Source organism: Herbidospora galbida (assembly GCF_005233835.1).
Lineage (GTDB): Bacteria > Actinomycetota > Actinomycetes > Streptosporangiales > Streptosporangiaceae > Herbidospora > Herbidospora galbida.
On the sequence record NZ_SZQA01000042.1, the window covers coordinates 1 to 55929 of the forward strand.

The 55929-nt window shown below is 71.7% G+C and carries 55 protein-coding genes and 1 pseudogene (1 of these 56 only partly in view); 26 read left to right on the forward strand and 30 right to left on the reverse strand.

What is annotated here, in order from left to right:
• A partial coding sequence (locus FDA94_RS39595) for an ATP-binding protein (RefSeq protein ID WP_425460189.1) occupies positions 1-1838 on the forward strand: 1838 nt, incomplete at its 5' end.
• On the opposite strand, the gene FDA94_RS32500 is transcribed toward FDA94_RS39595, so the two are convergent.
• Positions 1826-2764 carry a methionyl-tRNA formyltransferase gene (locus FDA94_RS32500; protein WP_137250896.1) on the reverse strand — a complete coding sequence of 313 codons (939 nt, stop codon included), beginning with the start codon at positions 2762-2764 and terminating at the stop codon, positions 1826-1828. The two genes, FDA94_RS39595 and FDA94_RS32500, sit on opposite strands and share 13 nt — an antisense overlap.
• Positions 2765-2856: 92 nt before the next feature.
• On the opposite strand from FDA94_RS32500, the gene FDA94_RS32505 reads away from it, so the two are divergent.
• Complete coding sequence (locus FDA94_RS32505) at positions 2857-4137, forward strand: lysine N(6)-hydroxylase/L-ornithine N(5)-oxygenase family protein (protein WP_137250943.1); 1281 nt, start codon at positions 2857-2859, stop codon at positions 4135-4137.
• Here the strand turns inward: FDA94_RS32505 and FDA94_RS32510 are convergent.
• On the reverse strand, positions 4051-5052 hold the full coding sequence (locus tag FDA94_RS32510; protein WP_137250897.1) for an AraC-like ligand-binding domain-containing protein: 1002 nt from the start codon (positions 5050-5052) through the stop codon (positions 4051-4053). The genes FDA94_RS32505 and FDA94_RS32510 overlap by 87 nt on opposite strands.
• 93 nt (positions 5053-5145) lie before the next feature.
• On the opposite strand from FDA94_RS32510, the gene FDA94_RS32515 reads away from it, so the two are divergent.
• A complete protein-coding gene (locus FDA94_RS32515) occupies positions 5146-5778 on the forward strand; it encodes an ATP-binding cassette domain-containing protein (protein WP_137250898.1) in 633 nt (210 codons plus the stop codon).
• Between the two features lie 38 nt (positions 5779-5816).
• Here FDA94_RS32515 and FDA94_RS40760 read toward each other — a convergent pair whose 3' ends face one another.
• A complete protein-coding gene (locus FDA94_RS40760) occupies positions 5817-6956 on the reverse strand; it encodes a lectin (RefSeq protein WP_137250899.1) in 1140 nt (379 codons plus the stop codon).
• A gap of 258 nt (positions 6957-7214) precedes the next feature.
• Here FDA94_RS40760 and FDA94_RS32525 point away from each other — a divergent pair, with 258 nt between their 5' ends.
• Together FDA94_RS32525 and FDA94_RS32530 are read left to right on the forward strand one after the other, a co-directional pair.
• Complete coding sequence (locus tag FDA94_RS32525; RefSeq protein WP_137250900.1) at positions 7215-7952, forward strand: DUF427 domain-containing protein; 738 nt, start codon at positions 7215-7217, stop codon at positions 7950-7952.
• Positions 7949-8479 (forward strand): formylglycine-generating enzyme family protein, encoded by a 531-nt coding sequence (locus tag FDA94_RS32530; protein WP_137250901.1) that lies wholly within the window; start codon positions 7949-7951, stop codon positions 8477-8479. Before FDA94_RS32525 ends, FDA94_RS32530 begins: the two co-directional genes overlap by 4 nt.
• Before the next feature lie 12 nt (positions 8480-8491).
• Here FDA94_RS32530 and FDA94_RS32535 read toward each other — a convergent pair whose 3' ends face one another.
• On the reverse strand, positions 8492-9409 hold the full coding sequence (locus FDA94_RS32535) for a LysR family transcriptional regulator (RefSeq protein ID WP_137250902.1): 918 nt from the start codon (positions 9407-9409) through the stop codon (positions 8492-8494).
• Between the two features lie 123 nt (positions 9410-9532).
• Here FDA94_RS32535 and FDA94_RS32540 point away from each other — a divergent pair, with 123 nt between their 5' ends.
• Entirely contained in the window at positions 9533-10444 is a 912-nt protein-coding gene (locus FDA94_RS32540) for an NmrA family NAD(P)-binding protein (RefSeq protein WP_137250903.1), read from the forward strand.
• On the opposite strand, the gene FDA94_RS32545 is transcribed toward FDA94_RS32540, so the two are convergent.
• From FDA94_RS32545 to FDA94_RS32595, 11 genes are all read right to left on the reverse strand, one after another.
• Complete coding sequence (locus FDA94_RS32545; protein WP_137250904.1) at positions 10405-11688, reverse strand: hypothetical protein; 1284 nt, start codon at positions 11686-11688, stop codon at positions 10405-10407. The two genes, FDA94_RS32540 and FDA94_RS32545, sit on opposite strands and share 40 nt — an antisense overlap.
• Positions 11688-12032: a hypothetical protein gene (locus FDA94_RS32550; protein ID WP_137250905.1), complete on the reverse strand. Its 345-nt coding sequence runs from the start codon at positions 12030-12032 to the stop codon at positions 11688-11690. The genes FDA94_RS32545 and FDA94_RS32550 overlap by 1 nt, the downstream gene beginning before the upstream one ends.
• A 10-nt stretch (positions 12033-12042) precedes the next feature.
• A complete protein-coding gene (locus tag FDA94_RS32555; RefSeq protein WP_137250906.1) occupies positions 12043-12867 on the reverse strand; it encodes a copper resistance CopC family protein in 825 nt (274 codons plus the stop codon).
• Entirely contained in the window at positions 12864-14015 is a 1152-nt protein-coding gene (gene eboE / locus FDA94_RS32560) for a metabolite traffic protein EboE (RefSeq protein ID WP_137250907.1), read from the reverse strand. The genes FDA94_RS32555 and eboE overlap by 4 nt, the downstream gene beginning before the upstream one ends.
• Position 14016: 1 nt before the next feature.
• On the reverse strand, positions 14017-14874 hold the full coding sequence (locus tag FDA94_RS32565) for a TatD family hydrolase (RefSeq protein ID WP_137250908.1): 858 nt from the start codon (positions 14872-14874) through the stop codon (positions 14017-14019).
• A 2-nt stretch (positions 14875-14876) separates the two neighbouring features.
• Positions 14877-15479 (reverse strand): EboA domain-containing protein, encoded by a 603-nt coding sequence (locus FDA94_RS32570; RefSeq protein WP_137250909.1) that lies wholly within the window; start codon positions 15477-15479, stop codon positions 14877-14879.
• A complete protein-coding gene (locus FDA94_RS32575) occupies positions 15476-16624 on the reverse strand; it encodes an inositol-3-phosphate synthase (protein WP_137250910.1) in 1149 nt (382 codons plus the stop codon). The genes FDA94_RS32570 and FDA94_RS32575 overlap by 4 nt, the downstream gene beginning before the upstream one ends.
• 210 nt (positions 16625-16834) lie before the next feature.
• Positions 16835-17704 carry a hypothetical protein gene (locus FDA94_RS32580; protein WP_137250911.1) on the reverse strand — a complete coding sequence of 290 codons (870 nt, stop codon included), beginning with the start codon at positions 17702-17704 and terminating at the stop codon, positions 16835-16837.
• Positions 17701-18216, reverse strand: coding sequence for an RNA polymerase sigma factor (locus FDA94_RS32585; RefSeq protein ID WP_137250912.1), 516 nt, complete (start codon positions 18214-18216; stop codon positions 17701-17703). The genes FDA94_RS32580 and FDA94_RS32585 overlap by 4 nt, the downstream gene beginning before the upstream one ends.
• Positions 18217-18246: 30 nt before the next feature.
• A complete protein-coding gene (locus FDA94_RS32590) occupies positions 18247-18429 on the reverse strand; it encodes an EF-hand domain-containing protein (protein ID WP_062357122.1) in 183 nt (60 codons plus the stop codon).
• A 9-nt stretch (positions 18430-18438) separates the two neighbouring features.
• Positions 18439-19230, reverse strand: a complete 792-nt coding sequence (locus FDA94_RS32595) for a GNAT family N-acetyltransferase (RefSeq protein WP_170991229.1) — start codon at positions 19228-19230, stop codon at positions 18439-18441.
• A 43-nt stretch (positions 19231-19273) separates the two neighbouring features.
• Between FDA94_RS32595 and FDA94_RS41240 the strand changes: the two genes are divergently transcribed.
• The gene (locus tag FDA94_RS41240) at positions 19274-19852 is read left to right on the forward strand and encodes an NUDIX hydrolase (RefSeq protein ID WP_281286668.1); all 579 of its coding nucleotides are present in this window, start codon (positions 19274-19276) and stop codon (positions 19850-19852) included.
• A 396-nt stretch (positions 19853-20248) separates the two neighbouring features.
• On the opposite strand, the pseudogene FDA94_RS41245 reads toward FDA94_RS41240, so the two are convergent.
• Together FDA94_RS41245 and FDA94_RS32605 are read right to left on the reverse strand one after the other, a co-directional pair.
• Positions 20249-20530 (reverse strand): annotated as a pseudogene (locus FDA94_RS41245) (permease-like cell division protein FtsX); the annotation flags it as partial.
• A gap of 63 nt (positions 20531-20593) precedes the next feature.
• The gene (locus FDA94_RS32605) at positions 20594-21910 is read right to left on the reverse strand and encodes a glycosyl hydrolase (protein WP_137250915.1); all 1317 of its coding nucleotides are present in this window, start codon (positions 21908-21910) and stop codon (positions 20594-20596) included.
• Positions 21911-22015: 105 nt separating this feature from the next.
• Here FDA94_RS32605 and FDA94_RS32610 point away from each other — a divergent pair, with 105 nt between their 5' ends.
• From FDA94_RS32610 to FDA94_RS32645, 8 genes are all read left to right on the forward strand, one after another.
• A complete protein-coding gene (locus FDA94_RS32610; protein ID WP_137250916.1) occupies positions 22016-22555 on the forward strand; it encodes an RNA 2'-phosphotransferase in 540 nt (179 codons plus the stop codon).
• A gap of 97 nt (positions 22556-22652) precedes the next feature.
• Positions 22653-23507, forward strand: coding sequence for an NAD-dependent epimerase/dehydratase family protein (locus FDA94_RS32615; protein WP_137250917.1), 855 nt, complete (start codon positions 22653-22655; stop codon positions 23505-23507).
• Positions 23504-24757, forward strand: coding sequence for an enolase C-terminal domain-like protein (locus FDA94_RS32620; RefSeq protein WP_137250918.1), 1254 nt, complete (start codon positions 23504-23506; stop codon positions 24755-24757). Before FDA94_RS32615 ends, FDA94_RS32620 begins: the two co-directional genes overlap by 4 nt.
• A gap of 106 nt (positions 24758-24863) precedes the next feature.
• Positions 24864-26405, forward strand: a complete 1542-nt coding sequence (locus FDA94_RS32625; protein WP_137250919.1) for a substrate-binding domain-containing protein — start codon at positions 24864-24866, stop codon at positions 26403-26405.
• Between the two features lie 77 nt (positions 26406-26482).
• On the forward strand, positions 26483-27865 hold the full coding sequence (locus FDA94_RS32630) for an ABC transporter substrate-binding protein (RefSeq protein ID WP_137250920.1): 1383 nt from the start codon (positions 26483-26485) through the stop codon (positions 27863-27865).
• A gap of 2 nt (positions 27866-27867) precedes the next feature.
• Positions 27868-28770, forward strand: coding sequence for a carbohydrate ABC transporter permease (locus FDA94_RS32635; protein ID WP_137250921.1), 903 nt, complete (start codon positions 27868-27870; stop codon positions 28768-28770).
• On the forward strand, positions 28767-29591 hold the full coding sequence (locus FDA94_RS32640; RefSeq protein WP_212735612.1) for a carbohydrate ABC transporter permease: 825 nt from the start codon (positions 28767-28769) through the stop codon (positions 29589-29591). The genes FDA94_RS32635 and FDA94_RS32640 overlap by 4 nt, the downstream gene beginning before the upstream one ends.
• A 2-nt stretch (positions 29592-29593) precedes the next feature.
• Positions 29594-30073, forward strand: a complete 480-nt coding sequence (locus FDA94_RS32645) for a nucleoside deaminase (protein WP_137250922.1) — start codon at positions 29594-29596, stop codon at positions 30071-30073.
• On the opposite strand, the gene FDA94_RS32650 is transcribed toward FDA94_RS32645, so the two are convergent.
• Positions 30060-30863 (reverse strand): alpha/beta fold hydrolase, encoded by an 804-nt coding sequence (locus tag FDA94_RS32650; RefSeq protein ID WP_137250923.1) that lies wholly within the window; start codon positions 30861-30863, stop codon positions 30060-30062. The two genes, FDA94_RS32645 and FDA94_RS32650, sit on opposite strands and share 14 nt — an antisense overlap.
• A gap of 138 nt (positions 30864-31001) precedes the next feature.
• Here FDA94_RS32650 and FDA94_RS32655 point away from each other — a divergent pair, with 138 nt between their 5' ends.
• A complete protein-coding gene (locus FDA94_RS32655; protein WP_137250924.1) occupies positions 31002-32057 on the forward strand; it encodes a class I SAM-dependent methyltransferase in 1056 nt (351 codons plus the stop codon).
• Here the strand turns inward: FDA94_RS32655 and FDA94_RS32660 are convergent.
• From FDA94_RS32660 to FDA94_RS41250, 3 genes are read right to left on the reverse strand one after another with little or no spacing between them, the layout of a single operon-like run.
• Entirely contained in the window at positions 32038-33117 is a 1080-nt protein-coding gene (locus FDA94_RS32660) for a methyltransferase (protein ID WP_137250925.1), read from the reverse strand. The two genes, FDA94_RS32655 and FDA94_RS32660, sit on opposite strands and share 20 nt — an antisense overlap.
• Positions 33101-33478, reverse strand: coding sequence for a YchJ family protein (locus FDA94_RS32665; protein ID WP_137250926.1), 378 nt, complete (start codon positions 33476-33478; stop codon positions 33101-33103). Before FDA94_RS32665 ends, FDA94_RS32660 begins: the two co-directional genes overlap by 17 nt.
• 14 nt (positions 33479-33492) lie before the next feature.
• The gene (locus FDA94_RS41250) at positions 33493-35841 is read right to left on the reverse strand and encodes a PEP/pyruvate-binding domain-containing protein (RefSeq protein ID WP_137250927.1); all 2349 of its coding nucleotides are present in this window, start codon (positions 35839-35841) and stop codon (positions 33493-33495) included.
• Positions 35842-35956: 115 nt separating this feature from the next.
• Between FDA94_RS41250 and FDA94_RS32675 the strand changes: the two genes are divergently transcribed.
• The gene (locus FDA94_RS32675; RefSeq protein ID WP_137250928.1) at positions 35957-37114 is read left to right on the forward strand and encodes an alkaline phosphatase PhoX; all 1158 of its coding nucleotides are present in this window, start codon (positions 35957-35959) and stop codon (positions 37112-37114) included.
• Here FDA94_RS32675 and FDA94_RS32680 read toward each other — a convergent pair.
• Positions 37084-37668: a MarR family winged helix-turn-helix transcriptional regulator gene (locus FDA94_RS32680; RefSeq protein ID WP_137250945.1), complete on the reverse strand. Its 585-nt coding sequence runs from the start codon at positions 37666-37668 to the stop codon at positions 37084-37086. The two genes, FDA94_RS32675 and FDA94_RS32680, sit on opposite strands and share 31 nt — an antisense overlap.
• A gap of 46 nt (positions 37669-37714) precedes the next feature.
• On the opposite strand from FDA94_RS32680, the gene FDA94_RS32685 reads away from it, so the two are divergent.
• A complete protein-coding gene (locus tag FDA94_RS32685) occupies positions 37715-38629 on the forward strand; it encodes an EamA family transporter (protein WP_137250929.1) in 915 nt (304 codons plus the stop codon).
• On the opposite strand, the gene FDA94_RS32690 is transcribed toward FDA94_RS32685, so the two are convergent.
• Positions 38553-39299: an alpha/beta fold hydrolase gene (locus tag FDA94_RS32690; RefSeq protein ID WP_137250930.1), complete on the reverse strand. Its 747-nt coding sequence runs from the start codon at positions 39297-39299 to the stop codon at positions 38553-38555. The genes FDA94_RS32685 and FDA94_RS32690 overlap by 77 nt on opposite strands.
• 61 nt (positions 39300-39360) lie before the next feature.
• Here FDA94_RS32690 and FDA94_RS32695 point away from each other — a divergent pair, with 61 nt between their 5' ends.
• Entirely contained in the window at positions 39361-40332 is a 972-nt protein-coding gene (locus tag FDA94_RS32695; protein ID WP_137250931.1) for an NAD-dependent epimerase/dehydratase family protein, read from the forward strand.
• On the opposite strand, the gene FDA94_RS32700 is transcribed toward FDA94_RS32695, so the two are convergent.
• Genes FDA94_RS32700 through FDA94_RS32710 form a run of 3 tightly spaced genes read right to left on the reverse strand, consistent with a single transcriptional unit; the run spans position 40322 to position 43978 of the window.
• Positions 40322-41260, reverse strand: a complete 939-nt coding sequence (locus FDA94_RS32700; RefSeq protein WP_246060268.1) for a winged helix-turn-helix transcriptional regulator — start codon at positions 41258-41260, stop codon at positions 40322-40324. The genes FDA94_RS32695 and FDA94_RS32700 overlap by 11 nt on opposite strands.
• Positions 41253-42761 (reverse strand): carotenoid oxygenase family protein, encoded by a 1509-nt coding sequence (locus FDA94_RS32705; protein WP_137250932.1) that lies wholly within the window; start codon positions 42759-42761, stop codon positions 41253-41255. The genes FDA94_RS32700 and FDA94_RS32705 overlap by 8 nt, the downstream gene beginning before the upstream one ends.
• Positions 42762-42763: 2 nt before the next feature.
• Entirely contained in the window at positions 42764-43978 is a 1215-nt protein-coding gene (locus FDA94_RS32710; protein WP_137250933.1) for an acetyl-CoA acetyltransferase, read from the reverse strand.
• Between the two features lie 37 nt (positions 43979-44015).
• On the opposite strand from FDA94_RS32710, the gene FDA94_RS32715 reads away from it, so the two are divergent.
• Together FDA94_RS32715 and FDA94_RS32720 are read left to right on the forward strand one after the other, a co-directional pair.
• A complete protein-coding gene (locus tag FDA94_RS32715; protein ID WP_137250934.1) occupies positions 44016-45188 on the forward strand; it encodes an acetyl-CoA C-acyltransferase in 1173 nt (390 codons plus the stop codon).
• Between the two features lies 1 nt (position 45189).
• The gene (locus FDA94_RS32720; RefSeq protein WP_246060269.1) at positions 45190-45984 is read left to right on the forward strand and encodes a DUF1295 domain-containing protein; all 795 of its coding nucleotides are present in this window, start codon (positions 45190-45192) and stop codon (positions 45982-45984) included.
• Here FDA94_RS32720 and FDA94_RS32725 read toward each other — a convergent pair.
• Entirely contained in the window at positions 45972-46700 is a 729-nt protein-coding gene (locus FDA94_RS32725; protein WP_137250935.1) for a hypothetical protein, read from the reverse strand. The two genes, FDA94_RS32720 and FDA94_RS32725, sit on opposite strands and share 13 nt — an antisense overlap.
• A 15-nt stretch (positions 46701-46715) precedes the next feature.
• Positions 46716-47771, reverse strand: coding sequence for a hypothetical protein (locus tag FDA94_RS32730; protein WP_137250936.1), 1056 nt, complete (start codon positions 47769-47771; stop codon positions 46716-46718).
• A 167-nt stretch (positions 47772-47938) separates the two neighbouring features.
• Here FDA94_RS32730 and FDA94_RS32735 point away from each other — a divergent pair, with 167 nt between their 5' ends.
• The 3 genes from FDA94_RS32735 (at position 47939) to FDA94_RS32745 (ending at position 51982) form a co-directional block, all read left to right on the forward strand.
• Positions 47939-48694 carry an ABC transporter ATP-binding protein gene (locus FDA94_RS32735; RefSeq protein WP_246060270.1) on the forward strand — a complete coding sequence of 252 codons (756 nt, stop codon included), beginning with the start codon at positions 47939-47941 and terminating at the stop codon, positions 48692-48694.
• On the forward strand, positions 48679-50550 hold the full coding sequence (locus tag FDA94_RS32740; RefSeq protein WP_137250938.1) for a hypothetical protein: 1872 nt from the start codon (positions 48679-48681) through the stop codon (positions 50548-50550). Before FDA94_RS32735 ends, FDA94_RS32740 begins: the two co-directional genes overlap by 16 nt.
• A gap of 85 nt (positions 50551-50635) precedes the next feature.
• Complete coding sequence (locus FDA94_RS32745) at positions 50636-51982, forward strand: sensor histidine kinase (RefSeq protein ID WP_137250939.1); 1347 nt, start codon at positions 50636-50638, stop codon at positions 51980-51982.
• Positions 51983-51993: 11 nt separating this feature from the next.
• On the opposite strand, the gene FDA94_RS32750 is transcribed toward FDA94_RS32745, so the two are convergent.
• The gene (locus tag FDA94_RS32750) at positions 51994-52320 is read right to left on the reverse strand and encodes a winged helix-turn-helix domain-containing protein (protein WP_246060271.1); all 327 of its coding nucleotides are present in this window, start codon (positions 52318-52320) and stop codon (positions 51994-51996) included.
• On the reverse strand, positions 52317-52736 hold the full coding sequence (locus FDA94_RS32755; RefSeq protein WP_137250940.1) for a hypothetical protein: 420 nt from the start codon (positions 52734-52736) through the stop codon (positions 52317-52319). Before FDA94_RS32755 ends, FDA94_RS32750 begins: the two co-directional genes overlap by 4 nt.
• 306 nt (positions 52737-53042) lie before the next feature.
• On the opposite strand from FDA94_RS32755, the gene FDA94_RS40790 reads away from it, so the two are divergent.
• Both FDA94_RS40790 and recD2 read left to right on the forward strand, forming a co-directional pair.
• Positions 53043-54974, forward strand: a complete 1932-nt coding sequence (locus tag FDA94_RS40790; protein WP_137250941.1) for a fibronectin type III domain-containing protein — start codon at positions 53043-53045, stop codon at positions 54972-54974.
• A 36-nt stretch (positions 54975-55010) separates the two neighbouring features.
• Positions 55011-55929, forward strand: partial view of an SF1B family DNA helicase RecD2 gene (gene recD2, locus FDA94_RS32765; protein ID WP_246060272.1) — the beginning only. Its footprint extends 1193 nt past the window's final position; the window shows 919 of its 2112 coding nt (coding positions 1-919); its start codon is at positions 55011-55013; its stop codon lies off the right edge, out of view.

A 55929-nucleotide genomic window follows, 5' to 3' on the forward strand; every position in this document is an offset into this window, starting at 1 on the left:
TGCTGATGGGCACCGTGCGCGGCCACGCGCCGACGCCCGGCCCGCACGTGCGGCGCATGCTGGCGGCGGTCGCGCGGCAGGACGGCCACCGGCGCGTCGTGCTCGGCCCCCTCGGCCCGGCAGACGTCGCCGAGCTGGTCCGCCGGGAGACCGGACGGTCGCCGGGTCCCGGGGTCGCGCGCGACATCCAGGCCCGCACCGAGGGCAACCCCCTGTTCGTCCGCGAGCTCGCCAGGTTCCTGGCCGGAGCGGGGCGGCTGTCCGACCGGGCGGCGGCCCGGACCGCCGTCCCGTCGACGGTGCGCGACATCGTCCGCGACCGGACGGCCAGGCTCGACGACGCCGACCGCCGCCTCATCGAGATCGCGGCCCTGATGGGCCGTGACGTCGACGCCCGCCTGCTGGCGGACGCGTCCGGCCTCGACGTGCCGGGGTGCCTCGCCCGGCTGGATGACCTCGCGGCGCTCGGCCTGGTCGAGGCGGCCCCCGGCGCCCCGGGCGAGTGGCGGTTCGCGCACGATCTCGTCCGCGAGTCGGTGGCCCGCTCGACGCCCGCGTCGGACGCCGGCCACCTCCACCTGCGCATCGCCGCCGCGCTCGCGCGGAGCCGCGAACCGGCCGAGCGGCACGGTGAGGCGCTCGCCCACCACCTGTGCTCGGCGGGCCCGCTCGCCGAACCGGCGCGGACGGCGGAGGCGCTCATCGTCGCGGCCCGCGTCGCGGCCCGGCGATCCGCCTACGCGACGGCGGAGAGGCGCCTCGACACCGCGATCCGGATCGCCCGCGACGCCGGGCTCCCCGCCCTCGAACTGACCGCGCTCACCGAACTGACCGCCGTCGCGGGCATCCACTCGGGCTTCGTCGGAGCCGCCCTGGACCATCTCGACCGCGCCGAGACCATCGCCCGGTCGCTCGGCCGGGAACGGGAGGCCACCGGCTTCCTGTTCTCCCGGTTCCTGGCGCACGCCCAGGGCATCCGGCTCGACGCCGCCGGGCGGCTCGCGCGCCGGCTGCTGGACCTCGGCCTGCGCTCGGCCGACCCGGTCGTGCGGGCGTCCGGGCACCACGCGTGGGGCGTCCACCAGTGGAGTTCGGGCGACGTCGGCGGGGCCTTGCGGAGCCTGCGCCGGTCGGACTCGCTCGTCCGCGCCGAGCGCGACGCCGAACCGCTGCGGCACCGGCTGCAGCTGAGCACGCCGGTCATGCTGGCCCTGAACACCGCGCTGCACGGCGACCCGGTCGGCGCGCGCCGCCTCTTCGACGCGGTGGAGGCCGCCGCCGGCGACGACCCCTACGCCATCAGCGTGTGGGGCTCGTTCGCCGTCACCGCGGCGGCCGTCGCGGGCGACCCCGCCTGGGCGCTGCGGGCGGCCGAGACGGCGATCAGGGCCGATCCCGGCTTCTCCTTCACCTTCTCCGGCGGCTATCTGCGGCTGGCCAGGCAGTGGGCGACGGCCATGTCCGGCGGCGACCCGGTCGCGTCGGCGGCGGAGATGGCGCGCCTCGTCGAGACCACCCTGGTCGACCCCCCTCGGTCGAACCTGGCCACCTGGTACGCGCTGCTCGCCGAGGTCCTGCTCCGCGCCGGCGACGTCTCCGCCGCGACGACCGCGCTCGACCGGGCCGAGACGTTCATCGACGCCTACGGCGAACGCTACGCCGAGGGGCTGGTCCTGCTCATCCGCGCGGAGGCGCTGCGAGACCATGGCGACCTCGCGTCGGCCGAACGGGTGGCCCGCCGGGCGCTCGCCCTGTCGCGGGAGCGCGGCGCCGGTCTCTTCGCGGCGCGCGCCGGCGACCTGCTGGCCGGGCTCCCGCCGGGTCGTCAGCCGAGATAGCCGCCCATCGTGCGGAAGTAGTCGGTCGCGGCGAGTTCGGTCCCGTCGTCGAGCCGGACCTTCCTGATCACCAGCCCGGGAAGCCGCCCCGACCGCGCGTCGCGCCCGGCCACGATCACGATCCCGTCGCCTTCGCGGATGAACACCCGACCGGGCGTGCCGCCGTAGAGACCCTCGGACACCGAGGCTTCGAGCACGCGGACCCGCTCGCCCTTGTGGACGGTGAAGGCGTTCGGATAGGGGTCCGACTGCGCGCGTACGAGCCGCTCCAGTTCCTCGGCCGGCCACGTCCAGTCGATCCGGCTGTCTTCGACGGCCCGCTTGTGGAAGAAGGAGGCCCGCGACCGGTCCTGGGGCGTCCATACCGCGCGGCCCGACTCGATGAGGTCGAGCCCTTCGTGGACGATCGGCGCGATGAGGTCGACGGTGGCGAAGAAGAGGTCGGTCGCGGTCGACGTCGGGGTCACCGGGACCGAGCGCTGGATCAGGATGTCGCCCGCGTCCAGTTCCTCGGTCATCCGGTGGGCGGTCACGCCGACCTCCGGCTCGCCGTTGATCAGGGCCCAGATGATCGGTGAGAATCCGGCGTATTTCGGCAGCAGCGAGTCGTGCACGTTGAGGGTGCCGTGCGGGGGCAGGTCGTAGATCTCCGGGGGCAGCCACGTCCGCCAGTTGTTGGCGACGATGACGTCCGCCTGGGCGTCCTTCACGGCCTGCAGTAACTCGGGGTCGGTCGGCCGGTTCCGCAGCAGGACCGGCACGTCGTGCTCGGCGGCCAGGTCGGCGACGCTGTCGTCCCAGATCTTCTCGTACGCGTGGTCGCTCTTCGGATGGGTCACCGCCAGCACCACCTCGTGCGACGACTCCAGCAGCGCCCGCAGCGTGCGGTGCCCCCAGGTCTGGTGTCCGAACATGACGACCCGCATGGTGGGCGCTCCCTCTCCGTCGGCCAATATTGCAAGGTAAGGCTAACCTTATTTACCATACGAGCGACAAGGGAGGCGATCGCGTGACCACGATGGTCTACGACGTTCTGGGGATCGGATTCGGGCCGTCGAACCTGGCACTGGCCATAGCCATCGAGGAACACAACGCGCAGGCCGCGCCATCGGACAGGATGGCCGCCGCCTTCCTGGAGAAACAGCCGCGCTTCGGCTGGCACCGGGGCATGCTCATCGACGACGCGACGATGCAGGTCTCCTTTCCGAAGGACCTGGTCACGATGCGGAACCCGGCCAGCGAGTTCAGTTTCCTCTGCTACCTGCAGGACAAGGGCCGCCTGGTCGACTTCCTCAACCAGAAGACCCTCTTCCCGCTCCGCGCGGAGTTCCACGACTACTTCGAGTGGGCGGCGGCGCGGATGGCGCACACGGTCACCTACTCGGCCGAGGTGACCGAGGTGAAGGCGGTCAAGGAGGACGGCGAGATCCGCTACTTCGACGTCGTCACCGCCGACGGCCGGGTCCGCCGGGCCCGGAACCTGTCGGTCGCGGTCGGCCTGGAGCCGCACCTGCCGCCCGGGACGGTGCTGTCCGACCGGGTGTGGCACACCAGCGGGCTGGTCCCGAAGGTGGCCGAAAAGGTGGCCGGCGGTGACCGGATCGACCGCGCGTTAGTGCTCGGGGCGGGCCAGAGCGCCGCCGAGGCGGTCGACTACCTGCACCGGACCTTCACCGACGCCGAGGTCTGCGCGGTCTTCGCCAAGTACGGCTACACCCCCGCCGACGACAGCCCGTTCGCCAACCGCATCTTCGACCCCGACGCGGTCGACGTCTACTTCACCGCCCCCGCCGAGGTGAAGCAGTCGCTCGTCGACTACCACCGCAGCACCAACTACTCCGTGGTCGACATGGAACTCATCCAGGCCCTGTACGCCACCATGTACCGCGAGAAGGTGCACGGCCGCCAGAGACTCCAGATGCTCAACGTCTCCCGCATCCGCGATGTCGAGGAGGGCCCCGACGGCCTGCGGGTGACGGTCGAGTACCTCCCGACCGGCGAACACGTCACGATCGAGGCCGACGTGCTGGTCCACGCGACGGGCTACCGCCCCCACGACGTGGCCGCGCTCCTGGGCGAGGCGGGCAAGCTGTGCCTGCGCGACGACGAGGACGCGCTCAGGGTGAGCCGCGACCACCGCGTCCAGTTCGCCGCCACCGTGACCGCCGGCGTCTACCTCCAGGGCGGCACCGAGCACTCCCACGGCCTCACCTCAACCCTGCTGTCGACCACGGCGATCAGAGCGGGCGAGATCCGCGACTCCGTCCTCGCCCACCGCGGCGCGGTAGTCGCGGGGTGAGAGGCCGTAGGCGGCCTTGAACAGGCGGCTGAAGTGGGAGGCGTCCGGGAAGCCCCACTGGGCGCCGATCGCGCTGACCGGACGGCCCGCCTGGAGCGGGTCGCGCAGGTCGCGGACGCAGTGCTCCAGGCGCCGGGAGCGGATCCAGGCGGCCACCGTCGTGCTCTCGGCGCTGAACAGCTTGTGCAGGTAGCGGGTGGAGATGTGGTGGGCGGCCGCGATCCGGGCCGGGTCGAGCCCGGGGTCGCCCAGGTGCGCCTCCATGTACGACGTGATGCGCAGCAGCGTCGCCCGCCGCGCGGCGTCGGGGTCGGCCGGCGGCAGGTCCAGCCGGTCGGCGAGCATGGTCGCGACCAGGTCGACCACGTTGCCCGCCAGCCGGGCGCCGTCGCGGACCTCGACGTCGTCGAGCTGGGCCGCGAGGCGGAGCAGGAACGGCGCGACGAGGGCGCCGACGCCGCCGGAGCCCGGGATCGCCCGGCCCGTCACCTCGTCGACCCTGTCGTGGGGCAGGCCGAGCATGGCGCGCGGGAACAGCAGCACGACCATGCGGGTCGGCGCGTCGAAGTCGAGCCAGTAGGGGCGGTCGGTGTCGTACACGGCCATCTCGCCGGTCTGGACGACGGCCTGCCGGCCGGCCTGCTCCAGCCGTCCGCCGCCCTTCACGAACAGGCCGAGCTTAAGGCTGTCGGACGGGGCGGCCGAGACCAGCCGGGACGTCCGGCGGGCCTGGTGGGCCGTTGTGGCGACGTCGATCACGTCGATCGGGCCCAGTGAGGTGGACCGGAGTTTCCCGTCGAAACGGCCTTGGGGAAGAACTGCTTCAAGCGGTACAAATGCCGAAGAAACGACATCTCGCCAGAAATCCTGACGCTCTTCGACGGGGACGCCCGCAGTGTGGGCGATATACAGCATGGGTGCAGATTGGGACTCGGTGCGCTCTGCGTCAAGTCGTGTGCCGTTAGGTGCAAGACGAATGCTTGCCGAAATTTCCACAATTGACGGCAAATGAACGCCGTACTGGAAGTCACCGCACTGTCCGCCGGATATGGCGCCGCGCGCGCGATCCGCGCCGTCACGATACGGGTTGAGCAGGGAGAACACCACGCGATCGTGGGCGGCCCCGGCTCGGGCAAGTCGACGCTGCTGCGCACCGTCGTGGGCCTGCACCCCGCCGCGAACGGGACGATTCGTTTCAACGACACCGACATCACCCGGGAACGCCCGGAATGGCGGAAAGCCCGTGGCCTGTGCCTGATGCCGCAGAATCACCGTTTGTTCACGTCGCTCACCGTGGAAGAGAACCTTCTGGTCGGCGCGCGCTGGGGAGCCCCCGGTCCGTGGACCCTGAGCAGGGTCTATGAGCTCTATCCGTACCTCCTGGAAAAGCGGCGCGCCCTTGCCGCGTCGCTCACCCTGTCCGAACACCAGGCCGCCGCCGTGGGCCGGGCCCTGATGGCCAACCCCCGGATCCTGCTCCTCGACGCGCCCGCCGACCTGGCGGCCCTCGGCCGCCTCACGAAGGAGGGCCTGGCGGTCGTGGCGGCCACCCGCGAGGTCCCGGCCGGGGCCTGCCACGTCCACCGCCTGATCGACGGGACGGTCACGACCACCCGGACGGAGGTCCGCTGCCGCCGCTGAGCCGCGGCGCGCACCTTCCGTCCGGGTGTGCCCTGTCATCAGGTACGGGTCCAGCGCTGGTTGGCGGCGCCGTTGCAGGACCAGATCTGCAACTGCACCCCGTTGGCCGTCGAGTAGTTCGGGACGTCCAGGCACTTGCCGGCGCCGACGGCGGTGATGGTGCCGTCGGCGTTGAAGCGCCACTTCTGGTTGTTCTGGCCGTTGCAGTCCCAGATGATCACGGCTGCGCCGTCGGCGGTGGAGCCGCCGTTCACGTCCAGGCACTTGTTGCCGTAGACCCGCAGCTCAGACGCTGACGTGGCGGTCCACCGCTGGTTGGCCTGCCCGTTGCAGTCCCAGATCTGCGCCCGTGCGCCGTTGGCCTGGGAGACCCCTGCCACGTCCACGCACCGGTTCGAACCGACACCGCGGATGGAACTCGTCGTCGACGGGGACGGCGACGGGGTCGGGCTGGGGGTGATGTTCGGCTGGCCGATGCTTCCGGGGACGGACTGCAGGGCCGCGTACCAGGCGGCGGCCATCTTGTCGTAGCCGCCCGCCGTCGGGTGGATGCCGTCGATCAGGTCGGACGTGGTGAGCTTGCTGTACATGTCGACCAGGTGCACCCGCTTGCCGGCGGAGACCTTGCTCCAGACGATGTCCGGGATGGCCGCGTTGAAGGTGCGGGCCGCGGCTGCCTGGCCGGCCGACGACAGCGGGATGATGGTCGCGACGAAGACGTCGGCGTTCGGAACCGTCGCGGTGATGCGGTCGATCAGCGCGGACAGCCGCTGGGGCGCGGTGGACACGTTGTAGTTCTGCAGGATGTCGTTGGTGCCGATGTGGAGCAGCACGGTGCGCGGGTTGTGCGTCCGCAACCAGCCGGTGACGTTGGCGTCGATCTGGTCGATGCGCCAGCCGGGATGTCCCTGGTGATCGTGGTCGCCGAGCGAGCCCGGCCCGTTGAACTGGGTGCCGACGAAGTCGACCGTGTACCGGGCGGCGGCCAGCCGCTGCCACAACCCGATGCGGTAACCGCCGGGCACCTGGGTGCCCTCGGTGATGGAGTCGCCCAGGGGCATGACGCGCACCCCGCCGTTGGACTCCGCCTGGGCGGCGGTCGTCCGGACGGCCACCAACATGGCGAGCACGGTCACCGCTCCGAGCACCAGGGTGAGTAATCGTTTCCCAGCGGACATGGCCAACCTCTCATCGTGCAGGTCAGGTTGATGTGAGCGTTAACATCTCCACCCGTGATCCTTGGGGTGAATCATGCGAAGCAAACAGGACACAAATGGCGACCGTCAAGAGTATGAAACATCGCGACCCGGGATCCGGCACGCCTTCCTGCGGGGGCGGCCGCCCCGGCGTTCCGGGGCACTGAAACTTTCCCCATGAGTGACCGGCCGCGACTCCATGGCTGGAATACCTCCCTACCAGGCACGGTTTCCGCCGGTATGACGACAACCAGAGGCCGGGTCCGGCTGGAGCCGACGGCCAAGCGTTTGCGCGTTTATCTCGGGGGCCACGTCGTGGCCGACACCACGTCGGCGCTGATGGTCTGGGAGGCGCCGTACTACCCGACGTACTACATCCCGATCAAGGACGTCGCGCCCGGGGTGCTGAAGGAGGCCGGTCCGGGGCCGCACTCGCCCTCCCGCGGCGACGCCACCCTCTACACGGTCACGTCCGGCGGCAAGGAGGCCCCGGCGCTCGTCTACGCCGACTCGCCGATCGAGGAGATCCGCGAGCACGTCCGGTTCGAGTGGGACGCCATGGACTCCTGGTTCGAGGAGGACGAGGAGGTCTTCGTCCATCCGCGCGACCCGTACACGCGGGTCGACGTCCTGCCGTCGTCGCGGCACATCCGGGTCGAGGTCAACGGGGAGACGGTCGCCGACTCGCGGAACGGGCGGATCCTCTTCGAGACCGGGCTGCCGGCGCGGTACTACCTGCCCAAGACCGACGTGCGGTTCGATCTCCTCGAAGCCACCGACACGGTCACGCACTGCCCCTACAAGGGGTCGGCCGAATACTGGTCGGTCAACGGGGGCAAGGACCTCGCCTGGTCCTACCGGACGCCGCTGCCGGAGAGCCAGAAGATCGCCGGGCTGGTCGCGTTCTACAACGAGAAGGTCGACATCTACGTCGACGGCGAGCTGGAGCGGCGGCCGAAGACGAAGTTCTCCCAGTGATCGAGATCCCCGGCGGGGTGATCCTGCTCCGGGACGAGGCGCGCAACACCGGGTGGACGGTCGAGGTCGAGCCGTTCCTGCTGGCCGCCCACCCGGTGACCCGGGAGGAGTTCCACGGCGTCGCCGGCGACCGGCGTCCCGTCACGGACGTGTCCTGGCACGACGCCCGGGAGTACTGCGCGCGGATCGGGGGGCGGCTGCCGACCGAGGCCGAATGGGAGCACGCCTGCCGCGCCGGTTCCCGGGGCGACCGTTACGGCGAGCTCGACGCGATCGCCTGGCACGGGGGCGAGGTGCGGGAGGTGGGCCTCAAGGAGCCCAACTCCTGGGGTCTGTACGACATGATCGGCAACGTCTGGGAATGGACGTCCGACCTCTACGACCCCGAGGTCTACGGCGAGTACCGGGTCTTCCGGGGCGGCGGCGCGCACGACCGGCCGGCGGCGCTGCGGGCCTCGTGCCGCCGCAAGAGCCACCCGGCGTTCGCGATCGACGATCTCGGCTTCCGGGTGGCCCGGACGATCTAGGCGCATCAGCCCTCAGGCGGTCGTGCTCCGCGTCTGGGGCTCTGCTGGTGCGCGCCGGCCGGCCGCGATCGCGCACGCGGCGCGCACGAGGGCGGCGACGGCCGGTGAGCGGGCGTCCTGGGGCCACGCGATGACCAATGTGCAGTTCGGCAGGTCGCCGACCGGCCGGTAGGCGACCCCGGGGCGCGGGTTGCGCCGGGCGACCGAGGCCGGCGCGAAGAACACGACGCTGCCCGTTTCGACGAGGTTGAAGATCTCCGACAAGTTGGAGGCCGGCCTTGCCTCCCCGGGCCGGCGCGGCGCGGCGCGGCCCGCGTCGACCCGGCCCGCGTCGGCCGGCGCACCGTTGGGGAGGATCCGGCCGGCCAGATCCGCCAGGCACAACCGGGACCTGGCGGCCAGCGGGTCGGTGGCGGCCATGGCGACCAGGACCGGCTCGGTGATCAGCGGCTCGGTGTCCAGCCCCCGGTCGTCCATGGGAGAGAGCACGAGTGCCACGTCGGCCAGGCCGTCGCGCAGTGCCCCGGGCTGATCGCCGAACCCTCCGAGGATCAGTTCGGGGGGCAGGGCGGCGGGGTCGGTGCGGTAGGCGTCCAGGATCTGCGGCAGCAGGCCGCCGTCGATGTCGGCCTTGAGTGCGATGCGCAGCCGGGGCGAGGCGCTGCCCGCGTGCCGAGCACGCTGAGCGGCGGCGGTGATCGCCTCCAGGGCGGTTCCGGCGTCGCGCAGCAGGACCTCTCCGGCGCCGGTGAGCCGCACCTGCCGGGTGGTCCGCTCGAACAGCGTCACGCCGAGCTGCCGTTCCAGCTCCCGGATCGCGCGGGACAGCGGGGGCTGGGCCATCCCCAGCCGGGCGGCGGCGCGCCCGAAGTGCAGTTCCTCCGCGACCGCGACGAAGTAGCGGAGCTGCCGCACCTCCAGATCATTCATATCCCCAGGGTATCGATCGCGACCAAGGTGATCCTTCACCTGCGACGTCGCTCCGGGTTCACTCGAAGGCGACCGCCCGGCGCCCCTGAGGTGCGCCGTCGACCGCAACGCATGGAGACACTCATGATCGTCATCACTACGCCGACCGGTGACGTCGGCCGGCAGGTCCTGGACCGCGTCCTGGACGGCGGTGAGCCGGTCCGGGTGATCGTCCGCGACCCCTCCCGCCTCCCGGAGCACGTGCGCACGCGGGTCGAGGTGGTGGAGGGCTCCCACGCCGACGCGGACACGATCGCGAAGGCACTGGTGGGCGCCGACCGGTTGTTCTGGCTCGTGCCCCCGGCCGGTTTCCGTGACGCCGGCCCCGCCAGGCGCCACTACCTGGACTTCACCCGGGCCGCGGCCCGGGAGGCCGCGAGCCGGGGCGTACGGATGGTGCACGTCACCTCCCTGGGCCACGGCTACCAGGACGAGGCCGGACTCCTGTCGGCCGCGCTCGACATGGACGAGCTGATCGCGGGCACCGGCGTGCGGTACCGGGCCCTGGCGCTGCCGTTCTTCATGGAGAACCTGCTCGGTCAGGCCCGCCCGATCGCAGAGCAGGGCGTGTTCTCCATGGCGAACACCGCCGACCAGCCGCTCCTGACCGTCGCCACCCGCGACGTGGCCGCCACGGCGGCGGCGCTCCTGCTGGACGCCGCCTGGAGCGGACAGGCCCGCGTTCCACTGGTCGGCCCCGACAACCTGACCCCCGACGCCATGGCCGAGATCGTCTCCGCGACCCTGGGCCGCACGGTCCGCTACCGGCAGGTCTCGCTCGCGGACTTCCGGGCCCGCATGGTGCGGCGCGGCGCGAGCCCGGCGCTGGCCCAGGACATGGCCGACATGGTCGACGCGCAGAACAACGGAATCTACGACGCCGAACCCCGCGACCCGGCCTCCGCCACCGCCACCGGTTTCCGCCAGTGGTGCCAGGACGTCCTGCGGGGACACGTCTATGCGGCGAACAGCAGCATCAGGCCCGTCACCGTGTAGACGACCATCAGGACCAGCAGGGGCACCTGGCCCGCCACGGCCGTGCGCCGGGGGAACAGCACCAGGGCCCGGTCGTGGGCCAGGGCGGTGCCCAGCACGTGGCCGATGACGATCAGGGTCACCTGGAGCATGGCCACGGCGGCGGGGGTCAGGAACGCCGACTGGACGGTCCAGCCGACCGTCCCGAGCCAGTTGGCGCCGGTCATCAGGGGGTCGGAGAGCAGGGCGAGGGTGCGCTGGCCCTCGTACAGGAACAGGGTGAAGTAGTGCGCCACGATGTAGCCGACGGCGATCGGCACGATCGAGTGGGCGATCTCGCCCGACGTCCGGCCCTGCTCCCCCATGCCGCGCCGGCCGGCCAGCCGGGTCGCCAGCAGGTAGGCGCCCAGGACCAGCAGGATCACGAACAGCAGCCCGGCCGTGCCCAGCACGGGTGAGGGCAGGCTGTTCTCCTGGACGAACCGCACCCAGACCGGCGCGTTGGAGACGCTGTCGTACATGGTCGAGCCCAGCAGGACGATGACCAGCACGACCAGGCCCGGCGCGGGCCGCAGGCCGGCCATCCCGTCGAGGGGGTTGCGCCAGACCAGCACGCCGTCGTCGCGGCGGGCGACCGGGGAGAGCCGCCCGGCCAGGTCGCTGTAGACCTCGAAGGCGTCGCCCTTGTCGAACCAGCGCACGCCGTACACGAACCCGCCGGCGAGCATGGCGAGGGCGTACAGACCGAGCCAGCCGCCGATGACCGGCAGGGTCACGCGCCCGGGGGCGACCAGTTCCAGCCAGACGAAGGCGAACAGCCCGGCGGCGGCCGGCCAGTAGCCGAGCCGCTCGGGCAGCGGCCGGACCGAGCGCTCGCCCCGGACCAGCAGCACGACGGTCCGCAGCGGGTTGAACAGCCGCCACACGCCGCCGAACACCAGCGACAGCGGCACCAGCCCCACCCAGAACAGGACGTAGACCACCCCGGCCGTCGGGTTGTCGGCGTCGTCGGGGCCGAAGAAGCCGATCAGGAAGTACGCCGTGACGACCAGGCCGACCGCCCGCCACACCCACGCCGGCACCCGCCACTGCAGGAACCTCGGCAGCGGGCGGGCGTCGTCGAGGCCGAGGCCGAGCCGGGGCTCCCGCCACAGGAACCCCAGCGCGGCGAACGACACCACGAGGCAGATGATCGCGCCGGCCAGGGCGGCGGAGAACGGGATGGGCAGGTCCTGACGGCCGCCCACGCCGTGAGCCAGCAGCATCAGCTCACCACGAGCTGGAAGAGCTGGAGGTCCTGGTCGTGCGTCTCCACCTCGAACAGCCCGGTCGTGTCGGCCAGGAACGAGATGACCGAGGGGTGGTTCGGCAGCAGCGTCGCGGCCTTGTCGTAGCCGTGGACGTGCGCCTCGTCGGCGACGTCGCTGGTCACGGTGATCTTGACGCCCTGGTTGAGGCGGACCTCGATCCGGCCCGGCGGCGGGGTGACCTTCTTGCCGGAGATCGAGATCGTGATCTCCTTGATCGGGCCGACCGCGGCGGCCGGGCCCCCGGTGGCGCAGCCCGTCAGGGCCATGACCGCCACGAGCAGCGCGGCAACGTGTCTCATCGGTTCTCCACTAACGTTTCTTCGCGCCGACCTTGCCGCCGGCTTTGCCGGCGCCGCCCGATCTCGCACTCTTGCCAGGATTGCCGGGCTTGCCGGGCTTCTTGGTGTTCTTCGCCGGTGGACGTCGCATCGCCCGCGCCAGCAGCACGACCACGCCCGCGCCCAGCACGACCGGGATCAGCCAGACCAGCGGGCTGTCGTCGCCCGTGTCGGGCGCCGCCACCGGCGACGGGGCCACGCTGGGCGCGGCCGTCGTCACGGTCTGGGTGTCGGTGGTCGGCAGGGTCACCGGCTGGCTGTCCTGCGAGTGGGCCGCCTCGATCGCGGCGAGCAGGCCGGGGTCGGGGCCGCCGGTCGGCTCGGTCCAGTCCGCGGGGGCCTTGGTGGGCTTGCCCGCGTAGGTGAACTCGAGCTTGCCCTTGACCTCCTCGCCGTCGCTGGCGATCGACAGGTACTCGACCGTGTACTCGCCGACCTTGGGCCAGTACGCCACGGGGAGCTCGACCGAATAACCCTCGTGGTAGAGGCGGGGCTCCCACTTGCCGTCGATCAGGAACAGCTCCGTGACCGGCTCGTCGAGGCGCTTGGTCGCGCCGGTGAGCCACTGCCGCTCGACGCGCTCGCCGCCGGGGCCGGTCACGGTGAAGTGGGCGTTGCGGGGCGGCGCCTCGGTGAACCAGAGCGTCAGGGTCTGGCGGGCCTCGGCGAGGGTGCCGCCCTTCTCCGGGTCTGACTCGACGAGCTGGCCGTGGGCGAACGCCGGGCCCTCCAGGAGGACCGTCGTCGTGCCCAGGCAGAGCACCGCGATCAGCAACCGGGCCAGCCATCTCGTCATCGGGACACGTCCTCCAGTCCGAGCGCGACCAGGCGGTCGCGCGTCCAGGCGAGCTCGGCGGCGAGGCCCGCCACCAGGCCCGCGTCTCCCTGCGGGCGGCGGTCCTCGGGGAGGACCTGCCAGGTGTAGGTCTCGACCTCGACGTGGTCGGTCAGCGCCCGCTCCCCGCCGAAGAGGGCTTCGAGGGTGCTGTTCAGCACGCCGCTCGTGCTCGCCAGCGGCGGCTCGGGGTCGGCGTGCAGGGGCAGGTGGAAGTGCACCCGCCAGGCGTCCTCCCCGGGCAGGCCGGCGAGCGCCTCGTCGAGGTCGTCGCACGAGCCGCCGCCGCGCTCCCGCGTCTGGTGCAGGAACCGCTCCTCGTGGAAGGCGGCCAGCTCCTCCTTGGCGGAGGCGGGGTCGTCGACGTGCAGCGCGCACGAGGCCTGGGTCTTCACGACCGGCAGCCCCGCCGTCTCCAGCGAGGCCAGCGCCTCGACCGGGTCCTCGAACTGCACCGCGAGGTGGCAGACGTCGAGGCAGACGCCGAGCCAGTCGTGGTCGAGCGCGGCGAACTCCTCGCACGCCTGCCCGATCGTCTCCACGACGCAGCCGGGCTCGGGTTCGAGCGCGACTCTGACCGTCCGGCCGCTGGAGGCCGCCAGCTTGGACAGGCCCTCGGACAGCTCGCCCAGCCGGAGGCGGGCCTGGCCGGCCATGGCGGCGTCCCACGGCGTCCGCCACGCCAGCGGCAGCGTCGACACGCTGCCCCGCGCGGCGTCGTCGGGCAGCAGCCCGGCCAGCACCGAGGCGCAGTCGAGCGTGTAGCGCAGCCGGTCGTGCGTGGTCCAGTCGGGGACGTACACCTTGCGCTTGACCACCGGATCGTGGAAGCCCCGGTAGGGGAACGCGTTGAGCGTCACCACCTCCAGGCCGCGGGCGGCCAGCTCGCGGCGCAGGCGCACGACCTGGACGGGGTCCTCGACCAGAGCGGTCGCGACGTCGCGCGCCAGCCACAGGCCGAGGCCCAGGCGGTCGACGCCGAGAGCCTCCCGGACCGGCTCGCCGAAGCGGGCGAGCTGGCCCAGGACACCCTCCAGGCTTTCGGCGGGATGGACGTTGGTGCAGTACGCGACGTGCACCGTCGACCCGTCGGGATGGCGGAGCCGCATGTCAGGCGTCCTTGCGCACGCCGCGCAGCACCGAGTTGCCCTCGAACGTCTCGTCGGTCTTCAGGTCTTCCAGGTCGAGGCGGCCCGACTGGGCGTAGAACTCGACCGGGTTGCGCCACAGGACCTTGTCGACGTCGTCGGCGGTGAACCCGGCGGCCAGCATCGCGTCGCCGGTCTTGCGGGTCTTCAGCGGGTCGCTGCGGCCCCAGTCGGCGGCCGAGTTGACCAGCATCCGGTCGGTGCCGAACTCCTGGAGGATGCGGACCATGCGGTCCTCGTCCATCTTGGTGTCGGGGTAGATCGAGAACGCGGCCCAGCTGCCCGACTCGACGACCATCTTCACGGTCATCTCGTTGAGGTGGTCGACCACGACCATGCCGGGGGCGATGCCCGACTCGCGCACGACGTCCAGGGTCCGCTTGGTGCCGGCGGCCTTGTCGCGGTGGGGGGTGTGGACCATGATCGGCAGCTCGTGCTCCTTCGCCAAGTCGAGCTGACGCGTGAAGGCCTCGTCCTCCTCCTTGGTCATCGAGTCGTAGCCGACCTCGCCGACCGCGACCACGCCGTCCTTGGCGAGGTAGCGCGGCAGCTCGTCGAGGACGTCCACGCAGCGGGGGTCGTTGGCCTCTTTCGGGTTCAGCGCGATCGTGCAGTGGTGGCGGATGCCGAACTGCGCGGCACGGAAGGGCTCCCAGCCCACGAGGGAGTCGAAGTAGTCGAGGAACGAGCGCACGCCGGTGCGCGGCTGGCCCAGCCAGAAGGCGGGCTCGACCAGGGCCCGGACGCCGGCCTCGTACATGGCCTCGTAGTCGTCCGTGGTCCGCGACGTCATGTGGATGTGCGGGTCGAAGATACGCACGGCTAGGACTCCTGGTCTACGAGGTTGAGCACGAGGTGCACGTCGTCGGGCACCACGCGGCCGGCCGCTTCGCGTTCCTTGGCGAAGTCGGCCAGCATGCGGGCGAGTTCGGCGTCGGCGCGGTCGGCCAGGCCCGCGACGGCCGCCAGGGGGACGCCGACGAACACGCACTTGAGCACGCCGTGCCGCCAGCCCTCGTCGTCGAGGTGGGCGGCGGCGTAGGGACCCATGGCGGCGGCCACGAGCCGGGTGTCGTTGGTGCGCAGGGCGTCGCGGACCAGCGGCAGCCCCTCGTCACCGAGGCCGAGGATCGGCAGGGCGCGCAGCACGGCCCGCTTCTCGGCGTTGTCCCCGTCCGTGTACGCCCTCGACACCGCCGCCGCCTTGGGCCGCGGCAGCGCGTCGAGCAGCAGGGCGCGGGCGGCGTCGTCGGCCGTCCAGCCCGTCAGGCTCTCCAGGGCGCCCCGGCCGACCTTCCGCCCGGCGGCGGGGAAGAGCACGGCCAGCTTCGCGGGGTCGTCCGCCACCTGGGAGCGCGCCGTGGAGAGCCACTCCTCCGCCTCGGGGGTGAGGTCGAGCGCGGCGCGCAGGTCGTCGGGCGTCATCGGACCGCCCACTCTCGGAGCGCGTCGTACTGGGCGAGCAACCGGTGCTCGTCGGTGCCGACCGGGTCCTTGAAGAAGAAGCCGAGGGAGGTCAGCGCGCCCGACTCGCCCTGCTCGTGCGCCCACGACGTGAAGCGGGCCAGGTCGAGCACGAGCGGCGCGGCCAGCGCCGAGTCGCAGCCCTGCCAGGTGAACTGCATCGTCATCCGGACGCCGAGGAAACCCTCGAACAGGATGTGGTCCCAGGCGGTCTTCCAGTCGCCCAGGTCAGGAACGTAGTCAATGTGGACCTCGCCCCCGGCGGAGTACCCGAGCATCTTCGCCATGCCCCGCTGCTTGGAGGCGGTCTTGCTGGCCGCGGCGGCCGGGTCGGCCAGGGTCGCCCCGTCGCCGCCGCCCAGCAGGTTGGTGCCCGACCACGACAGGACGCGCAGCGCCCGCGTGGTGAACATCGGCGCGAGCGCCGACCGCATGAGCGTCTCACCGGTCTTGCCGTCACTGCCGGCGTACGGGACGCCGCGCGACTTCGCCAGCTCGTCGAGGGCCGGCAGGCGGGCGCCGGTCGACGGGGTGAAGTCGACGAAGGCGCAGCCGGCCTCGAAGGCGGCGTAGGCGTACACGGAACTGGGCGGCAGCACGTAGGCGTCGGTCTCCATGGCCTTCGTGAGCGCCGCGAGGTCGTCGTGCTCGGGACGGTAGGCGCTGGGCGGCTCCGTCGACGAGACGTTGATCACGACGACCCGGTCGAGGCCGTGCCGCTCGCGGAAGCCCGCGATGTCGGCGGCCAGCCGCTCCACCACCTGGAGCTGCGGCACCGCGTCCTCGACGTGCACGCCGTCGCGGATCTCCGCCTCGACCGCCGTCACCTCCGGCAGCACCGCCGCCGCGATGTCCCGCGGGACCACTCCCGAGGTGGTCAACTGCTCCACGCGCTTGGCGAGGGGCGTGGCCACGATGTCGTGACCGCCGAACACGAGCTCCCCGAATCCGGCCAACGGAAGCTGTGCGAAGTCCGGCAGTTCCGAGACCAGGCCGACCGGGGCGGCGAGCCCTAACCGCACCGCGGTGGCGCCCGCCATCGCGGTGGTCGCCACCGACCCACGAACCCCAACGAACCAGACGCCTGTCCGACTCTGCTTCACCATCACCGGCTTCCCTTTCGATATATCTCCGAAGGGACGGCAGTGGGAGGTCGGATGAAGCCGGCCTATGGCACGCTGAGTCCCCGGTCGGAGGACGCGCACGCCGAACGCGTCTACGGTTCAAAAAACCCTGCTTGACCTATGGCGTGCCACCGCCGCCAAGCCCGAGACGTCCATATTGTTACGGTGCGGTACAGGTCGGGTCAATGCCGCCTACAGGTTCGGAGGGGGCGCGGACCCGTTGTAAAACGGGTTCTGACTGAGCCGTCGTTCAGTGACGAGCAGCCGCACCACCCCCTCGCGGACCTGCCAGGCGTTCCAGACGGTCCACTGGTCACCGGGGGTGTCGTCGACGAAGGAGAGCCCTCCGCCGGGTCCGATCTCGATCCGCTGGTACGTCACCCGCAGGCCCCGCCGCTCCGCCTCGGCCCTGACCTCCTTCACGGGCGCGCCGTGCCGCAGCCGCACCCCGTGGAGCGGCCCGCCGGGGCCGAGGGCCTTGTCGTAGTCGGCGTAGTCCTCCCCCGGCCGGGCGGGCCGCCCGAGGCGGATGTCGACCGAGCCGGGGAACCCCGCGGGCACCCGGACGATCATCGCGCAGCCGGGGGCGGCGGGCGCGCAGCCCTTCGGTTCGAGATCGGCGCTCAGCACCACCCCGCCGTAGGCGAACTCCCCGCCGATCTCGTCGGGGCGGTCGAAGGTGCCGCCGATCATCATGCCGAGCGACGTGCCCGCCGACAGCGGCGAGACCGGCAGCGGCCGGATCCGCACGTCCAGCCCGACGGCCCGGAACGCCTCGGTGAAGCGCTCATGGTCGGCGAAGGGGTCGAGGACGCGGGCGACGTACTGCTCGCCCTCCAGGTGGATCTCGACGGCCGCGTTGGCGTAGGAGGTCACGAACTGCGGCGGCGTCAGCGTCACGACGAGCCCGGCGGCGACGGCCACCAGGACGGGACGCAGGAACCGGCGCCGCCGGACGGGCGCGGACGTGCTCATCACGTGGGCCAGCAGGGCTCGGGCGCCCGGCGCGCCGGGGTCGCCGCCCTTCCTGGACGGGTCGAGGGTCGCGAGGAGGTCGGTCATCGGGTCTCTCCCAGGGGTTCCAGGGTGAAAGAGGTGGGCACGCCGTTGGCGGCCAGCGCCTTCGCGAAGCGGCGGCGGGCGCGGTGGAGACGGACGCGGACGTTGTTGCGCGTGATGCCGAGCGTCACGGCGATCTCGTCGTGGCCGAGACCCTCCCAGGCGACCAGGGCGAGCAGTTCGCGGTCGCCGTCGGGGAGCGCGCGGAAGGTCTGCCCGATCACGCTCATCTCGACGCCGGGGGTCTCGGCGTACAAGTCGGCCATCTCGGCGTCGAGCAGCGCGTCGCGGCGTCCGCTGCGGCGATGCTGGGACAGGACGCGGCGGGCGACGGCGTAGAGCCAGAGGACCGCCTCGTCGCCGCGTGGGATCTTCTCGCGTTTTCGCCAGGCCACGGCGTAGGTGTCCGCGACGACGTCGGCGGCGTCCTGTGGGGACGCGCAACGGCGCACCGCGTAGCGGGTGAGCCGTTCGTAGGTGTCGCGGAAGACGGCCTCGAAGGTTTCGGGGGTCACGTCCCCCTTATGACAGTTCGGGCCCCGGCATTACCCGAGGAGGCGGGAGAATTCCTCGAAGGAGTAGCGTCCGTCGCCGTCGGCGTCGAGACCGGTCGCGTAGGCCCCCAGGGCCTCGGCGGGCAACTGGGGGAAGTGCGCGACGATCTCCGCCTCGGTGACGTATCCGTCGCTGTCGGCGTCGATGGCGTCGAACGTAGCCTTGAGGTCCACCTGGTCTCCTTATCCTCGGGCCACACCATAGTGCACGGTCCGGGCGACTTGGGTGAACCCCATCGAACGGTACAGACGTGCCGGAATCGGGTAGGCGTCGTCGCCCCGCGGGCTGACCGTGGCGATCTCGGCCCCGAGGGCTTTCGCGGTGTGGAGGGCGGCCAGGCAGACGTCCCGGGCCAGCCCCCGGCCCCGGTGGTCGGGGACGGTCCCGACGGGCTCGATCAGGACGGCCTTGCGGGACTCGTCGAGCCAGGCCAGGCAGTAGGCGGCGGTCTGGCCGTCGACGTCGGCGACGACGTCGAGCTCTCTCCGGTACGGCCGGGTGGCCTGGACGTTCCGATAGCTCTCCTCCGTGACCCTGGACGGATAGAAGGCCTCCCGGTGGGCCCTGACCCGGCCCGCGACGTCGGTGACGGGATGACAGGCGGTGGCCGGCTCGGGGAGGGCGTCGAGGTTCCGTGCCAGCTGCAGGAAGAACGGCCCTTCCCGCGGGACGAACCCGCGCTTCTCGACGGCGCGCATCAGGTGCGGTTCCGCGCTGGAGACCACGACCCCCTCGGGCTCGGTGATCCCGGCGAACCAGTCGAGCACCTCACCGGCCCAGTGCTCGTCGACGGCCTGGAGGTTGAGGTGCCCGGGCAGCTCGGCCCACCCCCACGCGACCACCTCGCCGTCCGACCGCCACACCTTCGTGGGCCACTCGTGCTCGCGGCCGGTGTGCTGGCGCAGTCCCCAGGCCAGATCGCCGACGTGCCAGCGGGCGCCGGGGAACCACAGTCGGGAGGTAAGGTCCTGCATGTCGCGGAGGGTCATCATGAATCCCATCGATCGATTTCCGACAGTGGACGAGAAGACGGGAAACGCCCTGACGGGCTTCCTGCCCGCCTCGGAGGGCCCGCCGCTCGACGCGCCGACGCCCGCCGCGCTGGCCGCGGTCCGGTGTGGCCGGCACCTGCTGCTGGTGTTCGACCGCTACCGCGACGAGTGGGAGCTTCCCGGCGGCAGGATCGACCCCGGAGAGACGCCGCTGCAGGCGGCCGTCCGGGAACTGCGCGAGGAGAGCGGCCTGTATCTGCCCGCCCTGACCTTGGCGGGATACGCGCGCTTCGAGCTCACCAGGCCGCATCGCGTCGAATACGCCGCCGTCTTCACCGGGCAGTCCTCCGGCCTTCACGACGGCTTCACCCCCAACGAGGAGATCGCCGCGATCCATTGGTGGGACACGACCGGCCCGCCACCCGCCGGGACTCAGATCCTCGACACCACCGTGGCACGGCACGCGCGCCTTGAATCACGACGGCGGGAAGTGGTCGACCCGGTAGACCCCCGGCATTCCGATCAACCGGTCGAGGAGCGCCGCGTCCGGGACGGCGGGCAGGTCGGCCAGGAAGGTGTCGACATAGACGCCCTCGACGAGTGATTCGTCCAGGGAGAGGCGGGCCGACATCCCGAGCTCGGTCCAGGCCTGGAAGGCCGGGCTCTGCGGGTACACGACCGCGCCCTCGATGCCGGTGAGCACGTCCTCGACGGCCTGGCGCTCCGCCTCGGTGGCCGCGCCCCGGTCCGCGCAGACGAACTGGGCGAGCTCGCCCGGTTCCCCGCACATCGTGACGAGCGTGTCGCTCTTGTCGTCCCAGTAGGACCAGGGCGAGACGGAGACGAGCCACGCGCCGGGGAACCCGGAGTAGCCGGCTTCGACCGCCGCGAGGTCCTCCGAGCGGAGGACCCGGGCGTTGAAGAAGCCCGACATGTCGGACAGCTGTAGCTCCGGGAACTCGTCGGGCGGCCCGTTCGACCGCTTCGCCTCCCCGCTCGCCCGTTGATCGGCCAGGGCCTGTTCCGGGCTCGTGTACGTCACCTCGGCGAGCCGGGGGTCGGCCTCCAGAACGGCCTGGATCGACCGCCGTTCCTCCGGGGTCGCCGCCCCTTCATCGCAGGCGCGGGCACTCCCCTCGCACAGGAAGACGTCGATGCGGCCGCCCTCCGGCCAGGGGTCCTTCGCGGCCGCGCCGGAGGCGGCCGAGGCGCCTGCGCAGACCAGGGCCGCGGAGATCAATAACCGGAGCATCGTCGGATTATGCCGTAAGAAAAGGGCCATCCCGGGACCCGGGCGAGACGCCGGGGGTGCGGGTCCCGGGATGGCGGTCCTGCCGTTCGGTGACTAGCGGGGCAGCGCCTGGAAGGCGCGGCCGACCGCGGTCGGGGTGCCGTTGTCGCGGAAGAGGCCGCTGTTGACGCCGCTGGCGCCCGCGCCGATGCCGAACCACGCGTAGCGCTCGACGAACGGGAGCGACTGGAGCATCTTGGCCGACTCGGTCACGAACGCGGCCTGCTGGGCCTCGGTCGGGTAGCGGACGCCGTTGCTGAAGTCGATCAGGGCGAACTCGGTCAGCCAGATGGGCTTCTTGTAGCGGTCGTACACGGCCTGGAGGTAGCCCTTGAGCTGCTGGACGGCGCGCTCGGTGACGAAGTCGCCGCCGTACCAGTGCAGCGGGATGAAGTCGACGCGGTAGCCGCGCTGCTTAGCGCCGGTCATGAAGCGGTCGAGCCAGCCGCCCGCGCGGTCGCCGCCCCACGCCACGGCGGGGGCGCCGAGGATCTTGCCGGCGTCCTGGAGCCTCGGCCACAGTTCGAGGGCCTTCTCGACCGTCATGTTGGCCTGGTCGGCGAAGTCGGGCTCGTTGAAGCCGAGCAGGTAGGGGCCGGCGGCCTTGGCCTTGGCGAGGTTGGCGTCGGTGACGCTGTTGGCGCCCCAGATCATCGGGACGAACTGGCTGTCCGCCGGGGTGGTGATGTTGGCGTGGTCGACGGCCCAGGTGTAGTACCAGCTGGCCTGGGCGTTGGCCACGGCGGCGTTGACGCCGGGGATCTGCCAGACCGCGATGCCCTTCTTGCCCTTGGCGGTGGCCGGGGGCGTGCTCGGGCTCGACGAGGGGGTCGGCTTCGGAGTCGTGCCCGGCGTGGTGGTGGGGGTCGTCCCGGGGGTGCCGCTGCCGAAGACCTGGAACTCCCAGAGGGAGACGCCGTACTGGCTGGACCGCTTGGTGGCGTGCAGGCGCACGTAGCGGGCGCCGGTCGACGCGTTGATCGTCTGGACGCCGCCCTTGCCGGCGGTGGTGGTGTGGATGGTCCGCCACGTCGCGGCGTCGTTCGAGGTCTGGATCTGGAAGGCGGTCGCGTAGGCGCGCTCCCAGTTGAGGACGATCCGGCTGATCGGCGTGACCTTGCCCAGGTCGAGGCGGATCCACTGCGGGTCGGCGAATTTGCTGGACCAGCGGGTGCTCGTCTTGCCGTCGAAGGCCGCGGCCGCCGACAGGTCGCCCCGCTCGACCGACGAGGCCACCGCGGGACGACCCTGCGAGACCAGCGTGTCGGCGGCCTCGGCGGGCCCGGCACCGGTGATCAGGGACGCGCTCAGGGCGGCCACGAGGGCGCCCACGAGCGCGGCGCGCCGGCGGGGAACTGTCGTCTGAGTCATGGTTGTCCTTCGTAGGGGATGTCTGAACCGGAGACCCCGCGACGACCTGCGGATAACAGAAATCGGGAAGACGGCGGCAGGTTTTTCCGGCCACACTCGACGACCATGGACGAACGGCGCATGGTGCGCATCTCCAAGTACCTGGCCAAGCACCTGCGGCACCAGCCGGAACGCATCGGCCTCATCCTCGACGAGCAGGGCTGGACCCCCGTCGACGACCTGATCGCGGCCGCCGCCGCGCACGGCTTCCCCTTCGACCGGGCCGAGCTCGACCACGTGGTCGAGGCCAACGACAAGAAGCGGTACGTCATCCGCGACGGCCTCATCAGGGCCAGCCAGGGCCATTCGGTCGAGGTCGACCTCGACCTGCCCGTGGTCGAACCGCCGGCGGTCCTCTACCACGGGACCTCCCCGGCGGCGCTCGCCGCGATCAGGACCGAAGGGCTGGTGCGGATGGCCCGGCACCACGTGCACCTGTCTCCCGACGTGGCCACGGCCGAGCGGGTGGGGGCGCGGCGGGGGCGTCCGGTCGTGCTGACCGTGCAGTCGGGCCGGATGCACGCCGAGGGGCACGAGTTCCGGGTGAGCGCCAACGGGGTGTGGCTGACCGACCGGGTGCCGCCGGGCTTCATCCAGTTCCCCTAGATATACCCGCTATAAGATCACGCCGCGAAGCGCGTTGACAAACCCCCGTGAGTCGAGTTTTGCTCATAAGCAAAACGTTTTGCAGGAGGGTGATCGAATGGCCGACACACCCCGCCGGGTGCTGGTCACGGGGGCCGCGGGCAGGCTGGGCAGAGCCACGCTCGCGCTGCTGGCCGAGCTGGGGGTCGAGGCGACCGCGCTCGATCGGGAACCGCCGGACGCGGCACGGGCCGTGGTGGGCGACGCGGGCGATCCGGCGACGGTCCGGCGGGCGCTGGAGGGGGTCGACGCGGTACTGCACTTCGCGGCCATCCCCGCGCCGACGCTGGGCACGCCCGCGGAGGTCTACTGCGGCAACACCCGGGCGACGTTCGTCGTGCTGGAGGAGGCCGGGCAGCTGGGGGTGCCCCGGGTGGCGCTGGCCAGCAGCCTGTCGGTGACCGGCCTGCCGTGGGCGGCCAAGCCGCTGCACCCCGCCTACCTGCCGGTCGACGAGCGGCTCCCGCTCCAGAACGAGGACCCCTACGGCCTGTCCAAGCAGGCCGACGAGGCGACCGGCGAGATGATGGCCCGGCGGTTCGGGATGGGCGTGGTGGCGCTGCGCTACCCGCTGCTCGGCGGCCCCGGCGACAAGTTCGACACCACCGCCGCCCGCTACGTGGAGGACCCCGGTTCGGGGGCCGCCGAACTCTGGACCTACCTGGACGACCGCGACGCCGCCCGAGCCGCCTGGCTGGCGGTGACGGCCCCCCTCACCGGCTACCACGCCGTCTTCGTGACGGCCCCAGACACCCTCGCCCCGCAGCCGACCGAGGACCTGCTCGACCGCTTCCACCCCGGCGTCGAACGCCGCCGGCGGTTCGGGGGCCGCGCGGCCCCCGTCGACCTGACGGCCGCCGAGACCCTGCTCGGCTTCCGCGCCGAGCACCTCTTCCCCCTGGAGGCGCGATGATCGCCGAGACCCAGGCCCCCTGGCCGCCGCGCGACAACCTGAGGATCACCGGGGTCCGGTCGATCGTGACCGCCCCCGGAGGGCCGCCGCTGGTGGTGGTCCGGGTCGACACCTCCGATCCGGGCCTGTACGGCCTGGGCTGCGCCACCTTCACCCAGCGGTTCCACGCCGTGGCCGCCGCCGTCGACGAGCACGTCGGGCCGATGCTCGTCGGCAGACATCCGGCCGACATCGAGGACATCGTCCGGATGGTCCACTACTCGTCGTACTGGCGGGGCGGGCCGGTGCTGAACAGCGCCCTGTCCGGGGTCGACCAGGCCCTCTGGGACATCATGGGCAAACGCGCCGGCATGCCCGTCTACGAGCTCCTCGGCGGCCGGGTCAGGGCCGCCGCCGACACCTATCTGCACGCCGAGGGCGCGACCGTCGAAGAGACCCTCGACCACGCCCGCCGGCTGCTGGCGGCGGGCTACCGCAACGTCCGGCTGCAGACCGGCGCGCCCGGCCTGGGCCACTACGGCGCCCCCGGCTCCCCGGGCGGCTACCCGGAGGCCCCCTATCCCGACGGCTGGGACGTGCAGCGCTACCTCCGCGACACCCCGAAGCTGTTCGAACGGGCCCGCGAGGAGCTGGGCGAGGAGCCGGGGCTGCTGCACGACGTCCACTCCCGGCTCACGGTGAAGCAGGCCGTCGGGCTGGCGCGGGCGCTCGAACCGTACCGGCTGTTCTTCCTGGAGGACCCGATCGCGCCCGAGTACTACGACCGCCTCCCGGAGGTCAGGGCGGCCGCGCCGATGCCGATCGCGGCCGGGGAGCAGCTCGGTTCGGTCGCCGACGCGGCCCGGCTGGTCATGAACGGCGGGGTCGACCTGCTGCGGCTGCACGTCTCGGCCGTCGGGGGACTGACACCGGCCAGGAAGCTGGTCGCGCTGTGCGAGCTGAACGGGGTCGGCACCGCCTGGCACTCCCCCGCCGACGTCTCCCCCGTGGGCTCGGCGGCCAACATCGCGCTCGACGTCACCACGCACGCGTTCCAGATCCAGGAGGGCCACGTCTACCCCGACCCGGTCGTCGAGGTCTTCCCCGGCACGATCAACCCGGTCGGCGGCTACCTGTTCCCGCACGACGCCCCGGGCTGGGGCGTCGACCTCGACGAGAGCGCCGCCGCCAGGTTCCCGCCCGAGAAGCACCTCCACGAGCGCTGGGCGGGCCGGGTCCGCCGTCCCGACGGCGGCATCGAACCTCCCTGAGCGAGACGCGGACGGCCGAAGGCCGGCCGTGGCTCGCGCCACGAATCTGCCCTCCAGACACGAAGTTACAGCCGGTGCAAGGTGCGTGTGGATATACGATCCCTGCATGGATCGGCGGGAGCGGAAGAAGGCCGAGACGCGCCGGGCGATCACCGGGGCCGCGCTGCGGCTGTTCGCCGAACGCGGGTTCGCCGCCGTCACGGTGGCCGACGTCGCCGCCGAGGCCGACGTCGCGGTCAAGACGGTGTTCAACTACTTCCCGGCGAAGGAGCAGTTGTTCTTCGACGCCGACCCGCCGCTGCTGCCGCGCGGGCCGCTGCCCGAGGAGCCGGTGCCGCAGGTCGTGGCCGGGTGGGTGGCCGCGACCGGCGTCCTCGACGAGGAGCGGGCGCGGGTCTACCGCGACAACGCCGACCTGCGCGCGCACGCCCGTGAGGCCTTCGCGGCGCGGGAGGAGGAGCTCGGCGCGGGCGTGACCGGCGCGCTGATCGCGGCGGCGGCGCGGCGGGTGTGGGAGTCGGCGATCCTGCGGGTCGCCGACGGCGTGCCCGCGCCCACCGCCGCCGAGGAGGCCCGCGACCGGCTGAAAGAGGCGCTGGCCTCCTTCGCCGCGCCTCCGGTCCGCCGCGCCCCCGCCCCCCGCACCGACGCCCGGCGGCCGAGCATCCTGCTGGTCGCGCAGGCCGCCGGGGTCAGCGCGACCACGGTGTCCCACACGCTCAACGGGCGGCGGCCGGTCGCGGCGGAGACGCGGCGGCGGGTGCTGGAGGCGATCGACCGGCTCGGCTACCGCCCCAACGTGCTGGCCCGGGGGCTACGCACCAACCGCAGCCAGACGATCGGGCTGGTCATCCCCGACATCACCAACCCGTTCTATCCGGCGCTGGCCCGGGGCCTGCAGGACGTGCTGCGCCCGGCCGGCTACGACGAGATCATCAGCAACACCGACGGCGACCGCGACATGGAACGTGCCGCGATCGAGCAGATGATCGCCCGGCAGGTCGACGGGCTGGCGTTCGCCGTCTTCCACACCCACGCCGAAGACCTGCTGCCGGTGATCGAGGCCGGGCTGCCGGTGGTCCGGCTGGGCGGCGTGCAGGTGCAAGACGGCGTCGACCTGGTGCACAGCGACGACGAGGGCGGCGCCGCCGAGGCGACCCGCCACCTGCTCGAAACGGGCTACCGGCGCATCGGCTTCGTCTGCGGGCCGCGCGCCGAAGGGCCCGCCGCCGAGCGCGTCTCGGGCTACCGGCTGGCCCTGGCCTCGGCCGGGATCGAGGCCGACCCCCGGCTGGTCGTGCACACCAGCTTCAGCCGGTCGGGCGGCGCGGGCGGCACGTCGTGGCTGCTCGGCCTGCCCGATCCGCCCGACGCGGTGCTGTGCGCCAACGACATCATGGCCCTCGGCGCGCTCGACGCCGCCATGGCCCGCGGCCTGCGGATCCCCGACGACCTGGCGGTCATGGGCTTCGACGACATCGAGGCCGCGAGCCTGGTCTCGCCCCGGCTGACCACGATGGCCAACCCGGCCCGCGAGATCGGCCGGGCCTGCGGCGAACGCCTGCTCGCCCGCCTGTCGGGCACGGTCGCCGAGAGCTCGACCGAGACGATCATCCCGGCCCGGCTGGTACGCCGCGAGTCGGCCTGACCCTTGACACCGAGTGTCGCCCGTGTAAATTCCAGGGACAGTCTTAACGATTTGCGTCCCACCCCCAGGGGGCCGACATGACATCAGTGAAAGCGCGCATCCTGTCCTTGGCCGCCGTCGCCACCTTGGTGGCCGCCGGTTGCTCGACAGGCGGCGGACAGACGAGCGAACCGGCCGCGTCCGGGCAGTCGATCTCGATGTGGACCTTCAAGCAGTCCCACGCGACCGCACTCCAGAAGGCCGCCGAGCAGTTCACCGCGCAGACCGGCATCAGCGTGAAGGTCGAGGCCGTCACGCCCGACGACGTCTTCAAGAGCAAGATCCAGAGCGCCGCCCAGACGGGCGACCTGCCCGACGTCCTGGAGGCCCACGCCGCGGGCGAGGACCTGGAGCTCGGCGCCTCCGGCCTGCTCGCCGACATCAGCGGCGACGTGAACGACGCGTGGAAGGGCCGGTTCCTGCCGTCCACGCAGAACGCGGGCGTGCTCGACCAGGGCCGCATCGACCGGGCGGCGGCCGACTCGCCGTTCAAACAGGCCAAGGCGGGGTCGATGTACGCCGTCCCGTTCACGGCCGGCGCGTTCGGCATCGTCTACGCCAACAAGGAGAAGCTCCAGGCCGCCGGGCTCAGCCCCGACACTCCCCCGGCCAGCTGGGAGGAGTTCGTGGCGGCGCTCAAGACGTCCACGGAGAAGGACCCGCAGGCGGGCGGCCTCTCGCTCGGCCTGAAGGTCAGCCAGGTCGGGTTCAACTGGGTCTACCAGCCGCTCGCCCACGCCTACCTCGGCAAGGAGAAGTTCCAGGGGCTGTTCGGCAAGGACACCACGGCCGGCTTCGGATCGCCCGACGGGGTCAAGACCCTCGATCTGTACGCGCAGCTCACGCCCTACTGGATGCCCGGCGCGACCACCCTCGGGATCGACGAGGCCGACATCGCGTTCGCCCAGGGCAAGTCGGCCTACAACGTCGGCGGCACCTTCACCCTGGCGTTCCTGGCCCAGAACGGCATGTCGCCCGACAAGGTGCTCACCTTCCCGATCCCGCCGTCGGCGTCGGGGGCGCACAAGGACATCGTGATGGCCCCGTTGGCCCTGACCTCCCTCGGCGTCACCTCCACCTCGAAGAACCGGGCCGCCGCGCTGAAGTGGATCGACTACGTCACCTCGCCGGCCGGCGCGGGCCTGGTCGCCAAGGAGTCGCTCGACCTCCCGGCCACCGACCTGGGCGCCGAGGCGGCCACGCTGATGGGCCCGGAACTGGCCGCGCTGCAGAAGTACTTCACCGGCGACCCGGCCAGCACCTACGACGCGGGCGACACGACGTTCTTCCCCGGCGGCTACGACCAGGTCAAACCGGGTGACGCGGTCGTCCGGCTGTCCCCGCTCAAGGAGCTCGACCCGGCGCAGGCCGGCAAGGAGCTCGACGCCATCTTCGGCGCGATGTGGAAGTCAGCCGAGTAGCCATGGCGACCCGGTGGAGGGAGTGGCTCACCGGCTGGGCGTTCGTGTTCCCGGCCGTGGCCCTCTTCGCGGTGATGGGCGTCTACACGATCGGCAGCGGCCTTGCGCTGAGCTTCGCCTCGTGGAACGGGTTCACCCCCGAGTGGATCTGGGTGGGCCTGGAGAACTACGCCGACCTGCTCTGGGCCGACCCGTCGCTCGCCCCGGGCGTGCGGCGGGCGGCGTGGAACACCCTCCAGGTGTGCGTGGCGGTGCCGCTGCTGACCGTGCTCATCTCGCTGCCGCTGGCGGTGACGCTCAACTCCGTGCGCCGCCTGCGGGGGCTGCTGCGCTCGGTGTACTTCCTGCCGTACGTCACCACCGGCATCGCCACCTACTACGCCTGGCGCTACCTGCTCGAACCCGAGGGCTCCATCAACCTGATGCTGCGCTCAGCAGGCCTCGGCTCGCTGGCGCAGCCGCAGGGCTGGCTGGCCAACCCCTCGACGGCGCTGTGGACGCTGATCCTGATCCTGGTCTGGTCGGCGGTGCCGACCGCGACGCTGCTCTACCTGACCGGGCTCCAGGCGATCGACCCGAGCATGGTCGAGGCGGCCCGCATCGACGGCGCGGCCCCCCGGCAGGTGCTGCGGCGGATCATCGTGCCGCTGCTGACGCCGATGACGGCCGGGATCGTCCTGCTGGGCGTCCGCGACTCGCTGCACGGGTTCCAGATCTTCCTGATCATGACGAACGGCGGGCCCGGCGGGCACACCAACGTGCTCGCCCTGGAGACCTACGAACTGGCCTTCTTCAAGGGGCTGGCGCCGACGCTCGGGCTGTCGAGCGCGCTGGGCTGGCTGCTGTTCGTGGGGGCCGTGCTGCTGACCCTGGCCAACGCCCGGCTGCTGAGGAGGGTGCGGTGACCGCCGCCCGCATCGCGAAGACCGCCGCGTACGCGGCGTTGACGATCTACGCCGCGCTGAGCCTCTATCCGTTCCTGTGGATGGTGTCGGGGGCGTTCAAGACCCGCGAGGAGATCCTCGACGGCGGCCACCTGATCCCGCGCGAGCCGACCTTCGACACGATCCTCACCACGTGGAACCAGCTCGCGTTCGTCGACTACTTCCGCAACAGCCTGATCGTGACCGGGCTGACGGTGCTGGGCGTGCTGGTGGTCTACAGCCTGGCCTCCTACGCGTTCGCGGTGCTCAGGTTCCCGGGCGCCAAAACGCTCTACTGGCTGTTCGTGGCCCTGCTGTTCGTGCCGGGGATCACGGTGCTGCTGCCGGTGGTGATCCTGGAGAACCGGCTGGGCCTGCTCGGCACCCACATGGGGCTGGTGCTGCCCTTCGTCAACGGCACGGCCCCGCTGACGGTGCTGCTGCTGACGGCGGCGTACCGGAGCGTCCCGAAGGAGCTGCGCGAGGCCGCGCGGGCCGACGGCGCGAGCGAGGCGCGGATCTTCCTGCGGGTCTACCTGCCGCTGACCCGGCCCGCGCACATCACGATCGCGGTGCTGACGGCGGTCCCCACGTGGAACGAGTACGTGCTGAGCCGGGTCTCCCTCAACGACGAGTCGCTCTACACGCTGCCCCTGGGGCTGGAGTCCCTGATTTCCGGTACCGTCGTCCGCTACAACGAGGTGCTCGCGGCATCATTGATCATGGTGCTGCCGGTGATCGCGATCTTCGCGTTCCTCCAGCGCTACTTCGTGAACGGTCTGGTCGGTGCGGTGAAAGGGTGACGATGGTTACCGAGACGGACATGGCGCACCTGCGCCGCTGCGTCGAACTGGCCCACGAGGCGTTCGAGGCGGGCGAGGAGCCGTTCGGCTCGGTGCTGGCCACGGCCGACGGCACGAAGGTGGCCGAAGACCACAACCGCACGTCGGGCGGCGACGAGACCCGCCACCCCGAGTTCGACCTGGCCCGCTGGGCCGCGAACAACCTGACGCCGGAACAGCGGGCGGGCGCGACCGTCTACACCTCCGGCGAACACTGCCCGATGTGCTCGGCCGCCCACGCGTGGGTCGGCCTGGGCCGCATCGTGTACGCCGTCTCGGCTGCTCAGCTGACCGAGTGGCGCGACGGGTGGGGCGCGCCGTCGGCGCCGGTGCGCCCCCTCCCGATCCAGGAGGTGGCGCCCGGGGTGACCGTCGAAGGCCCCGTCGCGGCGCTGGAGGCCCCGATGAAGGCCCTCCACCACCGCACGATCACTTCGCGATGAACGTCAGCAGGTCGGCGTTGAACGCCTTCGCGTAGTCGCCCCTGATCCCGTGCGGCGCCCCCGGGTAGATCTGGAGGGTGGCGTCGGGGATCAGCCGGGCCGACTTCGGGGCCGACGCCTCGAAGGGCACGATCTGGTCGTCGTCGCCGTGGGCGATCAGGGTCGGCACGTCGATCCGCCCCAGATCCTCGGTGAAATCGGTCTCCGAGAAAGCCCGCACGCACTCGTAGGCGCTTTTGATGCCGACCTGCATGCTCCACATCCAGAAGGCGTCGATCGCGCCCTGGCTGATCTCGGCGTCCGGCCGGTTGAAACCGTAGAAGGGCAGCGCGAGGTCCTTGTAGTACTGCGACCGGTCTCCGATCACGCCCTCGCGGATCTCGTCGAAGACCTCGATCGGCATCGAGGCGGCCATGTGCGGCGGGACCGCGCTCGCCAGCACCACCTTGTCGACCCGGGAGGTGCCGTGACGGCCGATGTACCTGGTGACCTCGCCGCCGCCGGTCGAGTGGCCGACGAGGACGACGTCGCGCAGGTCGAGCGTGTCGAGCAGGGCGGCCAGGTCGTCGGCGTAGGTGTCCATGTCGTTGCCGTTCCACGGCTGGTCGGACCGCCCGCCGCCGCGCCGGTCGTGCGCGATCCCCCGGAAGCCGTGCTCGGCGACGAGGCGCAGCTGGTCGTCCCAGACGTCGGCGGTGAGCGGCCAGCCGTGGCTGAAGACGACGGGCTGGCCGGTCCCCCAGTCCTTGTAGAAGATCCTGACCCCGTCATTCGTGGTGATGTACGGCATTGCGAAATCCCCCATTCCGGAATATGCACATTACCCACCGAAATGGCGTCAATACTAATGGTGGAGATTTCACCCTTTCATGACCGGCGACAGAACGGTGAAAGGGCCGTGACATGCGAAGTGGGCAGGGTGTACGACATGGACACCACGAAAATCGAAGACTTCGCGATGAAGATCACCCTGGAGGGCCTGGGCTCCAGCCTCACCCTCCAGACGCACCTGGGCGACCGGCTCGGCCTGTTCCGCGCCATGGCCGGCGCCGGCCCGCTCACCAGCGCCGACCTGGCCGCCAAGACGGGCCTGTCCGAGCGGTACGTCCGCGAGTGGCTGCGGGTGCAGGCCGTCGCCGAGCACGTCGACTACGACCCGGCCGCGGGCGCCTACGAACTGCCCGACGAGCACGCCCTGGTGCTGGCCGACGACACCACGATCGCCGCCCGCGCCTCGGCGTCGCAGATCCAGGCCGCCTCCTGGAAGGCCGCCGACCACCTGGCCGAGGCGTTCCGCACCGGCGAGGGCTTCGCCTGGGACCGCCACGACGACAACCTGTTCGACGGCGTGTCGCGGTTCTTCGCCCCGCTCTACCGGTTCAGCCTGGTCGACCACTGGCTGCCCGCCCTCGACGGCGTCACCGAGCGGCTGGCCGCCGGGGCCCGGGTGCTCGACGTCGGCTGCGGCATGGGGACGTCGTCGATCCTTATGGCCGAGGCCTACCCGAACTCCCGCTTCGAGGGCGTGGACACCCACGAGCCCTCGATCGAGGCGGCCCGGCTGGCCGCCAAGGACGCCGGGGTCGACGCCCGGGTCCACTTCCACGTCGCCGACTCGGGCGAGGAGCAGTACGGCACCTGGGACCTGATCTGCTTCTTCGACGCCCTCCACGACATGGGCGACCCGCTGACGGCGGCGACCCGGGCCCGCGAGGCCCTGGCCGACGGCGGCACCGTCATGGTCGTCGAGCCCTACGCGGCCGACCGCCTGGAGGACACCATCGGCAACCCGATCGCGGCGACCTACGCGGCGGCCTCGGTCATGCTCTGCCTGCCGCACGGCCTGTCGGAGGGCGCCAGGCTCGGGCTGGGCAACCAGTCGGGCCCCTCCCGCATCGAGGCGCTGCTGCGCGAGGCCGGGTTCGGCCGGGTGCGGACCGCCCTGACGACCGACTTCAACCTGGTCATCGAGGCCCGCGCCTGACCGCGCTCAGCACGACGAACTTCGGATCGCCGGCGACCAGGGTCGCGTTGCCGAACAGGCGCTTCAGCTTGACGTGGTAGCCGAGGTGCCGGTTGCCGACGATCCGCAGCTCACCACCGGGCCGCAGGGCCCGCTTGGCCTGCGTGAACATGCGCCACGCCGTCGCGTCGGTGACGGCCTGGTGCGAGTGGAACGGCGGGTTGCACAGCACCAGGTCGGCCGACCCGGGCTCGGCGTCGGCCAGCCCGTCGCCCACCCGGAACTCCGCCGGGCCCCGCACGTTGGCGCGGGCGGAGGCGACGGCGGCGTAGGACTCGTCGACGAACAGCACCTCGGCGTCGGGGTTGTCGCGCAGCACGAACGCCCCGACGATCCCGTTGCCGCACCCGAGGTCGACCACCCGCTGCCCCTTGACGGTCTCGGGCAGGTGCTTGAGGAAGAACCGGGTGCCGACGTCGAGCCGGTCGCCGCAGAACACCCCGGCGTGGTTGACCAGGTCGAGGCCCTCGTGCGTGTACGTCACCGGAAACCGGCTCGCGACCGGCGCGGGGCGCGGCTCGGTGAAGATCAGCCGGGCCTTCTTCACCGCCAGAGAGGTGCGGGTCGGGCCGAGGATCCTCTCGAACAGGGCCAGCGTGGAGGTGTGGATCTCCTTGACCATGCCCGCGCCGAGGATCCTGGTGCCCTCGTGGACCGCCGGCGCGAGCCTGATCAGCTGGTCTTCCAGCAGGGCGAGGCTCTTGGGGATCCGGACCAGCAGCGTGTCGATGCGGGCCGGCGGGGCGTCTTGGGTCGACAGCAGCGTGGCCTCGGGGAGGCCGAGCCGGGCCAGGTTGGCCAGGGTCGCCTGCTGGGTCAGGTAGGAGTCGGTGATCTGGACGGGGCGGTGCGCCGCCAGCGCCGTGACCAGCGCGCCCCAGCGGTCGCCGAACACCACGACCGTGCCCTGGGGCTCGCCGAGTTCGTCGAGGAGGTATTCGTCGGCGGCGTCCCAGGCCCGGAACGGGTCGCGCGGGTCGTCGGGGTGGCGACGCAGGCCGAGATCAGAGAGCGGCGACATAGACCCAGAGGCCGTTCTCACGGGAGAACGAGCTGTGCTCCTCCAGCACCCCGGCCCGGCCGCGCTCGGCGTAGTGGGCCCGGAACCGGACGGTCCCCTCGGTGTGGATCGCCGACCCGCCGGTGGTCTCGAGGATCTCCAGGGTCGTCCACCGGGTCTTCCGGTCGAGGTCGAGGCGCGGCGGCCTGGTCGTGGAGTGCCAGGTGGTCAGCAGGTAGGCGGTGTCGCCCTTGGCGTAGGCGGAGAACCGCGACCGCATCAGCGCCTCGGCGGTCGGCGCCGCCGCCGCACCGGCGTGGAACCGCCCGCAACACTCCCGATATCCCTTGCCCGATCCGCAAGGACACCCCGTCTCGACCACCCGGCCATTCTTCCCTAGTCCAGGACCTCGACCGTCCCGGCCGAGCCGTCGACCCGCACCCGGGCGCCGTCGCGGATCCGGCTCGTCGCGTCGCCGGTCCCGACGACGGCGGGGATGCCCAGCTCGCGGGCGACGATCGCGGCGTGCGACAGGGGGGCGCCGACGTCGGTGACCACGGCGGCGGCGCGGGGGAACAGCGGGGTCCAGCCGACGTTGGTCACGTTGGTCACCAGGATCTCCCCGGCGGCCAGGTGCTCCGCCTCGCCCATCGACGGGATGACGCGGGCGATCCCCTCGACCACGCCGGCCGCGCCGGGGAAGCCGTGAATCGACCCGTTCCGCGCGGGGAGCCCCGTCGTCGCGTCGGCGTAGTCGGACCGCCGGTCGGGGTCGGCCGCCCAGCGTTCGGGGTCGAACGCGCCCCGGATCACCCCCGGGTAGGGCGGCAGCGACCGGTAGTGGTGGTAGGCCGCCCTGCGCGTGTCGATCAGGCCGAGCACGCCCCGATCGCCCCGGAGCAGCCGCAGGATCTCCCCGATCCGCAGGAAGAACACGTCCTCGCCGATGCCGGTGACCGACCCGGCCCGGCGCACCCAGTCGCGCAGCACCCAGAACGCCCGGACCGCCTCCGACCGCGCCTCCTCCCGGGCCTGGACGATCTCGCTCCACCGCCGGATCCGGCCCCAGTAGCGGTAGGCGTTGCGCGGATCATGCTCCTTGAACCGCCGCCACGCCGCCCGCGACGCCCGCTCCTGCCGGTTCAGCAGTTCGATCGGGTCCTCCGACAGGCCGTCGAGCTCGCGGTCGAGCCATTGCGGGTCCTCGCCCGGCCGGGCGACCGACAGTTCGAACTCGTCGGGGCAGCGGTGCCCCCAGCGGTGGGCGTACTCCTGGCGGGACAGCCGTCCGCGCCGCACCTCGCCCAGGCCGAGCAGCGGCCCCATGCTCTCCAGGTGGGCGCCGAACCCACTGGTCAGCGCGTTGGCGTCGGCCGCGCCGACGAGGTTCTCCAGGCGGTTGCGCAGGAAGATCAGGCTGCCGGCGTCCTGCCGTCCGGCGGCGGCCAGGAGGCGGTTGCACTCGCGGAAGTAGGGCTCGACCGCGCCCCGCCACAGGCCGGTCAGGTCGTTGCTGACGGCGATCAGGGTCCGCAGGTCGTCGGCCCGGCGCCGGACGCGCGGCAGCGCGCGGTCGAGCCGCCGGGCGTAGGGGACCAGCGCCAGGCGGCCTCTCAGCAGCGGCACCATCCCCCGTGCCAGCTGGAGCCGGGCGAGCGGGAGCAGCGGGACCTCGGCCCCCTCGGGCAGCCGGCCGAAGACCGGCTCCAGGCTGTCCCTGATCATCCGGCTGAGGCCGAGCGACTCGCCGATGGTCAGCAGGACCGACAGGTTCATGTAGAAGCGCCCGCCGATGTTCCCGCACATGGGGTGGCCCGCGAACGACCCGGTGATCATCGCGTCGGCCATGAACCGCTGGACCACCGACCAGGTCACCGGCGTCATGACGCTGGGGATGGCCTCCCCGAGGTTGCCGTTGCTCCACAGGTAGTCGCCGCCCAGCGAGTCGTTCCACACCTCCCGCCGCCCGGTGATCGGCCGGGCCTGGAGGATGTACGGCTTGGCCGCCGCGATCCCCCACTCGACGTCCATCGGCATTCCGTACAGGATCTCGATGCGCCGCCCGAGCCCGGTCAGCGCCATCACCTGCTCGCGCGTCAGCGTGGGCACCGACCGCAGGTCGCCCGGCACCGGCACGAGCCCCGACGTGCCCGCCATGACGGTCTTCTCGGAGATCGTCTCCTCGATGTGGCCGTCGCGGTCGACGACGTAGACGTCGGGCGTGACCGTGCCGCCCGCGACGGTCTCCCCCAGCCCCCAGGCCGCGTTGATCACCAGCTTCCCGTCGAGCTCGGTGAACATCACCCCCGACACCGACGCGTCCACGAGCTCCTGGACGACCACCGCCATCCCCGGCCGCTCGATGCCCACCCGCTCCCGGTAGGCCCGCGCCCGGTCGTTGTCGAGCGACCGCCAGCACCGCTCCACCGCGTCGATCACCGCTGCGGCCCCCCGGACCCCGAGATAGGTGTCGTGCTGCCCCGCGAACGACACGTCGGGCCGGTCTTCGGCCGTGGCCGACGACCGCACCGCGACCGGCACGTCGTCGCCCATCGCCCGGTAGGCCGCCGTGATCTCTGCGGTCACCTCGCGGTTCATCCCGGCCTCGCGGGCGGCGGTGGTGACGTGGAACCCTCCCGGGACCGGCAGCCCCGCCGTCGCGAGCCGCGCGAGGGAGGCGCCTTTCCCCCCGGCGGTGCCGACGTCGGCGGAGTCGCTGGTCAACGGCAGGGTGTACGTGCTCATTTCGGGATGATGCCGGAAACTCGGACACACCAAACCCGTCACTCAGCGCCCGTGTGCCGTTCACCGTGTGTAAACATTGCCAGGCTTACAGTCCCGGTCAAGGAGGTAAGAAATCATGGAAAGACGCAATTTCCTGCGCGCTTCCGTCCTGGGTGCGAGCACGGTGGCCTTCTCCGGGTCCCTCTGGCAGGGCGCGGCGCTGGCGGCCCCGGCCCAGCCCGCGACCGGCCCCTACGGCGCCCTCCAGGCGGCCGACGCCAACGGCATCCGGCTACCGGCGGGTTTCACCAGCCAGGTGGTCGCCCGGTCGCGGCAGGTGGTCTCCGGCACCTCGTACACCTGGCACGACGCCCCCGACGGCGGCGCCTGCTTCGCCGACGGATCCGGCTGGATCTACGTCTCCAACTCCGAGATCAACCCCGGCGGCGGCGCCTCGGCGATCCGCTTCAACTCGGCCGGCACCGTCGTTTCGGCCAACCGCATCCTGTCGGACACCCGGCAGAACTGCGCCGGCGGCAAGACCCCGTGGAACACCTGGCTGTCGTGCGAAGAGGTCAGCCGGGGTTTCGTGTACGAGACCCACCCCTTCGGCGGCGCGGCGGTGCAGCGTCCCGCGATGGGCCGGTTCACCCACGAGGCCGCCGCGGCCGACCCGGTCCGCCGCGTCGTCTACCTGACCGAAGACGAGACGAACGGGCGCTTCTACCGCTTCGTCCCCACCACCTGGGGCGACCTGTCGGCGGGCCGGCTGCAGGTCATGGTGGCGGGCTCGGCCACCAGCGGTTCCTTCACCTGGGCGAACATCCCCGACCCCGACGGCAGCCCGACGCTGACCCGCGACCAGGTGCCGGGGTCGAAGTCGTTCAACGGCGGCGAAGGCTGCTATTACGCCAACGACACCGTCTGGTTCACCACCAAGGGCGACAACCGCGTCTGGCAGGTCAACCTGACGAACAACACCTACGAACTGGCCTACGACGACAGCCTCGTCTCCCCCGGCACGCCCCCGCTGACGGGCGTCGACAACGTGACGGGCTCGACCTCGGGCGACCTCTACGTCGCCGAGGACGGCGGGAACATGGAGATCTGCCTGATCACCCCCGACGACAAGATCTCCCCGTTCCTGCGCATCAGCGGCCAGAGCTCGTCGGAGATCACCGGCCCGGCCTTCAACCCGGCGGGCGACCGCCTCTACTTCTCCTCGCAGCGGGGCACGTCGGGTTCGTCCTCGGGCGGCATCACCTACTGCGTGACGGGCCCGTTCCGCCGCTGACCGGGCGAGGGGTGGCCGGTCGACGACGCGGCCACCCCGCTCAGGCCTCCGGCCGGAGGCTCCCCGACGGGCAGTTCGAAGACGGCCAGCCACCGCGTGAGGATCTCCTCCAGCCGGGCGGCGTCGTCGGCGCCGATGGCGTCGAGGAGACGGCGTTCGTTGGCCATGTGCTCGGTGAAGGCCGCGTCGATCAGCTCCAGCCCCGCCGCCGTCAGGGCGACCACCCGCCCGCGCCCGTCCGACTCGCTGGGCCGCCGGGTGACGAGCCCGGCCTGTTCGAGGCGGTCGACGCGCTTGGTCATCGCCCCCGTGGTCACCATGGTGTGGGCGGCCAGTTCGCCGGGCGCGCGCTCGAAGGGGGCCCCGGCCCGGCGCAGGGCGGCCAGCACGTCGAACTCGCCCTCGGCCAGCCCGAACCGCCGGTAGACGAGGCAGAGCCGGTCGGTCAGATGCCCGGCCACGCGGTGCAGCCGGCCGATGACTCCGGCCGGGCTGACGTCGACGTCGGGCCGCTCGCGGGCCCATTCCTGCTGGATGCGCGCGACGTGATCCATCACGTGGGTCAGGATATATCTTCCATGGAAGCTAATATTAGTTTCCATGGAAGCTACTTGGCGGTGGGCGCCGATCACGGCGATCGCCCCCATCGCGTGGGGCACGACCTACTACGTCACCCACGCCTACCTCCCCGCCACCCACCCCCTCTACGGCGCCGTGCTGAGGGCCCTCCCCGCCGGCCTGCTCCTGCTGCTCCTGACCAGGCGGCTCCCGGCCGGCTCGTGGTGGTGGCGTTCGCTCGTCCTCGGCACACTGAACATGAGCGTCTTCTTCGCCCTGATCTACCTGGCCGCCCAGCTTCTCCCGTCGAGTGTCGCGTCCACCATCATGGCGACCTCCCCGATGGTCATGATGCTGCTGGCCTGGGGTCTGGTCGCCGAACGCCCGGCCGTCACCCACCTGGCCGGCGCGGCCGTCGGCGTGGCGGGCGTGGCGCTGACGGTCTTCACCGGCGCCGAGGCGGTGAACGGCTGGGGCGTGCTGGCGTCGGTGGCCGCGATGATCCTGTCGTCGGCCGGCTTCATCCTGGCCAAGCGCTGGAGCCGGGGCGTGGACGTCCTGGCGTCCACCGCCTGGCAGCTCACGGCGGGCGGGCTGGTCCTGCTCCCGTTCGCGGTCGTCGTCGAGGGCGCGCCCCCGCCCGTGACCGGGTCGGGCGTCGCCGCCTACGCCTACGTGTCGGTCGTCGCCACCGCCGTGGCCTTCGCGGCCTGGTTCACCGGCCTGCGCCACCTCCCGGCCGGCACGGTCGGCCTCATCGGCCTGCTCAACCCGGTGACCGGCGTGGTCGTGGGCACTTTGGTCGCCGCCGAGACCCTGACCCCGATCCAGCTGGGCGGCCTGGCCCTGACCTTCGCCGGCATCCTGCTGGGCCGCCCGGTCACCCCGAGGCGCCCACCTGTCGCCGCCGGATCGGCGCGAAGGTCGGAACCGGATCGCGCAGCAGGAATTCGCTGATCATCTGATGACAGAGCTCGGGCTTCTCCACCAGCAGCCCGTGCGACGTCCCGGGCACCACCGCGAGCTCCCCGTCGGGCAGCGCCCGATAGAGCTGCAGCGCGTGTTCGAGCCGCACCTCGTCGTCGTCGCCGACCATCACCAGCGTGCGCGCCGTGACCCCCTTCAGGTCCTCTTCCGTGTACGCCGGCTCGCGCGCGTGCAGGTCGTCGAGCTTGGCCGCGACGACCCGATAGTGCCCTTCGCCGTCGGGCGACACCTCGGCGTGGCTCCGCCCGAGCCATTCGAGGGTGTCCTCGTCGGTGTCGAGCACCCCCGGCAGCCACCCGTCGTGGTGGTAGACGCCCGCGACCAGCACGAGCCCGCGCACCAGGTCGGGCCGCCGCAACGCCAACGTCAACGCCACAGCGGCCCCGTCACTGCACCCGAGCACGTGGGCGGGCCCGATGTGCCGTTCCTGCAGAGCGATCAGGTCGTCGGCCATCGCGCCGAACGTGAACGGCCCGGCCACGTCGGCCGTCCGGCCGTGCCCGCGCCGGTCGGCCCGCCAGAGGGTGAAGCGGTATTTCAGCCCGGCGACGTTGACGTCGAAGGCCCGTGAGTCGACGCCGCCCGGGTGCAGCAGGAAGAGGGGGTCGCCGGTTCCCTGGCGGTCGTACCAGATCTCCATGACCGTCAAGCTAATCGGTGGCGGGTGACGAACCGCGTCCGGCTGCGCCAAGGTGGGACGCATGCGAGTCGTAGTCATCGGTGGCAGCGGCCACATCGGCACCTATCTGGTCCCCCGGCTGGTGCGGGCGGGCCATGAGGTCGTCAACATCAGCCGAGGCTCCCGCGCCGCCTACACCGACGCCCCCGAATGGCGGCAGGTGCGCCAGGTCGTCGCCGACCGGGAACGGCAGGACCGCGAGGGGGTCTTCGGCGACACGGTGGCCGCCCTGCACCCCGACGCGGTCGTCGACCTCGTCTGCTTCACCCTGGAATCGGCCACGGCGCTCGTCGGCCGCCTGCGGGGCGAGACCGGCCACCTGCTGCACTGCGGCTCCATCTGGCGGTACGGCCCCAGCCTCGCCCTGCCGATCTCCGAGACCACCGGCACCGCCCCGGTCGGCGAGTACGGCGTCCAGAAGGACCGGATCGCGCGGATGCTGAAAGAGGAGACCGCCGCCGGCGGACTGGTCACCACGTCCCTGCACCCGGGGCACATCGTCGGCCCCGGCTGGCACCCGATCGGCCCTCTGGGCAACCTCGACCCCGGGGTGTCGGCCACGCTCTCGGCCGGGCGGCCGCTGCGGATCCCGGGCCTCGGCGCCGAGCTCATGCACCACGTCCACGCCGACGACGTCGCCCAGGCCTTCGAACGGGCGCTCGACCGCCGGGACGCGGCGGCGGGCCAGGACTTCAACGTCGTCGCCGCCACCGCCCTGAACGTCCGCGGCTTCGCGCACCAGGCGGCGGCCTGGTTCGGCAAGAGCGCGACGCTGGAATCGGTGAGCTGGGAGGAGTTCCGCCGCCACACGCCCCGGGAGCCCGCGCAGGCGAGCTGGGAGCACCTCCACCGCAGCCACTTCTGCTCCATCGAGAAGGCCGCGACCCTCCTGGGCTACGCGCCGGAGCACCAGCCGCAGGCCGCCGTTTTGGAGGCCGTCCGCTGGCTGATCGACCACGACGAGCTGAAGGTGGCCGGCCCGCTCATCGCCTGAGCGGGCCCGCGTCCGCGACGGCCCGCTCCACCGCGACGTCGTGCCCGCGCAACGCCACCCCGCACTCGCCGCACACCAACCGGGGCACGAACGCCTCCCCGCACCCCAGGTGCCGATACACCAGCGCCGGCCCCTCGGGCGCCCGGAACCACCGGTGCCCCCACGCGATCGCCGTCACCACGACGGGGAAGAACGCCCGTCCCTTGTCCGTCAGGTGATACGTCGTCCAGTCGGCCCGGTCGGCCGACGGCGCCTGCTCGAAGATGCCCAGGTCGCAGAAGACGCGCAGCCGGTCGGCCACGATCGCCGGTGGCGCGCCGAGGCGCTGCTCGAAGTCGCGGAACCGGTGCAGCCCCTGGAAGGCCCCGCCGAGGATCGCCGCCGACCACCGGTTCCCGATCAGCGTCATCGTCTGGGGGAAGAGCCCGGCCGACGCCGAGGCGACCCGCCGCCGGGTCGTGCCGGAGGGGACCGAGCGTTCCCACGTCCCCGACGGGCCGAAGGTCCCGGCGACGTCGCGGGGCAGCGCGGCCTCGCCGCACGCCTGGCAGGCCAGGACGGGCGTGAACGCCGACCCGCACCCCCGGTGGACCATCACCGGCAGCGACTCCGCGTGCTCCGGCACCCAGGCCGACTCCCACGCCCACACGGTCAGCAGCACCGGCCACAGATCGCGCCCGCGTTTGGTCAGCCGGTAGTCCGACGTCTTCTCGAAGACGCCCGACTCCGTCAGGTGGGCCAGCCGCCCGGTCAGCACGGCGTGGGAGATCGGGAGCGCGCTGCGCCACTCCCCGTAGCGCCGGACGCCCATCATGGCGTACCGGAGAATGAGCAGGTTCCACTCGTCGCCGACCAGGCCGAGGGTCATGCCGACCGCGTTGGTGCCCCCCGGGGCCAGCGCGGTGGGGCGGGTTCCCGGGTCAGGCAAGCCCGACGGCCCGTTCAGGAGACTCCGCGGTCCGCCAGCCGGGGATCGACTCCCCGGGAGCCCAGGTGGCGTGGGTGCCGCTGGAGACGCGTTCGGGGAGGCGGATGCGGGCCAGCGGGCCGTCGCCCACGCGGGCCGCGTCGAAGATCAGGCACTCCGAGCGGTCGTCGTTCATGTCGGTCGTCAGCGTGATCAGGTAGCCGTCGTCCTCAGCCGCCGATCCGGCGCGCGGGGCCATGGCGGGCTCGCTGCCGTAGACGTTCGCGGGGAGCCTGTACGTCTCCTCCTTCCCGGTCAGCAGGTCGTGCTTGGTCACGCCGTCGAACAGGAACCAGCCCTCGACCCCGGTCGCCGCGTAGGCGTAGCGGTAGCCGACGCCGCCGTACGCGGAGTTGAGCACCCCGAACTCGGTGATCGAGTCGGTGAGGCGCTCCTCCCGGCACTGGCCGGTCGTCAGGTTCAGCCGCCAGCGGTGCAGCTTGGTCTTCATCCGGTCGAGCGCCAGGAAGCGGAACATACGCTGGTAATAGCTGCCGTCGCCGAGGTCCTTGGGCTCCGGGTCCTCCTGGAAGAAGCCGTCGAGCACGATCTCGTCGCCCTCTTCGTAGGCGTTCACCCAGTGCAGGACGTAGGTCGAGGCGGCCTCGAACCACTGGACCTTCGCGCCGGTCCGGGGGACGACGCCGATCCGCAGCGGGATGTCGGGATGGAAGCGGGCCGCGTACTTGCCCCGTCTCAGCAGGTCGGGGTCCCAGAACATGGGGCAGTCGTTGAGGATCGCGTAGTTCTCGGTGAACGCCATGTCGTGCGGCAGCCGGGGGCCGGGCAGCGGAACGTCCACGTAATGGGTCAGCCGGTTGTCGGCCGAGACGACGCCGTAGTGCATGTAGGGCTCGTCGGTGCCGTAGTTGAAGAACAGCAGTTCGCCGGTGCGCGGATCGACCTTCGTGTGCGCGGAGACGCCGCAGGCGTAGGGGAAGTCGCCGTGCCATTCGGCCTTGCCGAGCGTCTCCAGGGTCAGCGGGTCGAGCCGGTAGAGGTCGCCGCACTGGTAGAAGCTGGTCAGCGCCACCCCGGCGTGCACGACGACGTCGGTCGAGGAGGCGTCCTTCAGGCGGCCGCGCGCGCCCCAGCCGTCGCGCAGCGACAGCGAGGGGCGTTCGGCCAGGCCGGCCCACAGCGGCCCGCCCGCCTCGGCCTCGGCGAGGAAGCCGTCGGTCCGGATGAAGCGGTTGCGGTAGAAGGCCCGGCCGTCGCGGAAGCCGATCACGTGCACCATCCCGTCGCCGTCGAACGGGTGGTAGCGCTCGATGGCCGGGTGGACGGGGTTCTCGGTGTTGCGCAGGTAGACGCCGTCGAGGTCGGCCGGGATCTCGCCGATCACGTCGAGGTCGTCGGCCCGCCACTCGGTGGTCTGCGGACGCCACGGGCCGGTCCGGTAGGGGTGGTCGTCATCTTCCGGAAGGGTCGACAGGACCCGTGCCACGACGTCGACGTCCATTGCTACTCCCCTGTTCCGATCACGAAGCTGACGGTCGTGGTGGTGCTGCCGCCGATGTTCAGCGTGCCGAAGCGGCGGGCCCCCTCGACCTGGTAGGCCCCCGCCCGCCCTGCCACCTGCCGGGACGCGTCGAGCACCATCCGCACGCCGGTCGCGCCGACCGGATGGCCCCCGCCGATCAGGCCCCCGCCGGGGTTGACCGGGATCCGCCCGCCGATCTCCAGGTCGCCGTTCTCGACGGCCTTCCAGCTCTCTCCGGGGTCGGTGATGCCGAAGTGGTCGATCGCGGCGTACTCCGACATGGTGAAGCAATCGTGGGTCTCAATGCCGTCGATTTCCGCCAAAGAGACGCCGGCGCGGGTGAAGGCGTCGGTGATCGCCCGGCGGACGTGCGGGAGGACGTAGGGCTCTCCGGCGCTGCGGGCGAGCTTCTGGGCCAGCGGCAGGCCGACCGTGCGGTGGCCCCAGCCGAGGATCTGCGCCATGGGGCGGGCCCGCGTCCGTTCCAGGAAGCGGCGGCCGACCACGACCAGGCCGGCGCCGCCGTCGGTGATCTGGGAGCAGTCGGTGCGGCGGACGCGGCCCTCCACGACCGGATTGGCCTCGTCGTCGGCGGCGAAGCTCGCGTCGGTGAAGGCCCACTTGCGGGTCTGGGCGTTGGGGTTGGCCGTGGCGTTGGAGAAGTTCAGCCGGGCGATGGCACGCAGGTGGGCCTCGTCGAGGCCGTAGCGGCGGTCGTACTCGTCGGTGAGGGCGCTGAACATGTGGGGCCACATGAACTTCGCGTCCCGGCCCTCGTGGCCGACCCAGGCGGCGGCGCCCAGGTGGCCGGCCGCGTCGTCGCCCGGGACGGTGCGTTCGAGTTCCAGGCCGAGGACGAGGGCGCAGTCGTAGCGGCCCGACTCGATGTCGGCCATCGCCGCGAGCAGGGCGACGCCGCCGGAGGCGCAGGCGGCCTCGTGCCGGGTGGCGGGGACGTCCCAGAGCTCGGGCACGACCGTGGCGGGCATGCCGCCGAGCTGGCCCTGGCCGGTGAAGAGCTGGCCGAAGGCGTTGCCGACGTGGATGACGTCGACGTCGGCGGCGGAGACGCCCGCGTCCTCCAGCGTCGCGCGGACCGTCTCCCCGGTGAGGTCGGCGAAGTCGAGGCCCTCGCGGGACCAGTTGCGGGCGAAGTCGGTCTGGTGGCCACCCAGGACCCATACGGCTTCCGGCATGCTTTCGTACTACAACAAACAGAGTTACAGTGCAAACGTGTCTGACGTCTACCTCCACGACTACGTGCGCACGCCCCGGGCCAAGGGCTCCACCAAGGGCTCGCTGCACCACCTGAGCCCGGTCGACCTGGTGTCCGGTCTGCAGCGGGCGCTCGCCGGGCGGGGGCTCGACCCGGCCGCCGTCGGCGACGTGATCGTCGGGTCGGCCTCGCAGGTCGGCGAGCAGGGCGGCAACCTCGCCCGGGTGGCCACGCTGCTGGCCGGATGGGGCGACGCGGTCCCCGGAGGCACGGTCAACCGCTTCTGCGCCAGCGGGATCGACGCCGTGGCCCAGGTGGCGGCGCGCATCCGTACCGGGGAGATGGACCTCGCGGTCGCCGGGGGCGTCGAGAGCGTCTCCCGGGTGGCCATGTTCAGCGACCGCGCGCCCCTCTGGACCGACCCGGCGACGATCGAGCGGGTCGGCTCGATCCACATGGGGGTGGCCGCCGACCTGAACGCCACGATCGACGGCTGGACCCGCGAGCAGCTCGACGCCTACGCCGTCGAGACCCACGCGAAGGCCGCGGCGGCCTGGGACCGGGGCGACTTCGCCGATTCGGTGATCCCGGCCACCCGCGCCGACGGGTCGGTCTTCGACCGCGACGAGCTGATCCGGCCGGGCACCTCGATGGAGTCGCTGGCCGCGCTGGCCCCCGCCTTCGCCGACCCCGTGCAGGACGCCGTCGCGCTGAAGGCCCATCCGGAGGTGGGCGAGATCGTCCACCACCACACGGTGGGCTCCTCCCCCGCGCTGGCCGACGGCGCGGCGCTGCTGGTCCTCGGCACGGCGGAGAGCCCGATCAGGGTCGTGGGCGCGGCGACCGCCGCCGTCGATCCGGTCGTCATGCTGACCGCCGGGCAGGTCGCCGTCGAGAAGGTGATCGCCAGGGCCGGGCTCACCCCCGCCGACGTCGACGTCTACGAGTTCGCCGAGGCCTTCTCTGCCCTGTGCCTGCGGCTGCGGCGCGACCTCGGGCCGGGCCCCGACCGGCTCAACCCCGGCGGCGGCACGATCGCGATGGGGCACGCGTTCGGCGCGACCGGCGCGATCATGGTCGGGCAGTGCGCCGAGAACCTGACCCGCCTCGGCGGGCGTTACGGGGTCGCCGCCGTCAGCGGCGCGGCCGGGCTCGGGGTGGCTGTGCTCATCGAGCGGGTAGACGGTTGACGTGATCTGGATCAATCTGGCGGCGACCCTCGTGGCCGTCGCGCTGACCATGGCCGTGACCATGGCCTACGCGCTGCGCACGAACAACCAGTCGATCGTCGACTCGGTCTGGGGCCTCGGGTTCGTGGTCGTCGCGATCGTGTCGTTCGTCGTCTCGCTCGCCGCCGGCGAGGGCAGTCCGGCGCGGTCGCTGCTCGCGCTGGTGCTCACCGCGATCTGGGGGGTGCGGCTGGGCGCGTTCATCCACCACCGCAACCGGGGCAAGGGCGAAGATCCCCGGTACGCCGCCATGCTGCGCCAGAACAGCGGTCCGGTGGCCCCCTTCGTGCTGAAGAAGATCTACCTGCCGCAGGGCGCGGTCATGTGGTTCGTGTCGCTGCCGGTGCAGATCGCCATGTTCCAGCCCCAGCCGCTGAACGTCTTCACCTGGCTGGGCGTGGCCCTCTGGATCGTCGGGTTCGCGTTCGAGGCGATCGGCGACGCGCAGCTGGCCCGGTTCAAGGCCGACCCCGCCAACAAGGGCCGGGTCATGGACCGGGGCCTGTGGGCGTGGACGCGGCACCCCAACTACTTCGGCGACGCCGCCGTGTGGTGGGGCCTGTTCCTCATCGCGCTGGGCACCCCGTGGGCGCTCGTCACCATCGTGTGCCCGTGGCTGATGACGTACCTGCTGATCTCCAAGAGCGGCAAGGCCCTCACCGAGAAGCGCATGGCGAAGAGCAAGGGCCAGGAGTTCGTCGACTACGTCAACCGGACCAGCGGGTTCTTCCCGCTGCCGCCGCGTCAGCGCTCGTAGGCCCACATGTGGAACCGGGTCAGCTCCCGGAACCCCATCTTCTGGTAGACGGGCAGCCCGAGGTCGCTGGCCAGCAGCATGGCCGGGGCGGCGGGGTCGGCGCACGCGGCGGCGAAGGTGACCGCCGCGGCGAACCCCCGGCCGCGCGCCTCCGGAGCCACCGAGACGTAGTTGACCTCGGTGAGCCCGTCATAGGTGTACGCCGCCGCCGTCGCCACCGGCAGGCCGTCGAGCCGGCCGAGAAACAGCCGCCAGCCGGTGGCGTGGACGCCCGCACCGAACAGGCGGCCCGGCTGCCAGCCCGCCCGGTCGAGCGGGTAGGCCCGCGCCACCGTCGCCTCGAACTCGGCGGGGTCGCCGGTGACCTCCTCGACGTGGTGGGGCAGGCGCGGCGGCTCGCCGGGCTCGCGGATCATCAGCGGCGGCTGCCCGTCGGTGCGCCAGGGCGCGACCGGCTCGGGCAGCGGCCAGCCGCCCCACAGGTAGAACAGGCCGGGGCCCTCGTGCAGACCGGCGAACTCGAGCGCCTCGCCGGCCAGCCGGCCGAGGTCCTCCGGCTCCCGCAGCAGCGTCGCCCCGTTGGCGAATCCGGCCGCTCCCCCGAAGTCGGCCAGCCACATGTCGTCGCTCCGCGACACCTTGCCGCCCTGGAGGGCGACGTGGGCGTCCGCGGAGGCGGCCAGGAGGCGGGCGTATCGGGTGAGCATGTCGGTCATAAAGGACATTTTGCTCTAGGCGGGCCGTTGCTCGGCAATCTGCCGCCGCATGGCCGACACGTCCATGGAGTAGGGCAGCGTCTCCAGGATGTCGCAGCACCGGTCGGCGGCGTTCAGCCATTCGAGCGCGAACTTGGCCACGAACCGGTCGTAGAAGAGCACCAGCCCCGCCCCCGCCAGCAGGAACATCTCCCGGTCGTCGGGCCGGGAGCGCTCGACCGCCTTGCGCAGGTGGCGGGCGGTCTCGGTGAGGTATTCGGGGTCGCGTTCGACGCGCGACCGGCAGGCCGCCGCGCAGGCCAGGGTGAGGTCGTCGCGGGCGCCCCAGGGCAGCGCCACGGCGAGGCGGCCGAAGTCGGCCGGGAAGTCGACGGTCAGGTGGCGGCACATCGCCGCCAGCACCAGGATCATGGCGTGGTCGAACTCGGGGTCGCCGGGCTTGGCCTGCTCCATCAGCTCGACCAGGGCGTCGACGCCCTCGGCCAGGTCGTGCGGCGCCTCCGACCTGGTGGTCAGCTGGTCGCCCAGGGCCAGTAACGCGGGCGGGCGCATCAGGCTGGGCGGGGCCGCCAGGGCGGCGCGCAGGATCGAGAGCCTCCGGCCCTCCGCGGTGCCGGGGTCGTAGGCCGCGAGGCAGGCGTACAGGGTGCCGAGCATCGCGGCGTGCTCGGGCTCGGCCGGGCGTCCCGCCCCGACCGCCCGGAGCGCGGCCTCGTGGTCGCCGGTGGCCAGCGCGACCGAGCCGAGCAGCAGGAGGGTGTGGGCGTCGTGCGGGTCGTGGCGGGCCGCCGCGAGCAGGTGCCTCGCCGCCCCGGCGAGGTCGGGCGAGGTCCGCCGGGCCATGACGGCGGCGTCGACGAACGAGATGCCGAGCCCGGGAATCGCGTGCTCCAGGAGGAGTTCCCCGGCGCGGGAGTGCGCGGTGGCGGCGGCCCGGACGAGGGCGGGGGTGGACTCCCCGGTCCGCAGTCGCCGCTCGACGACCCGGGCGGCCTCGATCGCGACGGCGGGCGTGGGATCGTGCTTCAACGCGCGGAGGGCACGTTCGACGTCCTCGTCCGGTGAAGTCATATGAGCATATTGCCGGTATTTCGACGTTCGTTACGAGGGTTCGACCAGAGAAGTTCGGGCTCCGGGCGAAGATGGCACGAGAGGGACATTTCCTGTCAATTAGCCCGTATTTATCGATGGCCATTATGTCGATAGGTTGACCCCCGACACCTGACCTGAGGAGCGACGTGGCCGCGGCTTTGGAACTCGACGGACTCGGCAAACGCTTCGGCCCGAAAATAGCGGTCGACCATGTGAGCCTTTCCGTCCCGCCCGGATCCTTTTACGGCCTGGTCGGCCCGAACGGCGCCGGGAAAACCACGTCACTGTCGATGGCGGTGGGCCTGCTGCGCCCCGACACCGGCCACGCCCGCGTCTTCGGAGTCGACGTCTGGGACGACCCGATCGGCGCGCGGGCGCGGGTGGGCGTGCTCCCCGACGGGCTGGCCCTGCCCGAGCGGCTGACGGGCCGGGAGCTCCTCACCTACCTGGGCCGGCTGCGCGGGCTCGACCGCGCGACGGCCGCCGCGCGGGCCGGCGAGCTGCTGGAGATCCTGGAGCTCGACCAGGCCGAACGCACCCTGGTGATCGACTACTCGACGGGCATGCGCAAGAAGATCGGCCTGGCCACCGCGATGCTGCACGGCCCCCGCCTGCTGGTGCTCGACGAGCCGTTCGAGGCGGTCGACCCCGTCTCCGCGCTGACGATCCGGGCGATGCTGAAGAGCTTCGTCGCCGGGGGCGGTTCCGTCGTGCTGTCGAGCCACGTCATGGCGCTGGTGGAGCAGCTGTGCGACCACGTCGCGGTGATCGACAAGGGCCGCGTCGCCGCCGCCGGGCCCCTCGACGAGGTGCGCGACGGCCGCTCCCTCGAAGACCGGTTCGTCGAACTGGTCGGGGCCGACGTCGACGACATGAAGGGGCCCTCGTGGTTGGCGTCCTGATCGCGATGAAGTTACGGGTGCTGCGGCACTCGATCGGCGGGTCCCGTGCGGCCGGCATGGTCATGGGCGGGCTGGCCGGCCTGGCCCTGGCGATCGGCACGATCGTGGTGGCGGGCATCGACGGCGACCTGCTGGCGGCCGTCTTCGCGGTCTGGCTGTTCGGCTGGATGCTCGGCCCGGTCTACACGGGCGGCGGCGACGAGAGCGTCCGGCCCGAACACTTCTCGCTGCTGCCGATCGACCCGCGCAAACTGGCCCTGGGCCTTCTCGGCACGGCCTTCGTCGGCGTCCCCCCGCTGGTCAGCCTGGTCGCCTTCAGCGCCCTGGCCGTCTACGCCGGGTCGTTCGGCCTGGCCGGGTTCACGGTCGCGCTGGTGGCGATCCCGCTGATGGTGGCGCTGGTCGTGGCGCTGTCGCGGCTGATGATCGGCGTGCTGGGCGTGGCCGTCCGGTCGCGGACGGGCGCGATCCTGGCGGCGCTGGTCAACGCGTCGATGAACGTCGTGCTGAACCAGTCGTGGGTGCTGATCTGGGCGGCGATCCAGTTCGACCTGCTGACGTCGGGCTTCCCCCCGGCCTTCTCGACCGTGGTGCGCTGGCTGCCGTCGGGCTGGGGCATCGCGGCCGTGGAGGCGGCCGGGCGGGGCGACTGGCTCGTGGTGGCGGCGGCCCTCCTCGGGATCTGCGCGCTCATCGCGCTGGCGCTGCTCGTGTGGTCGCAGCTGCTGGTCAGGCGGACCACGACCAAGCCCCTGCACTGGGTCCCCCAGGGCACCGGCGGCGACCTCGCCGCCCGCGGCCCGGTGGGCGCGGTGGCGGCCAAGGAACTCCGGACGTGGTCGCGCGACCTGATGCGCACCCACCTGCTGTGGTTCGCCGTCTTCTTCGGCCTGCTCTACACCCTCGTCCCGCTGATCATCGACTGGTACGGCATGCTGCCGTGGGCCGGCGTCCTGGTGGTCGTGATGGCCGCCGCGACCTCGGCCAACCTGTTCGGCCTCGACGGCACCTCCCTGTGGCTCAACCTGGTCAACCCCGGCACCGAGCGGGCGGAGGTACGCGGCCGCCAGCTCGCCTGGCTGCTGCGGGTGGCCCCGATCGCGATCGTGTTCACCGTCGCCGGCACGATCGTCGGCGGTGAGGGCTGGACGTGGCCGTGGACGCTGTCGATCCTGGCGGCGGTGCTGGGCGGCGGCGCCGGGCTGATCGCCCTGGTGTCGGTCGCGATGCTGGTGCCGGTGACCGAGCCGACCAGGCGCAGCGGCAACCCGCTGGAGGCGGGCGCCATCTTCGGCCAGGTCGTGCTGATGCTGCTGCTGGTGACGGTGACGGCGCTCCCGGCGGGCGGCGTCGCCTACCTGGGCGACGCGCTCGACCTGCCGGTCGTGTCGTGGCTGGCCGTGGCGGTCGGCGTGGGCACGGGCGCGGGGCTGACGTGGTGGTTCGGGCGGATCGCCCACCGGATGCTGGCGGCGAGGGGGCCGGAGCTGCTGAGCCTGATGCGCTCAGGCGGGACCGTCTCGCCCGGTTCGGGCGAGGTGACTGCCGCGGGGCGGGCCCGGGTGAAGCTGCCGGCCGGCAAGCAGGCGCTGGTCACGTTCCTGTGGATCTTCTGCTGGATCCCGCTGTTCCCGCAGGGGCTGGTGCCGCTGTGGATGATCTGGACCGGCGGCGACGCGCGGCTCTGGTTCCTGGCGCTGCACCTGCAGGATCCGTGGCGGATCCCGGTGGCCCTCGCGTTCGTCGTCATGGGGGCGGTGATGATCTACTACGGCACGGTCATCCCGAACCGCCACGACCGGGCGACACGTGAGCGGCAGTCGTCGGAAGAGCGCCATCTGGAGAACGTGGGCTGATCACCCACCCACCATTAGGTACACAGAGTTACTATTGCTAACTTTTAGTGATGACTCTGGATGGGGACGACACGGACGGGACCGCGTGAAGTCCCCCCGGCAGTGGTCGGTGCGGCTGCGCCTGACGATCTGGGCGACGGCGGCGGCGGCGCTGGCGTGCGCGGTGACGGTGGGGTTCGTCCTCGACGGCAACCATCAGGCACGGATGTCCGACCAGCTCCGCGAGGTGTACTCCGCCGACCTGCGGGTGCTGCACCACCTGGCCCGCCAGCGGGCGGTGCCGCCCGTGCTGCCCGACGAGGGACTGACCGCGATGCAGGTGGTGGACCCAAGCGGACGGCTGGTGTCGGCGAACACCCGGATGGCCGGCCAGCCGCGCATGGCCTTCTTCGTCCCGCCGCGCCGCCCCGGAGGCATGGACGGGGTGGTCTGCGACGTGCCCAGCTTCCCCGGTCAGTGCCTGACCGTCGCGGCCATGTGGATCACGACCCCGAGCGGCGACCTGATCGTCTACGGCGGGGAGCCGACCCATCCCTGGTACGGCGACAGCGCGTTCGCGACCGTGCTCGTCTCCGGAGCCCTGATCTGGCTGATCCTGGTGGCGGTGGGCACCCATTTCCTCGTCGAACGCGCGCTGCGCCCCGTGGTGGACATCGCCTCCGAACTTGCCGAGATCACCGAGAAATGTCCTGGCCGCCGGGTGCCCGTGCCCGCCCACCACGACGAGATCCGCTATCTGGCCACCACCGCGAACCGCACCCTGCAACACCTGGAAGAGGCCATCGAGCGGGAGCGGCGGTTCACCTCCGACGTCTCCCACGACCTGCGCACCCCCATCACGGGAGCCCGGCTGCGGCTGGAGGAGGCGCTGACCGATCCCGAGGTGGACTGGCCGACGACGGCCCGGGAACTGCTCAACGACATGGAACGCCAGCAGGCGCTCGCCGAGGACATCCTCACCCTGGCCCGCATGGGCAACGAACGGCTGCCCCCGCAGTCACGGGCCGATCTCGGTCAGCTGGCCCGACGCGAGATCGAGCGCCGCCCCCATGGCCGGGTGCCGATCGAGACGGACCTGGAGCCGGAGGTGATCGTCTTCTGCGACCGGCTGCTGATCTCCCGGCTGATGGCGAACCTGCTGGACAACGCCCAGCGGCACGCCGTGAGCCGCGTGGTCGTCGCGGTCAGGACCGAGGACGGCACGGGGGTGCTGGTGGTGGCCGACGACGGCGCCGGCATCGCACCCGAATATCGCGAACTCGTCTTCGAGCGGTTCGCCCGGTTGCCGGAATCGCGCGAGCTGGATCCCCACGGCACCGGCCTCGGCCTGGCCATCTGCCGTGAGATCGCCCAGGCCCACCAGGGTTCGCTCAACGTCGAGGATTCGGCCCGGGGAGCGTGCATGGTGCTCCGCCTGCCCCTCCAGACCTGACCGGCGCGGATTCAGGACGGTTTCCCGATGATCTGCTGGAGGACGTCCATGTATCTGCGGAACGCCTCGCGGCCCTGGTCGGTCAGCGACAGCCAGGTGCGGGGGCGTTTGCCCTCGAAGGCCTTGGCGGCGTTCACGTAGCCCGCCTCTTCGAGCGCCAGCAGGTGCTTGGACAGCAGCGAGTCGCTGACCTCGATGGTCTCCTTGAGGAAGCGGAAGTCGGCCTGTTCGGCCGCCGCCAGTGCCGCCATGATCGACAGGCGCACGGGTGCGTGGATGAGGTCGTCGAGGTCGTGGCGCGGGTGGGTGTGCTCCTGCGGCGGCCTGGCCCCGCTCACAGGCTTCTCCGCAGCCGCCAGCCGGCGTAGATCATCGGCAGGCCCGAGATCAGGCACAACACCGCCACCAGCCAATTCGTGGTCTCCACGCCCGCGATTTTAAGGCCGGTCGCGACCAGCATCGGCGCGAGGAACGTCACCCCGCCCAGCAGCGTGAGCCGGGTGACCCAGGGCGCGTTGACCCGCCCGCGCAGACCGGGCCGGCGCGGCAGGACCAGCATCCAGATCACCAGGGCGATCCAGCCGGCGCCCGCGACGACGCCCGCCCAGTCGGGGCCGAGCAGCATGCCCCACCAGTAGGGCCCGGTCGCCAGGCCCATCACCAGCAGGATCGTGCTGTAGGCCCGGCGCGTCTTGCGCACCTCTTCTTCGACCCGGCGTACCTCGTCGAGAGCCGCACCAGCGGACAGTTCCACAACTCCTCCTTCGTTCCGGTACTCAAACGCTATCAAGTACTCAACTCACGTTCAAGTGAATATCTAGAGATCCGATCTTTTCGAGTAAATCGAAGGGTTCTTTACAGAACTCGACAACCTGGATCGGTCCACCTTGGCACTCTGACCTGCGAACTCTTACCGATCATTAATCCAGAAGTTTCCAAAAGGCTGCTGAATGTTGCATTCGTGTGTCGACGGCTGTCAAGATGACGCCGAGCCGTCCGATGTTACGCGGCGATAACACCGCGACGTGCCCTCCCCTCCGTCAGACCGAAGGAGTCCCACGTGGCCGTCTCCCGCCGGGGGTTCATGACCTCCGCCATGACCGGCTCCGCCCTCGCCGCGGTGTCCTCGACCGGTGTGCTGTCCGCGCTCTCCAGCCCGGCGCACGCGGCGAGCCCGCCCGGCGACGTCGTGGGGAAGATCACCGTCGGATACCAGGGCTGGTTCGCCTGCCGTGGCGACGGCTCCCCCATCGACCGGTGGTGGCACTGGAGCGGTGCCGACAACACCGTGCCGCCCTCGCCCTCCAACACCACGATCGTGTCGTGGCCCGACATCCGCGACTACACGCGGACGTACCCGACGCTCTACCAGAACCTGAACAACGGCCAGACGGCGAACCTGTTCTCGTCGTGGGACCAGCAGACGATCGACACCCACTTCAAGTGGATGCGCGACTACAACTGCGACACCGCCGCCCTGCAGCGGTTCAACCCGTTCGGCGCCGAAGGCCCGATCCGCGACGGGATCACGGCGAAGGTGCGGCAGGCCGCCGAGGCCTACGGCCGCAAGTTCTACATCATGTACGACGTCACGAGCTGGACGAACTTCCAGTCGGAGATCAAGACCGACTGGACGAACAAGATGTCGGCGTACACGCAGAGCCCGATGTACGCCAAGCAGAACGGCAAGCCCGTCGTCTGCATCTGGGGCTTCGGCTTCAACGACCCCGGCCGCCCGTTCCCCCCGGCGCCCTGCCTGGAGGTCGTCAACTGGTTCAAGGCGCAGGGCTGCTACGTCATCGGCGGCGTCCCGACGTACTGGCGGCAGGGCATCAACGACTCCCGCAGCGGGTTCGGCGAAGTCTACCGCGCCTTCAACATGATCTCGCCGTGGATGGTCGGCCGCACCCACACCATCTCGGGCCTCGACGGCTTCTACGCCAACAACGTCGTGCCCGACGTGGCCGACTGCAACGCCAACGGCATCGACTACCAGCCCTGCGTCATGCCCGGCGACCTGCAGTCGCGCGCCCGCGCCCACGGCGACTTCATGTGGCGGATGTTCTACAACACCATCCGCGCCGGGTCGCACGGCATCTACATCTCCATGTTCGACGAGTACAACGAGGGCAACCAGATCGCCAAGACCACCGAGACGCAGGCCACCGTGCCCGCCGGGTCGGGCATCCTGTCGCTCGACGAGGACGGCACCTTCTGTTCCAGCGACTACTACCTGCGGCTGACCGGCGACGGCGGCCGGATGCTGAAGGGCCAGATAGCGCTCACCGCGACCCGGCCGACCCCGCCGGTGGTGTCGAGCGGCGACAACCAGGCCCCGTCGGTGCCCGCGAACCTGGTCGTGACCAACCGGACGGCGACCTCCGTCACCCTGTCGTGGGCCGCCTCGACCGACAACGTCGGGGTGGCGTCCTACCAGGTCAACCGGGGCGGCACGGCGGCCGGCACGACCGCCGCGACGACCTTCACGGTGACCGGGCTGACCCCGAACACGGCCTACACCTTCACCGTCCTCGCCCGCGACGCGGCCGGGAACGCCTCCGCGCCCTCGGGCGGGGTGTCGGCCACGACGCTGCCCCAGACCACCGCCTACGTAGCGCTGCGGGCCCGCGTCAACAGCAGGTACGTGACGGCGAACGCCGGTCAGAACCTCATCGCGAACGCCACCACGATCGGCACCGCCCAGCAGTTCGAGCGCGTCACCCTGGCCAACGGCCAGATCGCGCTGCGGGCCCGCTCGAACAACCAGTACGTCTGCGCCGAGAACGCGGGCGCCGCGCCGCTGATCGCCAACCGGGCGGCCGTCGGCCCCTGGGAGACCTTCACGCTGGTGCAGAACCCGAACGGCTCGGTCAGCCTCCGGGCGCAGGCCAACGACCAGTACGTCTGCGCCGAGAACAACGGCGCCGCCGCGCTGATCGCCAACCGGGCGGCCATCGGCGGATGGGAGCAGTTCGACATCGTGACCGCGTAGCCGGAACTGTCGCCGGGTGCTCCTAGAGTGGCGCCCGTGGAGGCGACGGTCGAGCGGCTGGTGTTCGTCCGCGACGACGAATACACGGTCGCGCGGATGAGCGACGGCGGTGGCGGTTTCGTCGCCGCCGGTCGCGTGCTGGCGGGCGTGCAGCCCGGCGAGACCCTCAAGCTCGCCGGGTCGTGGTCCGACCACCCCCGCCACGGGCGCAGGTTCGCGGCGGAGGCGTGCGAGCGGGTGACCCCGGCGACGATCCCGGCCATCCAGGCCTACCTGGGGTCGGGGCTGATCCGGGGCATCGGCCCGCGGCTGGCGGCGGCGATCGTCGGGCACTTCGGCGCGGACACCCTGACCGTGATCGACGCCGAGCCCGACCGGCTGACCGAGGTGATCAACATCGGCCCGCAGCGGCGGGCCCAGATCGTCGAGGCGTGGCTCGATCAGAAGGCGGTCGCCGCCCTCATGGTGACCCTGCAGGGCTTCGGGGTCTCCCCCCTGCTGGCCGCCAAGATCTACCAGGCGTTCGGCTCCGACAGCCAGGAGGTCGTCTCCACCGATCCCTACCGGCTGATCGGGCGGGTGCGCGGGGTCGGGTTCCACATCGCCGACCGCATCGCGCTGCGATCCGGCGTACCCGAACGGAGCCCGCAGCGGATCAAGGCGGCGATCCTCGACCGCCTCGAATCGGCCGCCGCGCGGGGCGGCCACTGTTATCTGGCGATGCCCGCGCTGCTGGCCCAGACGGCCGAGCTGGTGGAGCAGGATCCCGAGCTGGTCCGCGCCATGGTCGACGCGCTGACCGCCGAACGCCGCGTGGTGGTGGAGGCCGGGGAGCAGCCCGGCCGGGTCGTCGTCTACGACAAGGAGCTGCACAGCCGCGAGGTAGCGCTGGCCGGGCACCTCCGGCGCCTGATGTCGGCCACGTCGGGCATGCCGATGCGCCACTACGACGAGG

Bases quoted from the DNA above. Each gene is read 5' to 3' on its own strand.
- FDA94_RS32500 (WP_137250896.1), bottom strand. From the start codon at position 2,764: ATGCGGGTCGTCATGTTCGGACACCAGACCTGGGGGCACCGCACGCTG.
- FDA94_RS32505 (WP_137250943.1), top strand. From the start codon at position 2,857: ATGGTCTACGACGTTCTGGGGATCGGATTCGGGCCGTCGAACCTGGCA.
- FDA94_RS32510 (WP_137250897.1), bottom strand. From the start codon at position 5,052: ATGCTGTATATCGCCCACACTGCGGGCGTCCCCGTCGAAGAGCGTCAG.
- FDA94_RS32515 (WP_137250898.1), top strand. From the start codon at position 5,146: ATGAACGCCGTACTGGAAGTCACCGCACTGTCCGCCGGATATGGCGCC.
- FDA94_RS40760 (WP_137250899.1), bottom strand. From the start codon at position 6,956: ATGTCCGCTGGGAAACGATTACTCACCCTGGTGCTCGGAGCGGTGACC.
- FDA94_RS32525 (WP_137250900.1), top strand. From the start codon at position 7,215: ATGACGACAACCAGAGGCCGGGTCCGGCTGGAGCCGACGGCCAAGCGT.
- FDA94_RS32535 (WP_137250902.1), bottom strand. From the start codon at position 9,409: ATGAATGATCTGGAGGTGCGGCAGCTCCGCTACTTCGTCGCGGTCGCG.
- FDA94_RS32540 (WP_137250903.1), top strand. From the start codon at position 9,533: ATGATCGTCATCACTACGCCGACCGGTGACGTCGGCCGGCAGGTCCTG.
- FDA94_RS32545 (WP_137250904.1), bottom strand. From the start codon at position 11,688: ATGCTGCTGGCTCACGGCGTGGGCGGCCGTCAGGACCTGCCCATCCCG.
- FDA94_RS32550 (WP_137250905.1), bottom strand. From the start codon at position 12,032: ATGAGACACGTTGCCGCGCTGCTCGTGGCGGTCATGGCCCTGACGGGC.
- FDA94_RS32555 (WP_137250906.1), bottom strand. From the start codon at position 12,867: ATGACGAGATGGCTGGCCCGGTTGCTGATCGCGGTGCTCTGCCTGGGC.
- eboE (WP_137250907.1), bottom strand. From the start codon at position 14,015: ATGCGGCTCCGCCATCCCGACGGGTCGACGGTGCACGTCGCGTACTGC.
- FDA94_RS32570 (WP_137250909.1), bottom strand. From the start codon at position 15,479: ATGACGCCCGACGACCTGCGCGCCGCGCTCGACCTCACCCCCGAGGCG.
- FDA94_RS32575 (WP_137250910.1), bottom strand. From the start codon at position 16,624: ATGGTGAAGCAGAGTCGGACAGGCGTCTGGTTCGTTGGGGTTCGTGGG.
- FDA94_RS32580 (WP_137250911.1), bottom strand. From the start codon at position 17,704: ATGACCGACCTCCTCGCGACCCTCGACCCGTCCAGGAAGGGCGGCGAC.
- FDA94_RS32595 (WP_170991229.1), bottom strand. From the start codon at position 19,230: ATGCAGGACCTTACCTCCCGACTGTGGTTCCCCGGCGCCCGCTGGCAC.
- FDA94_RS32605 (WP_137250915.1), bottom strand. From the start codon at position 21,910: ATGACTCAGACGACAGTTCCCCGCCGGCGCGCCGCGCTCGTGGGCGCC.
- FDA94_RS32610 (WP_137250916.1), top strand. From the start codon at position 22,016: ATGGACGAACGGCGCATGGTGCGCATCTCCAAGTACCTGGCCAAGCAC.
- FDA94_RS32615 (WP_137250917.1), top strand. From the start codon at position 22,653: ATGGCCGACACACCCCGCCGGGTGCTGGTCACGGGGGCCGCGGGCAGG.
- FDA94_RS32620 (WP_137250918.1), top strand. From the start codon at position 23,504: ATGATCGCCGAGACCCAGGCCCCCTGGCCGCCGCGCGACAACCTGAGG.
- FDA94_RS32625 (WP_137250919.1), top strand. From the start codon at position 24,864: ATGGATCGGCGGGAGCGGAAGAAGGCCGAGACGCGCCGGGCGATCACC.
- FDA94_RS32630 (WP_137250920.1), top strand. From the start codon at position 26,483: ATGACATCAGTGAAAGCGCGCATCCTGTCCTTGGCCGCCGTCGCCACC.
- FDA94_RS32635 (WP_137250921.1), top strand. From the start codon at position 27,868: ATGGCGACCCGGTGGAGGGAGTGGCTCACCGGCTGGGCGTTCGTGTTC.
- FDA94_RS32645 (WP_137250922.1), top strand. From the start codon at position 29,594: ATGGTTACCGAGACGGACATGGCGCACCTGCGCCGCTGCGTCGAACTG.
- FDA94_RS32650 (WP_137250923.1), bottom strand. From the start codon at position 30,863: ATGCCGTACATCACCACGAATGACGGGGTCAGGATCTTCTACAAGGAC.
- FDA94_RS32655 (WP_137250924.1), top strand. From the start codon at position 31,002: ATGGACACCACGAAAATCGAAGACTTCGCGATGAAGATCACCCTGGAG.
- FDA94_RS32660 (WP_137250925.1), bottom strand. From the start codon at position 33,117: ATGTCGCCGCTCTCTGATCTCGGCCTGCGTCGCCACCCCGACGACCCG.
- FDA94_RS41250 (WP_137250927.1), bottom strand. From the start codon at position 35,841: ATGAGCACGTACACCCTGCCGTTGACCAGCGACTCCGCCGACGTCGGC.
- FDA94_RS32675 (WP_137250928.1), top strand. From the start codon at position 35,957: ATGGAAAGACGCAATTTCCTGCGCGCTTCCGTCCTGGGTGCGAGCACG.
- FDA94_RS32680 (WP_137250945.1), bottom strand. From the start codon at position 37,668: ATGGATCACGTCGCGCGCATCCAGCAGGAATGGGCCCGCGAGCGGCCC.
- FDA94_RS32685 (WP_137250929.1), top strand. From the start codon at position 37,715: ATGGAAGCTACTTGGCGGTGGGCGCCGATCACGGCGATCGCCCCCATC.
- FDA94_RS32690 (WP_137250930.1), bottom strand. From the start codon at position 39,299: ATGGAGATCTGGTACGACCGCCAGGGAACCGGCGACCCCCTCTTCCTG.
- FDA94_RS32695 (WP_137250931.1), top strand. From the start codon at position 39,361: ATGCGAGTCGTAGTCATCGGTGGCAGCGGCCACATCGGCACCTATCTG.
- FDA94_RS32705 (WP_137250932.1), bottom strand. From the start codon at position 42,761: ATGGACGTCGACGTCGTGGCACGGGTCCTGTCGACCCTTCCGGAAGAT.
- FDA94_RS32710 (WP_137250933.1), bottom strand. From the start codon at position 43,978: ATGCCGGAAGCCGTATGGGTCCTGGGTGGCCACCAGACCGACTTCGCC.
- FDA94_RS32725 (WP_137250935.1), bottom strand. From the start codon at position 46,700: ATGACCGACATGCTCACCCGATACGCCCGCCTCCTGGCCGCCTCCGCG.
- FDA94_RS32730 (WP_137250936.1), bottom strand. From the start codon at position 47,771: ATGACTTCACCGGACGAGGACGTCGAACGTGCCCTCCGCGCGTTGAAG.